We start from the raw sequence: 52,274 nt of genomic DNA, 5'->3' as shown, positions 1-52,274 counted from the left end.
GGGAAAGCCCTTGATATGAAACAGATGCTTTCTGCTATGGACATAGACGCGAGGGTTGAGGGATACACCGTAACGCCCGAGGGTGAGGGATACGAACCCCTTGAGGGTTCGGACATAGTCGTAATAACCGCGGGTTTTCCGAGAAGGCCCGGAATGAGCAGGGAGGACCTCCTTGAGGCTAACATAAGGATTATCTCAACAATAGCGGACAGGATTAAGAAATTTGCCCCCGATGCGATAGTTATAGTCGTTACGAACCCCGTTGACGTCATGACTTACGTTGCTTACAAGCTCCTTGGCTTTCCTAAAAACAGGGTTGTGGGCATGGCGGGTGTTCTTGACTCAGCAAGGTTCAAGACCTTCATATCCGAGGAGCTGATGGTTTCTCCAAAGGACATACACGCTTACGTTATAGGGGGGCACGGGGACGAGATGGTTCCCCTGATATCCATCTCAAACGTAGGGGGAATACCTTTGAAGGACCTACTTCCCAAGGAGAAGCTTGAGAAGATAATTGAGAGGACCCGTTTCGGGGGCGGTGAGATAGTTAACCTTATGGGAACTTCCGCCTACTACGCTCCGGCGGCAGCGATAGTTGATATGGTTGAGGCCTTTGTCCAGAACAGCAAGAGGATACTTCCCTGTAGCGTTTACCTTGACGGTGAAGCGGGAGAGTATTACGGCGTTCAGGGGTTCTGCGTCGGTGTTCCCGTAAAACTGGGGTCAAACGGGGTTGAAGAAGTCATAAAAGTGCCTATGATAGAAGAAGAAAGGGAAATGTGGAGACGTTCCGTTGAGTCCGTTAAGAAAACCGTAGAAGTTGCGGAGGCGATACTAAGTGAGGGAAGTGCACGTAAGTGAGATAAAGAACGCGGTTAAAGAGGCTATTATAGAGGCTAACTGCAAGCTGCCCCAAGAGGTTAGAGTAGCCTTTCAGGAGTCCCTGAAGAGGGAAGAGTCTGAAGTGGGAAAAGAAGTTCTGAGGCAGATACTCCTGAACGCGGAAATCGCCGAAAAGGAAGGAATGCCCTACTGTCAGGACACGGGTGTTGACGTTATATTCGTATTCCTCGGTCAGGACGTCCACGTTGTCGGGGGCTCCCTTGAAGAAGCCATAAACGAAGGCGTAAGGGAAGCGACAGAAGAGGGATACCTCAGGGCCTCAATGGTTTGGGACCCAGTCTTTGAGAGGAAAAACACGAAGGACAACACGCCCGCGATAATCCATTACGAAGTCGTTCCCGGAGACAGGATAAAGATAGCGGTTGCACCAAAGGGTGCGGGCTCCGAGAACACCTCAAGGCTTGCCATGCTAAAGCCGGCGGACGGATGGGAAGGTGTGAAGAGGTTTATACTTGAGACGGTAAAACTTGCAGGACCTAACGCCTGCCCTCCCTTCACCGTAGGTGTTGGAATAGGCGGAAACTTTGAGTATTGTGCATACCTCGCAAAGAAGGCACTTCTCAGACCCGTAGGGAAGAGACATGAAAATCCCGTAATAGCTAAGGTTGAAGAAGAACTACTTGAAGAGATTAACAAGATAGGATGGGGACCCATGGGGTTCGGAGGAACCACTACCGCAGTTGATGTGAAGGTTGAGATGTATCCCTGCCATATAGCATCATTACCCGTTGCGGTTAATATCCAGTGCCACGCAAACAGACACGCGGAGAGGGTGATATGAAATATTTACTTTTATTTGCCTTCATAGGTATAATAACCGTTATGTTTCTGTCGGGCTTTTTATTCAGGCTCGCTTTGATGAAGTTAAGAAAAAAGCATGGCTGAGTATATCCTCTCCCTCTACACGGGTTCCCTATTTTTACTCATATTCGTGGTATCCCCCGTTCTCCTAAAAACGGAGAAAAATAAGAATATTGCGGGGCACTTTTATGGAAAGATTTTATGGAGATTTTACGGAATTTCTTTATTCCTTCTTCTGATTTACACCTTGTTGTTTGAGTTTACCAAAGGTCTTATATTAATCTTAGGCTTGGGAGCAAACCTTTTCTGGTCAAAGAAACTGAAGGAGTTTAAGAGAAGGCTCGGAGATATAGAGAAACTTGATTACTATCACCCCGACAGGGTGAGGTTCAGGAATATGTCTTATGTATCCCTTTTTATTCTCTTTATCAACTTCTTGCTTGCGAGTTTTGTTTTGATAAAAACTTTATAGAGGAGGTTGTATGGGTAAGTTAAAGGAGTACAGGGTAAACAGGCAGATAAGGGCAAAGGAATGCAGGCTGATTGACGAAAACGGCCAGCAGATAGGCATCGTTCCCCTTGAGGAGGCCCTGAAGATTGCGGAAGAAAAAGGACTTGACCTCGTTGAGATAGCACCTCAGGCAAACCCACCCGTATGTAAGATAATGGATTACGGAAAGTTCAAGTACGAACTGAAGAAGAAGGAGAGGGAGGCGAGGAAGAAACAGAGGGAGCACCAGATAGAGGTAAAGGACATAAGAATGAAGGTAAGGATTGATGAGCACGACCTCCAGGTTAAGCTGAAACACATGAGGGAGTTCCTTGAGGAAGGGGATAAGGTGAAGGTGTGGCTGAGGTTCAGGGGAAGGGAAAACATATACCCCGAGCTCGGGAAAAAGCTCGCGGAAAGGATAATAAACGAGCTTCAGGACCTGGCGGAAGTGGAAGTTCCCCCAAAGAAGGAAGGGAACTTCATGATATTCGTCTTAGCGCCAAAGAGGAAGAAGTAATCACTTGAAAAACTCGTAATCCTCTTCATACTCTCCCGCAGCACTTTTATGGCCGTGAGGGGAGTAAACTCCCCTTACATCTTTCTTCTTTAAAGCTTCCTTTATTGCTTTGGGTGGGACGTGCCCCTCTATCACCTTTCCGTCTTTCGTTAGCATCGTATGACAGGAGCGTTTATCAAGGGGAATACCCAGGTAGGCTTTGAGTTGAACCAGCTCCCTGTAAGGTATGGGATTTCTCTTGATTGTGAAGCCTTCCTTTTCTAACTTTTTGAAGTATTTATGACAGCAACCGCACTGGGGATTGTAAAAGGCCTCAAGAACTACATTAGCAGATATGAAAGAAGATAAAGCAAGAAAGAAAGTTAAAAACTTCATAACACACCTCCTAAAGGTTAATGTTCATGAGCTTTTCCCTTATCTTTCTCTTCCATATCCATGTGTTTATGCTCTCCAGAGTGCTTCTGCTGTGAAGGCATAGTATGGTGTTCATGTCCCGTATGCTGTTTAGGTTGTTGCATAGGTGCATGATAATGGTGGTGAACAGGCGCTGCAGCTTCCCCGTAAAGTCCCCTTATCTGGGCTTCCGCATCAAGGAGGAAAGTTCCCTTAACGACTACTCTGTCTCCCTCTTTCAGTCCGTGTAAAACCTCATAATAACCTTCTCCCTTTCTTCCGAGTTTTACGTTAACGGGCATATACATGCCTTTTTCCATCTCAACGAAGACGACCGTTCTCCTTCCTGTATCTATCACAGCTGTTTCGGGAACCGCGAGAACCTCTCCCAGGGGAATGTGAAACCTAACCTCAACGAGAGAGTTTGGCTTAAGCATAAGATTTTTATTCTTTGCCCTTATCCTCACCTTAACGGTTCTTGAGAGCTTGTTAACTTCGGGAAATATATAATCAACTTTTCCGTGAATAACGTGGTGGGGATTTTCCTCGGGAACGATTACCGCCTCCGTTCCCTTATATATATATCCCGCTTTATTCAGGGGAATTTCCGCAACAATCCACGCCTCGGATATGTCCGCAATTCTGTAGGCCACAAATCCCTCCTTAACGAATCCCCCGTCGTAAACGTTTTTCTTCAGGATTACACCGCTTATGGGAGAGCGGATAATACTTCTGGCTCTGTAATACTCAAGCTTTCTCCTTGCCTTCTCCATAAGCTCCTTGTCCCCTATCCTCTTTGCGTGTTCGTACTCCTCAAGAGCTATCTTCATATCGGGGCTCAAAATCCTCATGAGGGGCGTTCCCCTCTTCACGTATTCACCCTCAAACCTTCCGAAGGTATTTTCCACCCAGGCATCCGCACGCACAGTTATATCGTGAACCTTTGAGAGGTTGTAATCAATATAACCCACCGTGAAAAACCTTTTCTCAAGCTTTAGCTTCCTTACTGGCTCCGTTATTACACCGATTAGCTGGAGCTTTTCGGGAGAAACCATTATGTGGTTTCCGTGAACCATTACCGCCGGTTTTTCCATCTTCCCTTTGACTATGGGAACGAATACGTCGTGAGTTATCATGCTTCCATCCGAAAAAACAACTCTTATCTGCCAGGGTCCGTCCATGCTTATGTTTAAACTGGCCTCGTAAACCCCTTCCGATATCTTTTCAAGCTTTGCCACGTCCCTCATCTCGCTCATCCCCGGCATGGGAGGCATGTAAAAGTAAAACTCCTTAATCTCCTTGGGGGGCTTTACAACAACCTTTATCTTGTTTCCGCCCGTTTTTATGCTCCCCGTTTCGGAGTAAAGGATTACCTCAATACCTTTCTTTTTGAACCTCAAAACCTCCTCATAATCCTTCTTAAAGAACCCGAAAAAGGGAATAATGAGAAGAAAAAGTAGGGGGAAAACTTTTCTCATAGCAGTGCCTCCGCTTTCACAACGAGCTTGTTCATGTAAGTTATAAGGGAAACCTCATCAAGCTTCAGCTTCCATAAAATCCTGTAAGCTCTTAAAATTTCCCTTACATCAATCTTGTCATACTTGTAGGCTATAAAAAGAGCTCCAATCTCCGCTTTCTTTACCTCTATCTCCTTTCTGAGCTTATAAAGTGTCTCTTTGAGGAGGTTATACTCCCTCTTTAGCCCTTCAAACTCCTCCCTCAGTCTAACCTTAAGGTTCTCAATTTCCCTCTTTTTTGCCTCTATCCTCTCCTTAGCCTCAAGAACGAGAAACCTCTCCCTTCTTTCATACCAGACGGGGAGGGTTATCGCAACGCCTACGGAGAACATATCGGGGAGGTCCGGCCTTACAGCGTAATCAACGAGGAAGTTAATGTCAGGCTTGTGAATGACCTTAGCATACCTGTATTCCCTTATAATACGCTCAAGCTCTCTTTTTAGAACCTCCATATATACACTCCTTTCGGGGTCAAAGGCTTTTGGAAAATCCATGAGCGTTAGTCTTTCTCCCCTGAGGGGAACTTTCTCGTAGGTGAGTGCGTATATACGGGAAAGGACTTCTTCCCTCTTTGCCCTTTCCTTTTCTATAGCCCTTTCCGTTTTCAGGATTTCCCCTTTCAGGAGAAGGAGGTCTGAAAGGAGAGCCTTCCCGTATGAGTATTTCTCCTCGGTGATATCCTTTAAGAGTTTTAAATCCCGAAGGATTTCTTTCAGAATTTTTTCTTTCTCAAGGGTGAGGAGAAAGTCGTAATAGAAAAGGGATAAATCCCTTCTTATCTCGTTCAGGAATACCTTTTTCCTTGCGTCAACCTCAAGGGCTTTTCCTTCAAATACGCTGTATTTCCTCTCCCTCTTTTCCCTGAGTATGTATGCCTGCGAGAGGGTGAAGGCATAAGAGCTCATCGGGTTTTCCTTTCTCGCTATCGGCACTTCCGTATCAAAGTTCCTTAATGTGAACCTTATCTGGGGGTTCGGAAGCGAGAGGTAAAACTTCCCCTTGTTCAGGAAAGCTTTCTTTCTTAAGTCGTAAGCTTCTATGAGTTTGTTGTTCCTTAAGGCCTTCTCTATAAGGCTTTCAAGCTCTCCAGCCATAAGAGGGATTGAGAGGAGTAAGATGAGCATAAACACCATGTTGATTTATAAGGATATGCGGAGGGGTTTGCCTCCTCAACCTCCTAATTTAGCGTGAATTGAACGTGAAATTAACAAGACGTTAATCATTGACCTTGTAAGGTTATGTTAGTATTTACTATTAAAAAACCTGTAAGGAGGTGGAAAGATGCTGATAAACGTGGAGACGCAGAAGGATTTTGAGAAGGTCGTTCAGGACGTTCAGGAAAAGTCAAAGGAGAAGGGATTTGGTGTCATGTCCGTTCACGAGGTTCACAAGATTCTTGAAAGCAAAGGCATGCCCATAAGCTACAAGTGCACGATAGTTGAGATATGCCAGCCCAAGGCCGCAAGCACCGTTTTATCAAAGAGAGCGGATATATCAACCGCTATGCCCTGCAGGATATCCGTTTACGAACAGGATGGAAAGGTTGTTCTCAGCACGATAGCGCCGACGGAACTCCTGAATATGTATAAGGCTGAGGAGTTCAAGGAACTTGCCCAGGAGATAGAAAACACCATAAGGAGCATAATGGAGGAGGCGGCTAAGTAAGCTTTATGAGGTTTTTAAGGATTTTTTAACCTCTTCCCTTCTTCTTTCCTTTATCTTTATTCTTTGTGAGGTTATTTCTCTTACTCATTCTTTTAATTCTTATCTCCTGTTCTGAAAAAGAGGACAGAATAGCTGTTCTCTTAACAGGGAAGGGAAGGTTACAGAAGCTTGAGGGTTTTAAGAAAGGATTAAAAGATTTGGGAATTAAGAATATAAAAATTGACGTATATATAGGCGATAACAATTTGAAGACTTTGGAGGAATTAATAAAAAAGATAAAAAGAAATATAAGAAGGTATAAACTCGTTGCGGCTGGAGGGAGCATAGAGGCCTACTTCCTGAAAAAATACGGTGTGAACGAGATTGTTCCCGTGGTAATACTGGGGGGAACGTCCATAAAGGAGTGGGGACTTACGAAGAGTTTCCTCAGGCCTTCCGAGAATATAACGGGTGTTGATAACCTTAATGCGGAGCTAATGGCAAAAAGGGTTGAGCTTTTCTCAAAGATATTCCCCGAGGTCAAGAAGGTAATAGTTTTCTGCACGCCCAAGTTTGAAGCCTCAAAGAAGGCTGCGAGGATAACGATAAAAACCGGAGAGAAACTGGGTATAAAGGTTGTTCCCGTTTACGTTAAAGACGTGAAGGAGCTTGAGTTCGTTATAAGCCACATGAAGGAGGACGGATACGGGGCAATCATAATGACACCCTGCTACTACACGGAAAACTTTTTAACCCATTACATACTCCATTACGCCGGCTTTTACGGTGTTCCCGTATTCTGCCATAACGTTGAGTTCGTGAAAAAGGGATGTCCCATAGGATACGGAACTTCGGGATTTAAGCAGGGTTATACCGCTTCCGTTCTCGCTTACAAAATCCTGAAGGGAAAACCCGTGAGCGAGGTTCCCTTTGAGAAGGTTTACTCTCCCGTTCTCGTTATAAACGAGAAATCCCTTTACGAGGTGGGTATAGGCTTTAACAGGGAGCTTATGGTTCTCGCGGATGAGGTCATAAAATGAGCCTCAAGAACAAGGTTCTCCTTCTTATAATTCTGCTCCTCGTTATTCCCTTCGTTCTGAGCCTCTTTAATTACTACTCCATCAGAAGACACCTCATTAATCTTGAGGTTGAACTTCTCCGTTCAAAGAGCGAGACCCTGATAAACAGGTTTAACGGGAAGATAGAGGAGTACAAGAGGAGGATAGCCTCATCGGTTGCCCAGTATTCCGCACTTAACTTTAAAAAGGAGGAGATAATCTGGAGGATTACGGGGGAGCTTGAGGGAGTGGTTGAGGGAGCCTACTACTCCTCTAACGGAATGCTCCTCAAGGCTGTGAGCAGGGAGAGGGTAAAACCCCGATTCCCCAAATATATACCCCTGAGGGAAATTACGAGCTCAACCGATTACGGGGGTGTGCTTCTGAGGATACTTATTGAGGACAGGGAGGAAGGCGTTCTTAAGGGATACTACCTGTTTTCCCTTGATATTACACGCATATTTCAGGAGCTTTTTTTGAAAATCTTCCCGCCCGGAACGGATGTAGCCCTTGCCCAAAAGGGAAACATTTACGCCTTCACAAACCCCAAGCTTCTGGATAAATTGAAGGCTAAAAAGCCTTTCATCTTGGAGGGAGAAAAGCTTAAAGTTTTGAGCGATTTTGGTGTACGGAAGATATACGTTGAGAGACCCCTTTCCGAGATTTTGAAACCGGCGGAACCCCTGAGGGATAAGATACTCCTCTCGGGCTTTTTAACGGTTTCCCTAGCGGGAAGCCTTTCCCTTATACTCCTTATGCGTATATTCAAACCCCTTGAGGAGTTCAAGGACTTCCTGATGAGATACGAGAGGAAAAACTACAAGGACGACGTAAAACTCATAACCGAAACCTTTAAAGACCTGATAAAGAAGATAGAAGAGCAAAGGAGCATATACAACAGACTCTTTGAGAGCACCCTTGACGGAGTGATACTTTTCAACGAGAAAGGGGCGATTATAGACGTAAACGAAACGTTGTGTAAGATGTTCGGCACGAGAAAGGGAGAGCTTCTCGGGAAGAAGATGGAGGATATATCAAAAAGGAAGCTTGAGTTTAAGCGTTTTTACCTGAGTGACGAAACGTTAAGAATAAAGAACAACCACACCTGTGAGGTTATGCAGGAAATACTGAATATAGAGGGAAAGCCTTACGTAGTGTGGCGCGTAAGGGATAAAACAAAGGAAAAGGAGCTTAAAGTTATGCTTGATTACACCTCAAAGCTTGCCCTTACGGGGGAGGTTGCCTGCTTCGTCGCACACCAGATTAATAACTCCCTCGCCTCAATAAGGGGGTATGCGGAGCTCCTCGGGATGCTCTCAAGGGATAACGGTATGAAGGAGAAGGTAAGGGAGATTATCTCTCAGGTTGATAAGTGTGCGGAAACCACGAGGTTTTTACTGGAACTCGGAAAGCCCCTGAAGGAGAAAGCCCGCTACGTAAGCCCTATAGATATAACCATTGACGTTCTTAAGGTTCTCAAGCCTAAGGCTTCAAAGAAAGGCCTGAAGATTGAGGTAAGGGAGAGCTTGAACGGGGAGAAGGTTTATACGTTCCCCTGGCAGATGGAACAAGTTCTCATAAATATCCTTGATAACGCGATTGATGCATCACCCCCGGGTGAGAGGGTTTACGTAAACCTCTATAAGGACCGCGGGAACATAGTCTGGGAAGTTGAAGACAGAGGAGAAGGGATAAAAGACGTTGATAAGGCCTTTAAGCCCTTTTACACAACAAAGGAAGGGGGAACGGGACTCGGTCTTCCCATAGCAAAGAGATTGGTTGAGGAGCTCGGGGGAAGGATAACGGTAAGGAAAGAGAAGGGAACGGTTGTGAGGATATGTCTGCCGGAGGTTGCGGGTTATGAGGGTTCTTGTAGTTGAAGACGACGTTGCCTTTGGGAAGCTCCTTGAGGAGTTTCTGAGCCTGCGGGGGCACGAGGTTCACCTTGCGAAGTCCGGAAGCGAAGCTTTTAAAAAGCTTGAGGAACACCGATACGAGGTAATACTCCTTGACCTTCTCCTCCCGGACATAAACGGGATGGAGATACTGAAAAAGGTAAAAAAGGACAACCAGTTTACAGAGGTAATAGTTATAACGGGACACGGAACCATAAGAACCGCGGTTGAGGCGATGAAGCTGGGAGCCCTTGACTTCCTCACAAAGCCCTGCAGCCTTGAGGAAATAGATATAAATCTAAAGAGAGCTTTTGAAACCGTTTCTATAAAGAAGGAAAACAAGCTCCTGAAGAGGGAGAAGTATGTAAGGGAAAAGTATGAGGAATACGTATTTGAAAGCCCGGCAATGAAAGAGGTTCTCAGGAAAGCGGAGCGCATATCCTGTGCGGACTGCCCCGTCCTTATAACGGGCGAGACGGGAACGGGAAAGGAGGTTATAGCCCGGTATATACACAAGCTCTCGGATAGGTCTTCAAAACCGATGGTTGCGGTTAACGTGGCTTCAATACCGGAAAACCTTGTGGAGGCGGAGCTATTCGGATACGAGAGGGGGGCGTTCACGGGAGCGACAACGGGAAAGGAGGGTTTCTTCGAGCTTGCAAACGGAGGAACCATATTCCTTGACGAGATAGGGGAGCTCAACCACTCGGTTCAGGCAAAGCTCCTCAGAGTTCTTGAGAACGGGAGCTTTTACAGGCTCGGGGGAAGGAAGGAGATGAAAACGGACGCGAGGGTAATAGCCGCAACCAACAGGGACCTTAAGAAGCTCGTTGAAGAGGGAAGGTTCAGGGAGGACCTATATTACAGGCTAAACGTTGTTGAGATACACATACCTCCCTTGAGGGAGAGGAAGGAGGATATAATTCCCCTCGCCAAGCACTTCTTGAGGAAGTTTTCCTCAAAATACGGAAAAAGACTATCGGAGCTTTCAAGGGAGGCTGAAGAGGTGCTCCTTTCTTACCACTGGCCCGGGAACGTTAGGGAGCTAAGAAACATCATAGAGAGGGTCGTCCTCTTTTCGGATGAGGAAAAGGAGGTTGTAGAAAAGGAAGAGCTTTCCTGCTTGACTTACAATAGCAACTTGAAGCCCATAGAGCTTATTGAGAGGGAACAGATTTTAAAAACGCTGAGGGAGGTTAACAACAACAAGAAGAAGGCTGCCGAGATACTTGGCATACCCCTCAGAACCTTTTACAGGAAATTGAAAAAGTACGGTATAGAGTGATTGCCAAAAGGGCAAAAGCCTTGCCATATTGACACACCCTAAAAGTTAAATCCCTTTGATTTTCAGGGAATATTTATTGGCACAAATATTGCAAAAGGAGGGGGAGGAGGTGGATGCGATGAACAGAAGGTCTCTTTTAAAGGCGGGTATGCTCCTTACTTTGGCTCTTTCCGTGCCTTCTTTAGCGGTTGAGAGGCTTGATTTCAAAGATATGGAAAAGAAGGCGGAAATTGACGTCATTTACCATGCGGACTTTCCACAAGAGAAGCGTTTCAAGACTATGCTAAGGAACATAACGAATCACCTTTCCGTTTACAACTTCAACCCCTTCAAGATTCACATAGTCGTGGTTGCACACGGAGCGGGAGCAAAGTTCTTCCTGAAAGACCTGAAGGGAACAAAATGGGAGAAGGAACCCATAGACCAGAAGGCTATAAAGGCAAAGCTTGAAGAGCTGAGACAATACGGTGTTGAGTTTTACGTATGCGGGATAACGGTAAAGAGATTAAAGCTAAGGGACAAACTTTACGACTTTGTGAAAATCGTCCCCTCGGGAGTTGGTAGTGTGGCCTACCTTCAGAAGCTCGGATACGCCTACATAAAGGTTCAGTAAGGAGGGAGAAGATATGAAGAAGAAGGCTTTGGTGGGGCTTTCCCTTTTTTCACTCACCTTTATAGAACCCGCGCACGCTATAAGAATCTGGAGCAACGCCCAGGACCAGTTCCTTGATATAAACTTCCTCATACAAACCTGGATAAGACACCAGAACATCAGCGACAAAAACAGGCCCAACTTTATAAAGGCTGATGACACGACGGACGTATCGTTCAGGAGGCTGAGGGTTCGCTTCGGGGGAAGCTATAACAAGTGGTTCAAGTTCAACCTGGTGATAAGGCTGAACAACGCTGGAAAGGACGCATACGTTGCCCCCTTTGGTGGTCAGCCTGCGGGATACCTGAGGCAAGGAGAACTCCTCGGAGGAAGGAATTTCGCCCTCCACGAGCTTGACCTGAGGTTTGCCCTTCACAACCTCTTTAACACACCGGGGTGGATATGGGACCTTCACCTCGGTTTCCCGAGAATACCTCTCGGCAGGGAGCAGTACGGAAGGACGGGATTTGACAACCTTGAAAGCGACAGGACCTTCGCAACCCTGAGATGGACTCACCTCACCGTAGCAAACGTTACGGGACGCTCCTACGGGGGATATATACACGTAAGGAAGGGAAACAAGGCAAAGGGATTCAGAAGAGTTACGTGGGACGCATTCCTGGGAATATTTGACGGCTTTAAGGGAATTGAACAGCCCTGGGACGAGACCGTGAGGGGAACCGACGCATCTCCTTACTGCAACGCCCAATGCCTTTCTCAGCTGAGAAGCAACAGTAAAAACACATTCCTGTATACCTTCAGAACCACTTTAATGTTAGGAAAACCCGAAGGAAAACCCAAGGGTCTTAACTGGCTCTACAGGGATACCTACATAGGAAAGAGGAAGGGAATAACAATTGGTTTTTCCTTTGCAACCCAGAACGACATAGACCAGGAGCTCATAAGCGACACCCAGGGGCCCGCACCGGGGCTGAATGGAAAGGGTATTCCCACGCCCGGAGCGGGAAGCGTTCAGGTAAGGGTTCCCTACATGATACTCCCCAATCCCGTCACAAACGAGAAAGTGAGGAACCACCCCGTTGATATGTTTATGTACGGGCTTGATTTTGCACTCCATTACGGACCCCTCGCCTTCATAGTTGAGTGGGGCCAGCACCAGTTTAAGAACGTTTTCCTTGATGATAACAAGCCAAGCGAAGATTTTAAGAACAACTGGTTTATAGCAAAGCTGGCCTACGCATTAAATCCCAAAAGCGTTACCGTGTTTGAACCCTACATAAGCTACTATATATGGGACCCCGATATAAAAGAAGACTCACAGGGAAGGGCTTACGGAGATGCGGCAAACTTCATAGGTCCAAATATAAAAGGAAGGGATGGGGCAACCCTCGGTAAAATAGGCGTTACATCCATTGGAGTTAACGTCTGGTATACGAAGGCAAAGCTCATGAGCTTCACAATTGAGTATCAAAAGATAGATGAAGAGAGGAACGAGATAGATAACGATGCTATTACGTTCCAGTTCAGGTTTGTCTTCTAATTACTCCACGTTTGCCGCCTGTTGTTTTATCTTGTCTATCTCCCCTTTCACCTCCACCGTGTAGTCTGAGAGGTCGGGTATCTTGTTTCCGAGGGTCGTTATCTCCCTGTGCATCTCCTGAGCCAAGAACTCTATCTTCCGCCCGACCTCTCCCTCTTTGTTCAAAAGCTCTTTAAACCTTTTTATATGGGCTTTAAGCCTTTGAACTTCTTCGTTAACGTCATACTTTTCAAGGAGGAACATAAGCTCGTTTAAAACGGTAGGGTGCTCCTCCGGAAGGTTAAGCTCCTTGGCTCTTTCAATAACCTTTTCCTTAATTTTTTCCCTTATCTTCTCTTTTTCCTCCTCTATCTTGTTAACTATTTCCTCAATCCTCTTAATCCTTTCCTCAAAATCTTTCTTTAATAGTTCTCCCTCTTTTTTTCTTGATTCTATAAGCTCCTCAAGGGCTTTATTCAGTGCTTCTATTACGACGTTCTTTAGTTCTTCGTCAACCTCAATCTCCGTCTTTTCGGAATACTTCCAGGCGTAGCTGAGGATTGTGTCGTCCGTGGGGGAAAGATAAAGCTTTCTGAGTATAAGGTCCTTCAGCATCTCAACGTTTGCCTTTAGTTTTTCCACATCAACGGGTGGTTTCACGGTTTTTTGTTCAAGGTCAACGAATACGGTTACGCTTCCCCTCTTTAGCCTACTTTTTATTAAGTTCCTGAGCTCAAGGTCCAAAGGAACCAGAAAAGAGGGCATCCTTAGGGATATATCAAGCCCTTTTCCGTTGAGGGAGCGAATCATTACGGTTACTTTCCAGTTATCGCTTTCCGCCTCTCCTTTTCCGAAACCGGTCATACTGAGCATGAACACTATTCTATTAGATTTTTCAAACTAAAATAATCCTTATGTCCGACCAGTTTAAGTATGCAAGGCTGAAAAGGTGGGTGAGAATAATGACTATGATATTCTTTATCCTCGTTATGATATACGCATACTTTTACCTTAAAGGTAAAAGGGAAAACAGAAAGGAAAGCTACAGAATCTCAACAGCCCTTGTTCCTTCCCTAATCTCACCAAGGTAAAAGGCATCTTCCGAAAGTCTAAGAACCTTATCAGTGTCCTCTTTATCGACTACGAGAATCATCCCCACGCCCATGTTAAAGGTTCTGAACATCTCCCTTTCTTCTATATTTCCGAGTTTTTGAATCCACTCAAATAAGGGATTTTGGGGAATATTCTTCTTGTAAACAATGGCCTTGACCCTTTCGGGGAGTATTCTTATTAAGTTTTCTGGTATTCCCCCACCGGTTATGTGGGCTATCCCCTTTAACTTCACGTGCTTTCTAATTTTCTTTATCTCTTTTACGTAAATCTTTGTAGGAATTAAGAGAATTTCGCCGACTGTCTTTCCGAAATCTTCAAGGAAGTCTGTATATTTTATACCTTTTAGTTCAAGGACTTTCCTTATTAATGAGTATCCGTTGCTGTGAAATCCCGAGGATTTAAGGCCTATGAGAACGTCCCCCGCTTTTATACCGCTCGTGTCTATTACCTCTTCCTTTTCGCATATGCCCACGCAAAATCCCGCAAGGTCGTAAACGCCTTCGGGGTAGAAATCGGGCATCTCCGCGGTCTCTCCACCCGCCAGAATAACCTCTCCCTCCTTGCACCCCTTTATTATCCCCTCCATAATCTCCTTCATTACCCTAAGCTCAAGCTTTCCCGTTGCTATGTAGTCAAGGAAGAGAAAAGGCTCCGCACCCGTCGTTATGAGGTCATTTACGTTCATCGCAACGAGGTCTATCCCAACCGTATCGTGCTTATCCATTGCCTGAGCAATCATTAGTTTTGTGCCTACCCCGTCCGTCGTCGTGAAGATTAAGGGATTTTTATAACCTCTTATGGGAAATCCGCTTGCAAAACCCCCGAAATCAGAAAGGTTAAACTCCTTCTTTACCCTTTCCTTTATGAACCTTACGAACTCGTTTGCCTTTTCTATGTCTACGCCTGCATCCCTGTAGGTGAGCATCTTTAACCTCCGAGGTAAAACTCCTCAACCACCGAGTATATAGGACCCACGCTCGTTAAGGTGCTTGAGATTAAGGCAAGCTTGTTTACCTCTTCCTCACCGAACTCAACCGTCTTGTATTTCTTCAACATGAAGTTAAGGAACTTTTTATCCGCCCTCTTTATACGGCATATGGTGACGTGGGGAACGAAACTCTTGCTTCCCTTGGGGATAATTCCCCTCCTTGCGTTTCTCCTTTCAACCTCCTTTGCGAGGTTCTTTAACTTATTCGCACCTTCGGATACACCTATCCATAAAACCCGAGGGTTTCTTACATCGGGAAAAACACCCAGTCCCTTATACTTCACCTTAAAGGGTATGAACCTCTTTGAAATCTCCTGTAGGTTTTTTATAACGTCTATAGCCTGCTGTTCCGTTATATCTCCGAGAAACTGGAGGGTCATGTGAAGGTTCTGGGGTTCCACCCACTTTCCCATAAGCTTGAGGTCAGCCTCCTCTTTAAGCCTTTCGGAAACCTCGTGTATAGTCTTGCTCGTGAAGAAACCCACAAACGCCCTCACAACTTTCATTCTAATCAGTATAAGAGAGTTATGGGAGATGAAAAGGCAATGAGCCTGAGACCGAAGAAATAGCTCTTCCAGGAAAACTTATACTTGTAAACCTCAACGGCGTAAACACCTTCCCTATTAACCTTTATTACAGCCCTGTCCGTATCGTAAACCCTGTAAACCTCTCCGTTTCTGTATAGGATTATTAGAACCTTTTCCTCGTTGCTTCTTATAAATAACTTAAAGGGATAAATGGTTGACTCATCGGGAAAGTAAAAGCTCCTCGGTGAAAATCCGTAAACGTCAACGCTTTTTTCTCCGTTAATTATAACGTTCTTATTTAATTCAATTCCTTCATAAAATCTTCTGTATGTCATATTCCTCGAGGTATCTATTTCGAAATCTATCAGTGCCCTTGAAAGATTTACATCGCTCACCAATACATTGCACCTTATTTTGTCGGTACTTATAAAATTTACATAGGAATCGAATTCCTCACCTAAGGATTTCTTAGGGAGGTAATCAAAAATAAAGTTAAAAAACTTTATCAACGGATTTATATCTGAAGTAAATACGAGATTGCACTCGGGGGCTTTGGGGAGGTTTTTGAATATTACCTTATCTTCAAAGGGAAAAAATCCGTAAATTACGTTAATATTTTTTGATTCAAAGAACGAAAGCATCCGTTCATCGGGGAGAAAATTAGCTTTCACCCCCAACAGGTAGTAATTCTTTCTCACAAAAGGTTTAGGAGCAAGCCTATCCTTAGGCTCAAAATATGTATCAAAGTATGAAAAAGGGAGAATGTTGTAAAGGAAAAAACCGAGAAGGTATAAACTCAGAATGAAACTTATAAGTTTATTAATAGCCTTCGGGCTTTTCATACAGCTCTCCCTTAAATCCTTTCAGTAAGTAAATATAAAAGCTTCTCACCCTTTTCCCCCTCCAGAAAATATCTACTCTCTTTATAAACGCCTTATCTTTAAAGCTTTTCATAAGTTCTTTGGGAATACCTCCGTAGCTCACAAAAAGGGCATCACTGCCTTTATAACTTTTTAATCCCTCTCTCCATAGATAATACTGGGTATATCTGTTTACGTGATACACGTAAGTTCTCGGATTTCCATCAACGTAAAAGGCAAGTTCCGCGGAAATCTGGTAAGCACTTGAGAGTATAAATTTATCCTTTGTGTGAAGCTCGCTCACCTCTTTCCCGAGCTTTTCCCATCCAACGAGGAACTTCGTCGGGTCCCTCTTCGGGGGAAGAAGCTTTCTAAGACCGATTAAGTCCAAAAGGGGCGTAAAGTGAATGAGAATTGTGAGAAATACTCCGATAAAAATCGTTATAACTTTTAGAAATTTCGGAGCGTTCAGGAAATGCCTTGAGAATAAAATTACCGCTGTGTAGTAGCCAAAGTCGGGCCAATTTGCGTAAACCCTCTTTTTCAGGGAGAGGAGTAAGAAGAATAGAAACACGGGAAAGGAGAAAACTGTAAGGAAGATATCCCTTTTATCCCTTGTAAAGAAGGTTTTAAACCATCCGTAAATTACGAAAAAGAAGGGAATTAGGGAAAGAATTAAGACCTGTCCCCCTAAAAACTCAAGGAATGCGGAGATGTTGGGAAAGGAGCTCCCCTTATCCGCAAGGTTTGACACGTGTCTGAAGGATATGAAGTCATGTTTTATATTCCAGATAAGAACGGGAAGGGAAAGGATAAAAGCAACGAAAATGGAAGAGTAAATTTTTATGTCCCTCAGGAGCTCTCTTCTTACGATAAAAACGTATAAAACTCCGAGGGGAAGAAGAAATACGGCGGGATACTTGCTAAGAAAGGCAAGTCCCCCGAAAATTCCCGTAAAAATCCAGGGTATTAATCTGTTTTCCTCAACCGCTTTATAGAGAAATATTAAGGACAAGGCCCAGAAGAATATTAAAGGAGAATCGGTTGTGAATAAGAGGGAGTTTATTGAAAAACCGAGGAGTATATTGGGAATAACCGAGGAAAGGAAGGCGGTTTTCTCATCGTAAATCTCCTTAACGAATTTATAGGTTATGAGAGAGAGGAGGAAGGAAAGGAGAACAGCGTTAATCCTTACTCCGAGCTCGGTATTTCCAAATATGGCGGTTGATAAGAAGTTCATGTATGCGACCATGGGGGGCTTTGAGTAGTAGCTAAGGTCAAGATGTCTTGACCAGTCCCAGTATTGGGCCTCTTCAGGGGAGAGGTCTATGGGATAAAGGAGTATGTAAAGAATCCTTAGAACCGCAAGAAGAAGATTTATACCTAAAACATACTTGAACATACTTTTTCTAATATCTTATTTAACTATGGAAAAGATTAAGGTCATTATAAACGGAAAGGAGTACGAGGTAGAGAAGGGAACACCCCTCGGAAAGATATTTGAGCTTGCGGGAATAAAGGATGCCCTCGGTGGGGTTATAAATGGAAAGATTATAGACCTTCAGACACCCGTAAGGGAATCGGGTGAGATAAAGCCCGTTTACAGGGGAAGTAAGGAAAGCCTTGAGATAATGAGGCACTCCCTTGCCCACATAATGGCTCAGGCCCTAAAGGAGCTCTACGGAACTAAAAAGGTTCACCTAGGTGTGGGTCCGACGACAGAAGAGGGGTTTTACTACGACGTTGAGGTTGAAGGGCACAAGATAACCGAAGAGGACTTACCGAAAATAGAAAAAAAGATGAAGGAGATAATAGAGAGGGATTACCCGATTCTTAGAAAGGAGCTGTCCCGCGAAGAGGCAATAAAGCTATTTGACGAGCTGAAAGAGAAATACAAGATAGACATAATAAAGGAGATTCCCGAGGATGAGGTAATCTCGGTTTACGAGCAGGGGGACTTTATAGACCTATGCAAGGGTCCCCACCTCCCATCAACGGGCAAAGCGGGAGCCTTTAAGTTAACTTCAATATCGGGGGCCTACTGGAAGGGAAGGAGCGACCAGCCCCAGCTCACACGTATATACGGGCTTGCCTTCTGGAGCGATAAGGAGCTAAAGGAGAGGTTAAAGTTCTACGAGGAGGTCAAGAAGAGGGACCACAGAAAGCTCGGCAAGGAGCTTGAGTTCTTCACTATAGACGACAACGTCGGAGCGGGGCTTATTCTGTGGCTTCCGAGGGGAGCTATATACAGAAAGGTTCTTGAAGATTACCTGAGAGAAGAGCACCTCAAAAGGGGATACCAGCTAGTTTACACCCCCCACGTAGGAAAGTCTAAGCTGTGGGAGACGAGCGGACACCTTGAGTGTTATAAACAGAACATGTTTCCCGCTATGAAGATAGACGAGGAGGAGTATTACGTAAAGCCCATGAACTGCCCCTTCCACATAGCCATATACAAGAGCAGGGTGAGAAGCTACAAAGAGCTTCCCTTAAAACTCTTTGAACTGGGAACCGTTTACAGGTATGAGCTTTCGGGAGTTCTCCACGGACTTCTCAGGGTGAGGGGATTTACCCAGGACGATGCTCATATAATATGCACCCCCGAGCAGGTAAATGACGTTATAAGGGAAACCCTTGACTTTGCCCTCACCACCTTAAAGGACTTCGGATTTAACGAGTTTAAGATATTCCTCTCAACGAGACCCGAATACTCAATAGGCTCGGACGAGCAGTGGGAGGTTTCCCAGAACGCCCTGAAGAAGGCTATAGAGGACCTCGGATACACCTACGAGATTGACGAAGGAGGAGGAGCCTTCTACGGACCGAAAATAGACGTTAAGGTAAAGGACGCCATAGGTAGATTCTGGCAACTTTCAACGATACAGTTTGACTTCAACCTGCCCGAAAGGTTTGATATGACCTACGTTGGTCCGGATAACAAGAAACACAGGCCCTACATGATTCACAGGGCTCTCCTTGGCTCAATAGAACGCTTTACGGGGATACTCCTTGAGCACTACGCGGGACTCCTTCCCATATGGCTATCTCCCACGCAGGTTATGATTGTTCCCATAGCGGACCGCCATCACGATTACGCTAAAAAGGTTCTTGAATACCTGAAGGAAAACGGCATAAGGGCGGAGGCGGACTTCAGGGAGGAGAGAATGAACGCAAAAATCAGGGAAGCGGAGCTCAAGAAAATACCCGTTATACTCGTTGTGGGAGACAGGGAAGCGGAGAGCGGAACGGTATCAGTAAGAACAAAGAAAGAGGGGAATCTCGGAAGTATGAAGTTAGAAGAATTCCTTAACTGGATAAGGGAAAAGATTAAGAATAAGGAATGATACTTGAAATTTCTTTCCTTCCGGATTATAATTTTATTTCTGGCAAAGGGGCGGTAGCTCAGCTGGGAGAGCGCCGATATGGCATGTCGGAGGTCGGGGGTTCGAGTCCCCTCCGCTCCACCAGTTGAGCTTCCAAGAGCCGGTAGCTCAGTTGGTAGAGCAACGGCCTTTTAAGCCGTGGGTCGCGGGTTCGAGTCCCGCCCGGCTCACCATCACTTTCTGCAGAACTCTGGCTAAAATTGGGGATGCTTCTACTTTCATATCAATAATTGCATCGTCCTTTTTTCTTACAATTATTGCCCTGATAAAGGTCTTTAGAGTCTCGTTAACAAACTCGGGCTCTCTCCAGGAAAGTTTTTCAAGATTTTCTAATGCCTTGTTAAGGTCAAAGCTAAACGACTCGTTTTCTCCTTTGAGTTTCTCTATTTCCTTTTCTATTTCTTTGATTTTTCTCTTTAACGTATCGCTCGGAGCTTCGGCGTAAAGCTCGAGTAAGTTTTCAAGCTTTTTCTCAAGCTTGGCTATTTTCTCCTGCTTATCCGTTCCCGTCTTCAGTCTTTTAACCGCCTTAAGAATCTCTTCCTTTCTTTCCAAAATAAACTCTTTCACAAGTTTCAGGACGAAAGATAAAACAACATCATAATCAAGCCTGAAATCAAAATCACAGGCTTTCTTCGTTCTGTGTTCGTAGCATATTAGCCTGTTCCTCTCCTTGCCGAGAGGTTTCCCGCAGTGCCCACAGATGACTATCCCCGCAAGGGGATGTGTATGCTTAACTTTTTTGTGTCTTCCTTTATACTTGTTTTCTTCAAGCCTTTTGTTTGCCCTTTCCCAAATTTCCTCGGGGACTATCGCAAGATGGGGGGCGGGAAGGACTACGGGCTCCTTAGGATTTTGTATCACAACTATCTTCTCGTCTTCTATCCTTTTTCTTCTCCCCCAGACTATTTGCCCTTTGTAAATAGGATTTCTGAGTATGCCCGAAAGCGTTGATGTGCTCCAGGTTCTTGCCCTTCTCGGTTTTATGCCTCTTTCGTTAAGGGAGTAGCAAATGAGTCTTAAGCCCTCTCCGTTTGCATATCTCTCAAAAACTTCCCTCACTACTTTAGCTTCTTCCTCGTTTATTTGAAGTGTGCTGTTTACCATTTTGTAGCCATACGGAGCGGACGATACCCACTTCCCCCTCAAAAGGGCTCCCTCCAGTCCTCTCCTTGTTGCTATTCTTATCCCCTCTATATATTGTTCGTCAACTACATTTAATAGTTTAATAAGGGCTATGTCTTCTTGCCTGTCGGTTCTGAGGTTCTGAGAAACGAAAATAACTGTTATTCCGAGCTTTTGAAATTCTTTGATTAGCCTTCTTAGCTCCAGCCCGTCTCGGGATAGCCTTGAAGTGTGTTCAACAAGAAGAGTGTCAAAAAGCTTTTTCTTTGCGTCTCCAAGGAGCTTTAAAAGCCCTTCCCTTTTCAGCGTGTATCCGCTTCTTTCTCTGTCCGTGTAGTGAGCTACGATAGTTATTCCGTTTCTGTCAGCGTAATCTCTGCAAATACGAATCTGGTCTTCAATTGATTTTGCATTTTGCTTCTCGGTTGAATATCTTGCGTATATTGCTCCCCGCATCCTACTTCCTCCGCCTTAATAAGTAGCTTAGCAAGAAGCTCTAAAACTCTCTCGCTTTCATTTTCAACCATCTTGCAGTCCCCCGAATGCTAAGTCCCGTGAAACAGAAGGCTTCCGCTAAAAATTCTTCGTATTCGGTCAGTTCTTGTTCGTTCCAGTATTTGTCCCTTGCTTCCTTAACTTCTCTTTCCAGCGTGTCTAAGTCCTTCTCTCTCAAAGCTTTTGCGTATTTGTTTAACTTCTTGAATAGCTCTTTTGTGTCCGTGCCTTCTTCAATCGTGTCAACGAGAGAAGGGAGAGGAGGCTCGGCTTTGGGCTTCGGAGCTTGAGGGCGGGGCTTTGGCTGAGGCTTTGGTTCTCTGTCCTTGTTGAAGGCTGAGAAAAGTTCTTCAAGTTTCTTGAGAGAGTTCAGCATCTCGCACCTCCTCAAAGAGTGTGAAAACAGGCTTGATACCTTCTTTTACTTGAAAGTCAAGACTTGCCCAGTTGAAGGCAATCATTGCCGAGGTCATGTGTTTGTTTCGTTTTTTGAGCTTGAGTTTTCTATATTGTCCACCTTCGTCCAAGAAGGAGAAAGAAAGTGTGCCGGCCATAGCACCTGTGGAAGAGTCAATCGAGTTAACTCCAAACTCCTTGAGCTTCAATATCCAGTTCGGGCTGGCTATCCCGAAGCAATGAACGTGGAAATGGGCGGGGATTCGTTCTCTCACGAATTTCACGATTTCGTATAGCTCTGGAGGCTTTCGCATACAAACAGAGCCGATAGCGAACCAGTATTGGTCCGCAGGCAAGTCAAAAAAGCCCATTCTCCTGTATTCACGTATGCACCATTCGTAATCCGCTTTTTCATATCCCTGAACGACGATGGCAACGATTTTATCCTTCAGTCTCTCGTCGCCTGCTTCCTTTCTTTCTACAAGCCACAAGGCGTTATAGATAGAGACCGATATAGCATTTCTTGTCGTCGTTCCGCTCTTTTCAATAATTGAAGGCTCACAGGGATGGTCAAGCGTTGCAACGATGTCGGGATTTATTGAGAGCTGAAGTTCAAGAACTCTGTCGGGGCTACAGGCGTATTCCCAAGCCTTGCTTTTCTTTATCCACGAAAGAAGGCCGGAGTCCGCAAAGAGAAGCCGGCCTTTCCTTCGTATAAGTTCCTTGTTCTTCAGTATTCTCGGTTCGTTTTCTATCGCGTATGCTGAAATGAGAAAATTCAAGGTTTTGTCGTCAAAAAGTCTCATCGCTTGCAAGGCAGATGAAGTTGCCACAACGTGGAAAACTTCCATCTCACGCCTCCTGCTCGCTCACGTCCAACAGAAGCTCAGAGGCCAAGGCTCGCTTTTCGGGAGCGAAACTCCAAGCCTTTCTGCTCGCTTGCACCTATAGGCACTCCAGCAAACAAGCTCGCTTTCCGCTGAAGGGGCTTGAGAGAACATAAGCTCGCTCTATCCGCCTGAAGCTCAAGGGCAACGGCTCGCTCGCTCGTTTGTGGGGCTTTGACTTCCAAGCTCGCTAAGCTTTTTTGGGAACTTTCAAGCCAAGGCTCGCTCCTTGTAGAAGGAACTGGTTTTATACGGCTCGCTTGCAAGGAAGGGGAGCTGAATTCATAAGACCGCTCAAGGTGGTCGAGACTAATTGCTTCAGGCTCGCTCCTCGCATCCAGAAACTCTCTTCTACAAGCTCGCTCAAGAGGTTCGGGAGCTGTATCAAGGAAGCTCGCTATCTCTGGCTGTAGCTCTGGTGGAAAGGCTCGCTGATTCACCTCGTTGCTCACGCGAAAAGGCTCGTTCGGGGCGGGGCGGGGCTCGCTGATAAGGAAAGGAGCTATTGGGAACAGGCTCGCTCCTCCATTAAGAAACTCAATGAACGAAGCTTGCTTCAGGTTTCCGACGCTAAGCCCAAGAGGCTCGCTTTCTCTCAAGGGAACTGAAACTACTTGGCTCGCTCCGTTCCGTTGGAGCGTGCTACATCTGGCTCGCTCAAGATTCACGGAACTCGCGATAGATAGCTCGCTGAAGGGGGAAGGGGCTTCCCACGAGAGGCGCGCTAATTCACAACGAAGCTCAGGTAGGTAGGCTCGCTTTGAGACCTCGGGGCTTTTCAGTATAGGCTCGCTCGCTTCGTTAGGAACTGAACCTCCATGGCTCGCTTTTACATCTTGGCTCTCGGCAACCTTGGCTCGCTGAAGAAAATGGAAACTCATTTCTCTCGGCTCGCTTTTCTGGCACGGAGCTATCACGAGGAAGCTCGCTTGATCACTTTGGTACTCATATTTCACGGCTCGCTTCGAGCTACTGGAACTTGAGACTTCGGGCTCGCTTTCTTGGCATGGAACTATCAGTAAAAAGCTCGCTTTAATTTTTTGAGGCTCTTTTATGTAGGTTCGCTTAGTAATCATGAAGCTCAAGGACTTTGGCTCGCTTAAAGAAGGGAAGCCCCGCCCCGTAAGCATCAGGCTACTCCTTTTCTTTTCTGCTTTTTCACAGCAAGCTCGTATTCGACGACCTCTTTCCAGCTAACGTATTCACTGTGGTTGAGGTATTCAAAGGCATAAGGTTTTCTCGGTTGCAGTCCCTCAACCTCGTGGTATGCCTCATAAAAATGACTGAGGAATAACTTGAAAACTGCCCGGCGAGCCCTTCTATCCAATCGCCACCTGGGGATTTCTTCTCCCCTTGACTTTGCCCTGTGGGAGTAGTGTTCCTTGTATTTTCTATACATTTGCCCGTAAAAGCTCCTGTGTCCGAGCTTAATGAATTGCTCGCTCGTGAGATAGTATAAACGCTTAGCATACGGATTCCAGAAGCCGAGGTATCCCGAGGTCGGGCGTGGAGGTTGGTCAATCCTGATACTATCTATGACTACGCCCTTTGGTTCTTCTCCCAAGCGTTCACAAATTGGGCAGAAGTGAGTCAGTTTGGGATACAGGAATTTGTGCCCCCGTGAGCATCTACAGCGGTAGTGAATCGGAGTAAGCCCAAAGTATGCGTTCCAGCTTGAAAGATTTAAGCTGAGCTTTAGCGGAAGGGAGAGGAGCTTTGCGCTCAAGCTTGGTCCGACGCCTTTAACGTGCTTAAGAAATGCTTCATACACAGGCTCTCCTCTCAACTCCTTCTGTATCTCCTTAAGGATTTCCTTCTCCATTTCCTCTAAGGGCTTGAGAATAATGCGGTAAAATCGCTCTCTGTTCTCCTCAGGCTCATCTTTTCCTTCCAGCATAGCCCTGAGCCTGTTCTGTGCTCTTATACGCTCGTCCTGTATGCTTTCGTAAGTGTCACTCAAGGCTTTTAGCCTTTTTCTCTTGGCTTCAATTTCTTCTTTGGTCAAGGCTACAACCATCTTCTTACCTCCTTGTTTTTAGAAAGGACGGGCGGTCGCCCGCCAAGGCAGAAAAGGAGGGAGGTGGGAGGGGATTTATCACTTCTTTTGAGCAAACTCCTCAAGGGCATAGAGAACTTCGTCAAACTTTGACTGGGGAATATCTTTCGTGCTTTCGTATCCCATCTTTCCTATGATTTCCTTTACTTCTTCTTTTGTAAGCCCTACTTCCTTTGCCTTTGCCCAGAGATACTTCCTTTGCTTTTCCGTGATAGGTTCTTCTTCCTCAACCTCGGTCTCTATCCAGCTTTCCGCTTCTTCGTAGGGAAGGTGTGCGGTCTCCTCGGGGAAACACATACGGAAAGCCTGAGCTATTGCGGTTTTCCTGAGCATGAAAAGGGGCTGGGACTTCCAGAGGGGAGTTTCTCTTTTTACTTCCGAGAGGGGGACTTCCCAAACGAAGGGGATTTCCCAGTCTGCCCTTTTGATTTCAACAATTGCCACGTATTCGTCTCCTTGCTTGACGACCTTACAGGTCCAGCCCTTCAGTTTCCCACTCCTTTCCGCTCTCTTGATGTATTCCGTGTAGGCAACGACGGGCTGGACTATTGTTTTCCCCTGTTCCTTGTCGTAAAACGGGACAAAATGAACTTCCTTCTTCAGCGGGTCCAGCCCCAGATGCTTCGCATACGCTATTGCGGTGATTAGAACCTTATCATCAACTTTTGAGAGAGAAGGAAGGGCGATGCGGAGCATCTCAAGAACTTGCTTCATGTCCTGCTCCCTCACGAGGGAGCTGTTTTCTTTTCTCACGTCAAGCATCATTCACACCTCCCTTTTAGCTTTTCGCTTCTCCACTTTTTAGCGAGAGCATCAAATATCTCTTCCGCTTCTTGCTGGCTAGCAAAGGGGAGCTCTAACCAATCGCGGTTTTTAAAGTGGAAAGTTATTACTTCGTTCTTCAGCTCTACAAACAAAACGTTGTCAAGGTTGATGGCATATTTCTTAACCTCTACCTTACCTTCATGTGGAAACCAGCAAGCAAAAACGACAATCATCTTTTGCTTCCCTCCACTTTTTTGTTTAGCCTCTTGAGGTCTTCCTTAGCACGCTCCAGTATTGCTACCGCTTCTTTTTCAAGCTCTTTAACGAGCTTCAGGACTTCCCCGTCGCTGATGCCAAATTCCGCAAGGTCGGTATAGTGGATTTCAAGTTTCTTGAGCCCTCCGTCGCCGTAAACGGCCTTTGCGACTACCTGGCAAAACTCCTCGTCTCCGCAAGCGATTTCAATCTCTATCTCGGGAATGAACCAGGCACGCAAGGTGAAGGAAAGAACGCTCAGCATGATTTAGACCTCCCTCGTTGCTTTTATAGGGGCTTTGTAATCGGGCTTCTTGACCGCAAGGAGAGAGCCGACGATGTAGTATTCGTCCTCTCCCATCTTTATCACGTTCCTTATTTCGTATTCCTCAAATCCTCCCCAGTTGTAAATGCGGGCTTTTCGTCTTGACGGAAGGATAACGACATTATCCGCAAGCTCAACGTTTATCCTGAGGGAATACTTGAGGTCTTCAAGGGAGATATTGAAAGTGTCAGAGGGGAAAACGAGCCACCTCATCTTGCGGTCCTCCCTGCCAAGTCTTCAAGGGCTTTATAGACAGCCTTGTAGAGGGAATGCTCCTCAAGTCCGCTATGGGCAAGGTGCTGAAGGGCAAGCGTCAGAAACTCTTCCGCTCTGCAAAAGTAGCTGTAAGCCTCTTCGGGATTTTTCTCAAGGAGTTCAAGGGCTGTGTTGTAATACCTGAAGCCTATCCTCGCAATTCTTGAAGCCTCTTTTAGTCTGTCTTTTCCCCTGAAACTTACGACTCTCTCTTTTCCGTCAACGATTTCGGTCGTTATCGTGAAGTGTTCGGTTTCGTATATGTAGCCTTCGCGGAGGATAAAACCATCTTGTTCCTCTTCCCAGCTGGAAACGAAAGCGGGATAGGCTTTCCCGTTGATTATGACCGTGCCCCTTCCCTTTTCCGTAGGGGAAGGGATAAAATTAAAGTTCAGGCCGGTTGTTTTTGTTCCCCTCATCTTTTCCACCTCCCGTGGTTTATTCCCAAAGGTGCTTGAGAACTTAAAAAGAGCCCCCTCCGTGGTATGGTTATTGAAAACTTCCACGGAGGGGATAAAATGAGAGAAGTAGAGAGCACAACCAGAGTAGCCCCCGTATTGATAAGGGGGCTTTATAAGGTGCTGAGATTTATTCTTCCCGACGAAGAAATGTTTCTTTTTGACGTGGCTCTTTTCTTGTTCTACTTGCTGGTGGTCATGCCTATGGTTAGCGGTAGCGTTTCCGCCATTCTCAATGCGTTCCTTCCTGATGTTTCCATCTTTTCTATCAACCTCAAGGATTACATCTCGTATGTTGCGGTAGCCTTGACTGCTATCGTTGCTTACAGGGCTATTTTCCTGAAAAATGTAGTCCCCGTCTCCCGATGCTATAAGATGGTGGAATGGAAAAGGATTGAAAAGGAAGGAGAACTCGTGAAGATTGTCAACACTTCCAAAGGAAAAGTGCGTCTTTATTCCCTTGGCAACTCCCTTGCCATTGTTCCTCAGGACTACAGAATTTCTCTCAAGGACTGGGAGGCGATAGAGGACTTCTTCAGGGGAAATGGCCTCCACGCCAAGGATGCGGATGCGGTAGCGGAGCTCCTTTCCTCTCTCTAAACGCTTTTTCTTATCCATCTCTCCTTTCCACCTCCTCAAGTGGTGTTATGGATGAATATAAAACTAATTGTTTAAAATGTCAACTATTGGTTTACAAAATAACAAACACTCTTTCTCCTCTCCCCCAACCGCTTGAGGGATTATAAGAGGGAGTTATGGAAGGGATAAGGAGAACTAATTAATTGCCTTCTTAGACAGGTCTCCTAAAATGTAAGGTATGATGAATAAATTTTTAGGTGAACGAAAGTTATGGCTAAGCTACGGATAAATCCTGAAATCTTAAAGTATGAGCTTAAATATACAAAGTTAACCGTAGAAGAGCTGGCAAAAAAGACATATATATCGGAGAACACAATAATACGAGCACTAAAAGGAGAAAAGGCATTTAGCTATAAACAACTTCTAAAAATTGCGAACCTTCTTAGAAGACCGACTTGGTATTTTTTTGAGGATGAACCTATGCAAGAGGAGAGACTGAAGGATTTTAGGAGGAAAGATACGACCATAAATTTCCTTATGGTTGTTCAAATTGTTAGGGAGATAAAGCAATTCCAGGAACTCTTAAAAGAAGTGATAGAAGAACTGAACTACGAACCGAAATTTGATATGTTTAAGAACGTTGATATAAACAGCTCCCCTCAAAAGGTTGCAGATGTTGTTAGGGAGGTTTTGAAACCTCCTGATTTATCAAGCGTGAAAACCTACAAAGAAGCTCTACAAATTCACAAAAGTTTATTAGAAAGCTACGATATTCTTATTTTTGAATACAAGTTAACAGAAGACAAGACGAGCAAAAGTTTAAAGGCTTTGTCTGTTCATGACAATACTTTCCCTGCCATTGTTCTTAATAAAGATGATAGCATTTCAAGTAAAATATTTAGCCTGTATCATGAACTTGGACACATTCTGAGAAAGTCCACAGCTGTTTGCGAATATGATGAGTTTGAAGAAGATTATTCAAAAGAAGAACAATTTTGCAATGCTTTTGCAGGGCACTTTCTTGTGCCAACCCAAAAATTTTTAACCGTTCTAAATAATTACAAAAGCATAGATGAAAACACAATAGAAAGAATAGCTTTTCATTTTAAGGTAAGTCCCTTTGTGATAATTAGACGTCTCAAGGAAGAAAAAATCATTAATAAAGGGGAATTTACAAAATACGAGGATTATTTCAAAAATAAAGTAGAAAGCACGCAGGGGGAAAATAAATCCACATTTTCCCCTGAGCCCTATATAAAAGTATTTAATCGTGTAAGTAAGAAGGCTTTAAGATTGTTGTTTGACGCAATCTCTGAAAGGATATTGGACGAAGATACATTAATGAAAATACTTCACCTAAAAAAGCAGGAACAAATGGAAAAGTTAGAGGGGAAGGTATATGAAGAAGAAATGCTATATAGCTGACCTCAACATACTACGTTTATTAAAGGATAATTACTATCCAGAAATTTTCAAGAAGTTATGGCATATCGTAGATGATATGATTTTGAAAGGAAAGCTGTTGATTATTGAGCCTGTGTATGTGGAAATTACTAACGGTAGCGATGAAGATTTTTTAACCAAGCACTTAAGCGATTTGAAAAGGAATTCTGGCTGGAAGCCTGCAGAATTACCCGATGGCATAGAGGAAGTAGTAAAAGAAATCTTAAAGAAGTTCAAGGGACGGATAGCTTACCACAGAAATGAAGCAGACCCGTATATAGTTGCATATGCTATCTTGAAAAATAGGGGAGATACCATCTTTAACTACGAGTATATAGTCCTAACAGCGGAAAAGTATAAACCAAATGGGGCTAAAATCCCGAATATGTGTGAGGAATTTAATATTCCCTACATCAACTTAAAGGAATTTTTGATAGATATCGGATATACAGACTCTTAAGCTACTTTCCAAAACCTATTTTTCAACTCCACTTTTTTACTCTCTCAATCCTCATTAAAGAAATCTTCTAAAGGAATTGTCCTTCCTTGCTCCGCATCTTTGAGCCCTGCCATTACCGCTTTCTCAAGCTCCTTGTCGTGCTCTGCGATAACGCCCGTAGTTTCCCCAAGGAACGTAAGAAAGTCTATAGCCCTCTTTCTGAGCTCTTCGGGAATCTCCGCTTTAGCTCCACACATGAAAGCCAGAAGAGCGGACAGCGTCCCGTAGAAGTTTACAAAACTGTCTTGCAGGAACTTTAGACTCCACTCCTCCTGAGGGCTTAACTCGTCCTTGTCAAGAAGGTAGGCATAAATAGGAATAGCTTCGTCCAAATACTTTTCAAGTCTATTCAGGTATTCTCCCAAGAATTCGGAAACATTAAGCGTTTTTCCTGACGCTTCCCACATTCTGTTTAGCTCCTCTATTTCTCTTAATCTACTTTCCAAAACCTTTGTGTCCATCTTCCAACTCCTTTTTCACGTCCCCACAAGCGCTTCGAGCTGTTCCTTTATGGCTTTCAAAACCTTCTCTCTCTTCTCAGGAGGAAGCTGGTCAAGTAAGCGTTCTATTTCTTCAAGGGATGGGCATTCTTTACTTTCGTGAGTAGCTTCTTCTTCTATGAAGTAGGATATGGGGACATTAAAATATTCTGCGAGCTTTTTCACTACATCAAAAGAAGCACCGGCTCTATTATGTAAGTATTTATATATAGCGGTATGTGATAGGTTTAAATCTTTTGCTAAGCGACGCTGAGAAATCCTTTTTATCTTCATTAATCGATTAAGCTTCTCTCCTATAAAAATGCCTTTGCCTTTCCCGAGCGTTCTTTCATTCCTTTCGCTTATCTCGTTTATTTTTTTCATGGTTTAAAAGTTATAACTATTGGTTAACATACTCAATTCCCAACTAAAAGGTTGCAAAATGTCAACCAATGGTTTATATTGGTTGTTAGTATGTCTTTCCGAAAGTTGGCGAAAGTAGTCGGCGTTTCTCCAACAGCAATCTACTACATACTCCAAAACAAGCGGTATGCATCTTTGGAAAAGGCCATAGAAATAGAACTCGCGAGCAATGGCAAATACAAAGTGGAGGACCTCGTTCGTCCCGAGGTTGCAAAAGCCCTCAGGAAGTATCTTGCCCTCAGGTGTCCCATGGTTAAAAAGTCTGCCCGCGACAAGAGAGGGGAAAGTGTGAAAGAGGAACGAGATATTACGATGGAGGTTAAAAAGTGATAGACCTGAACAAGCTGGTTGAGGAAATAATAGGGCTCAGGAAGAAGGTTAAAAAAGTTGCAAGAGAGGGGCAGATAGCGGAATACCTAAGGGAACTTGAATCCATCATAAACGAAATAGAAGACTACCTGCTTTACTGCGATGGGGAAAACAGATGGAGAGAAGACGAAATATGCGACAAGGTCTTCCTCAAGCTCTGTGAAGTAGCCCTTACCATATACCACGCCCGGAAAGAAATATCACAGAAGAGCGAGGGAGTTGGAGATGATGAAGGTTAGAACACGTGCGGAGGCAAACAAATGAGCTACGAGGAAGCCTGCGCAGCAATCTTTTTCATTTTTGCGGTCGGAATGTTTTTAGGAGTCCTGGCAGGAAGACGCTATGGTTAGGCTTGTAGATGCACTTCTTACCGGTATGCAGGCAGTCGCAAGTTTTGGGCATGAAGTAAGGACATCCTACTATCTCAACCTTGCTCCCCTTGTAGACCAGGGAGACTCTGGGAGGCCAATACTTGAAGCCCCCCACCGCGCAGGAAATCTCCTGACGCTTGTAGGGATTTTCACGGGATTTCCCCACGTAGTAGCCGACGGTAAATCCCGTTCCGAAAACCGCAATAAAAGGCCATATCTTAGCCCCGAAGTCAAGAAACTTTTCCCACATAGGGAAAATTTAAGCCCGCTATGCTACGGATTAGCTTCTACGGAAAGTCTCAAGTTTGTGGGGCATAACAAAAACGTATTCAAGGAAAAGTCGTGTGAAGTTAATGACTTCCTCCGCTTCCTCTTTAGTTCCTCCGGCTTCATGAGCGCTTTCGTTTCCCAGAACTCTTATGGAATGTGCCCACTCTCCCATAGGCTTGGGGATAATGCATTCCTTGACAAGCTCGTTTATTCCCTCAAGAAGCCTGACTCTTTCCTTCTTGAGCAAGTGCTTAACCGCAAGCTCAAGAGTGGTTCTGCATCCTACGATGGCAAGGTAGTAGCCCTCCTCTCCGAGCCTGAAACTCTTCTGAGCCCCCACAAATGCCTTGTTTATCTCTTCGGGAATGGCCACGTGAGAGAAAATTTCGGGAACTTCGGGAAGTATCTTGTAGACACTTACTTTATAAGAACCGCTGGAGGCAACCTTCTCACGCAAAGCGAAAAAATCGTCCGCGGTCTTGTTTGCAAAGCCGATGACGGGAGAATAGCACACGGGGCACTGGGCAAATACCGCAACCTCGTGTCTGTAGGGAGGCTCAATGTGAAAAATACTCGTATCTACGGGCATTATTTCTATTCCGTTGAACCCCACTTCTTTGAAGCAATGGGGACAAATTCCGCTAAAAACGAGCATTTAAAAACCCCCTTAAGGAGGTATTATAGATGGAATTAACAGAGCTTGTAAACAAGCTTGATGAAATCATCAGGAATGAACCGCCCGACGTGGCGGTTTCAAAAATCTTAGGACTTCCCTATAACAGAAGCCTTCTCATTACCGCAATGGCTTACCTGCTTGTCATCTATGCGAACAAGGAGGAAAAACCAAGGAGGGGATTCCCGTGGAAAAAAGACTAAAGAAATTTTTCAATCTCCCTTCTTATCTCGTCAGAAAGCTTTTCTACGCCCACCTCTTCTCTCACGACGTTAATTACGTTATGAAGGGCCTTGTATACAGCCCTTATGAATGCTTCAGGATTGCCTCTGAACTCCTCGTCGGAACAAAGTTTCACGAGAACCAGAACCTCAGTAAAAACTCTCTGACTGATGAAGATATTCTTCTCATAGCAAAAGAGATAAAGGCTCAATACACTCCCGCAAAAATCAAGCTCCTCAAGTATTTTCTGCAGACTCTTGCTTACATTTCCCTCAAGCATGGTGTCAAGCTTGAGGAGCTTCCCCCTTATCTCGGAGACAAGCCCGCACATCTCTTCATACGTGAGTATCTTCCTCTCATAGACAAACTCCTTATACTTGTCTCTTCTCGTGAAGAAGTGAGTAAGGACAGCTCCGCTAACTCCGCCAAGAAAGCTAAAAAGGGCGATAAGAACCTTCTCCACGTTCAAGATTTTAAGGGGGGCGGGACATGAGCCTCAATGCTCTTCCAGTGATTTTAGCAGTAGCCCTGTCATCCCTTTTAGCCTTTCTCTCGCTTGAGCTATTAGGAGTAAAAGCTCTTCTCTTTGCATTTCTCTTTTTTGCAACATTCCTACTAACTCTGCACTTCCTCTGCCTAAGGCATCTAAACGCTCTTCAAGCAGAGCTCCAAGACGCAGAAGGTCGTCGGGAGCAAAAGCCTCCCTTTGAAGCTCACTTTTTAAAACGTCTACTACCAATCCTTGCAGAAGAGCTATCAAAACCTTATCCGCCCTGTCGTATTCTTCGGGCTTTGAAAGGATTTCTAACAAACTCCTATTTTTCCGCTTTTCAAAAAAGGGAGGTGAGCGAATGAACCTCAGGAGTCTTTCCTTCAAAACCGCTCTAAGGATAGCGAAGGAAAATGCGGGAATGACGCTTGAGGAGATAAGCGAAAAGACGGGAATTTCCCTCTCACAGCTCCAGAGATACTTCTCCGAGGACGATTACTATCCCTCTCCTCCAAAGATTGTTGCCATCTCAAGGGCTCTCGGGACGAAACTTCTCGCGGAGTGGTTTCTCGCACAGGTAAGCGACCTTGAAGGGGAATTCAAGGGATACTTCTCGGTCGTCAAGGAGATTGAGGACGTTATCTCCGAAATCGTAAAGGCTCTGGAAGACGGGACAATCACCGAAATGGAAAGAAGAAAGCTCCTCAAGGAAGCGGAGGAAGCCGTAAGAGCCTTGGAAAGCCTGAAGTTTGAACTCTTAAAAGGAGGTGAGGGATGAGGAGTTTCTACAACGGCAACGGGAACGAAAGAGAAAACACAAAATATCTAAACCTCAATGATATTGTAACAGAAAGATACACGGAAAGCGAGGAAAGAGCAATCATAGCCTCTCTGTATGCTCCGCTCGTAGAAGAATACCCGCAGAGACTCAAGAACCTCCTCGCCGTAATTGAAAACTACGAGCTAAAACCTCAACACTTCTCAATGGATTACACGAGGGACGCTTTCAAAGCCCTTATGGACTTTACCCGCACGCACGACGAAGGCAAGTGGAACTGGGCGACGTTCAGGGAATGGTGCGAGAGAAACGGACACAGGGAAGATTTTGAAACGCTGAGGGACCTGTATGATTACGATGAAGCGGTAGGAGAAGAAGTATTCAAGTTCGCCGTCCAAATCGTTAAGGAGTTTGCGGTAAGAAGAGAGCTATGGCTCAAAACCCTTTCACTCGTTGCGGACAAGAAGCCCGATATTGAGGAGCTCTTTGAAAACCTCCAAAAAATACTGGAAGAAGCGAAAAGGGAAATAGAAGTCCTTAGAAGCTCAAAAGAGGAGGCTAAAAATTCGGAAATTGAAGAACTGTTTCTTACCATAGAGGACATAGAGAATGTTAAAGTTGACTGGCTGGTCCAGGATTTCATTCCCAAGAACGCTATCACGGGAATAACCGCAAAGTTTGCCACGGGAAAGACGACGCTCGTTTACGGCTTGCTAAAGACCTACATTCTCGGACACGGGCATAAAGTCCTTTACGTTGACCTTGACAATCCCTTAACGGTTATCAAAAAGAAGCTGGAAGATTTTGGGCTTAGAGAGTTTGTGGAAAAAGGAGAGCTAAAAATCCTCTCAAGGCACAAAATAGGAATAAACGCAAGGCACGAAGCATGGCGAAAGGTAAAAGATTGGCTACTGAATCAAAGTGAACACTTCGTCGTTATTATAGACTCCTTGAAAAACTTCGCGAAAGGATACGACATAAACTCCGACAAGGAAGCGGAATTTTTAATGTCGGAGCTTAAAGACCTAACGGCGAAACACACGGTTATCTACCTTCACCACATACCGAAAATGCTTAATCCCGATATGCCCTTCAAAAATAGCGGAACCATTCTTGATAACACGGACGTTGCCTTCTTCCTTGAGACAAAGAAAGAGGCAAGGACGTTCAAGCTTACAAGATTCAAGGACAGAATACCTGTAAAAGACAAACTTGAGTTTTACCTTGGAGAAGACGGGACACTTGAAAAGGCCCTTCCTGAACACCTCAGAGAAGCAATACGCTTCGTGAAGGCGGTATTTGAAGAAGTGGAGAAGGGGAACAACAAGAAAAAAGCACTTGCCAAAGCGGTATCCGAAATCACGGGGATAGGAGTAAATAGGTGCGAAACCTTACTTGAACACTACGCAGGAAGATACTGGGAGATAAAACACGGAGAACACAACGCAAAGATAATAGAGCCAATAAAGAGTCTTGAAGAAGCGATAAAAGACCTTGAAAGTAGGGCATACGCTAAACCCGTTGAAAATCAAGAGGTGCATGGCTCTAAAAATACTCAAACAGCGGAAGCCCTTGAAAATCAAGAGTTGCATAGTTGCATGGATATATATAATAATAGGACGTCAAACTATACACCTGAGTCCGACACACTCAAGTTTGAAGAAGAAATAAAAGCAATTCAGGAAACCTTGAGCACACTCCTTGAGGACGACGAATACGTTGACCTTGAAGTAATGAAGGTCTATGCCCCGGATAGAGAAGTCGCAAAAGACATAGCACAGGACGAAACGCTCAAGTCAATCCTTCTGGAGCTCTATATCCTGCGGGAAGAAGGAGACCTCAAGGGATGGGAGTTCCTCGTAGAAGAGGTGAAGGAAGGAAAGAAAAGCTTTAGTAAAGCACTCAAAGAGTTCAGGGATATGAAGGATATCGACTTCTAAAAGGAGGAAGGGGATGACGATAACTCAACACCTTACAAATCACTTCGACGTGCAAGAGATGTTACAGGAGAAGCTCCTTGGCTCGGACTGGCGGGACAAAGTCAACAAAACCGACCTCGTTATGGCTATCCTCTCCGAGCTTGCAGAACTCTTAGATTCTATTTCCTTCAAGTGGTGGACAAAGAAGGAAGAGGACTGGGAGAACGCAAAGATTGAGGTCATTGACATTTACCACTTTTTACTCGTTTGGGCACTCCTTGAAGGGGAACGATGGGACAGGGAGTTTTTAGCGATTCAGCTTGAAGAAGGTTTCAATTCCGAAAAGCGAGTGAAGGACAAGGAGAAAATCAAGAAAACGATACAATACATGCTCCTTGACCTGAACCTGGGAACGGTATCCTCTCTTTTCTACTACATCGGCAGGCTCGCAAAACTCGCAGGCTTCAGGCATCTTTACGAGTTTTCTGAACTCTACATCAAGAAGGCACTCCTCAATGAGGACAGAAAAAAGCGGGGCTACGACAGGGACGAGAGCAGGAAGTATATCGGAGGCAGGGAAGATAACGAGCTTTTGAAGGGAGGAGAAAAATGAAAGAAGCGGTGGCTGTTAAAGTCGGAAGTATTATTCGACTCAAAGGGAGAGCGGAAGAAAGTTTTGTGTATAGACTTGTGCTCGATACATTGATGGCGAACTTTTTAGGAACTAAAAGAGAACACAATATGATTGACGGCGAGTGGTTTCTCTTCGACAAAAGTGTAGAACCTCTCGTAAAAAAGTTGCTGAAGGAGGGGATTTTTATTAGGTCGGAGGTCTCAGAATGAAACAATTCCGTCCGGGCGAAAAAGTTTTTCACAAATCTGCGGGGGCTAAGCTTTTCAAAGTCGTTAGGGACAACGGCGGGAGGAAGGTCATCATCACGGACGGGACGTGGGAATACGAAGTCCTGAGGGAAAACCTCAAATCCGCTGAGGAGGAAGATGAGAATACTGGCAATTGACGCTGGCTTCAGGCTCGGCTATGCCTGCGGGGAGAACGGGAAACTCATAAAAGCGGGGACGATATACGCGAAGGAAACGAGGGAGCTGTTTGAGAAGGTTCGGGAGCTGTTTGAGGAGCTAAAGCCCGAAAAAGTCGTTATTGAGGACTTCAGAGTTTATGTTCCAGAATTCAAAGGGAAACACAAAACTCCTTTAGCCATTGGGATTATCCTTGCTATAGCATACGAGAGGGATATTGAGGTTTCGCTTATTAACCACAATACCTGGAAAGCTCAATTCAAGCGGATATATCCCGCGGTATTCCCTCGGCTGAGTGAGGACTGGCTCAACGCACTTGAAAAGGGGAGTGAGCATTCCCGGGACGCAACCGCAATGCTTTTGTGTGAGATGCCTCTCATTTCTTTCCTGAAAGGAGGGCTGTGATGGAGTTTGGAGCTGTAGCTTCCTTTTTTGCGGTTCTCTTTCTCGTGTTTACAATTGCTTTCACTTTTGGCTTTTACGTAGGATACGACGAGGGGCGGAGGGTTTTGTGATGGGAACTGTGCTTTCGCTCTTTGCACTTCTTTTTCTCGTGTTCACGCTCGCTTTCAATCTTGGGTATTGGTCAGGTTATTACGAGGGATGGAGGAAGAGGCGGTGAAAAAGCTAAAGATATTGGAGCTGTTTCGGGAGGGATTGTCCTATCGGGAAATCGCAGAGCGTTGCGGGACGACAAAGGATTACGTGAAGAAGGTTGTCTACGAATGGCGGAAAAGGGGGAAGCCTGAGCTCGGCATAGAAGTTGCGGACGTTCTGGAAATCCCGGAGCCTTTATACGAGAACGAGCGAAAACCTTACATTTTGAAGGGATATCGGAGGATAGGCATCATCAACGACGTTCACTTTCCCTATCATGACAAGGTAGCGGTCAGAACCGCCCTCAAAGCCCTTCTCAGATACGAGATAGACACACTTATCCTGAACGGCGACATAGTGGACTTCTACTCGGTTTCTTTCTGGGAAAGAAGGCCGGACAGAAGAAATCTCCAGGTGGAAAGGGACATCGTTCTCAAGGCTTTTGATGTTATCCGTAAAGTCTTCCCCGACGCGAAAATCATATACAAAGAGGGCAATCACGAGGAGAGGCTTGAGCGTTTCCTGATGCGGAAAGCCCCTGAGCTGTGGGACGTTGAGGAGCTGAAGACGGAGAATTTTCTCAGGCTCTCGGATTTCGGCATTGAATATGTCAAGGACAAGCGAAGGATACAGGCGGGGGAGCTTGACATCATACACGGGCATGAATACCGCTCCTATGCGAGCGTGAATATAGCCGTGTCCTATCTCAGGAAAGCCTTTAGAAACGTTCTCCTCGGACACTTTCACAGAAAGCAGGAAGAGACGAAAAAAGACATACGGGATGAGCTTTCGGGAGCGTGGATTGTGGGCTGTCTTTGCGACCTCAAGCCCGACTATGCCCCTCACAACGAGTGGGTTCACGGCTTTGCTTTTGTTGAGCTATACGAGAACGGACACTTTAGCGTGAAAAACCACACGATACAGGGGGAGGAAGTGTTTTGAAGGCAATTGAGGAGCTAAAAAAACTTGAGGAAAAAGGGCAGTATTGTATTTCCCTCAGAAGAGCCTCAAAGCTCCTTGGCGTTCACATGAACACGCTCAAGATGTGGATATGGAAAGGGAAAATTGAGGCAAGGATATACGAGGAGAACGGGAGAACGAGGTATTTCATTGACACGAAGAGTTTGAGAAAATTTCTGGAAGAAGAGCTATTTTAATCCTATGGACTGGGGACAGGTATTGACGATTATTTTCGGAATAGCGGGATTCATGTCTATTTTTATGTTTCTCGTTAACAAAAGAATTGATGACTTGAGGCAGGATATGGATAGAAGACTTGATGATATGGATAAAAAGTTTGAAAGTATGGAAAGAAGGATGGATAGGCTGGAGCGTAGACTCGACAGGATAGAGGACCTCCTTTTAAAGGCCTTAGGAGTAGAAAGTAAGAAGGAAAACTAAAAGCCTAACCTGACCACCCCGTTCTTGTTTCTTTCTCCCTGGAGCTCTACGTTGAGAGTGTGTTTGAAAAAGCGCTCAGAAAAGTCCTTGAACTTGAAGGCGGGCTGAAGCTTCACAGAAATCCGACCGAGAAGTATGAGACCTACGCGGGCATATACAGGAAAGCCCATCCCGAGTGGGAGGGCTGGCAGTATATAGACAAGGGGCTTGAGCCCCCCTTCGAACTTGTGAGGGGATTCTACTACAAGAACTACTGGAAGCCTTTTGAGAAGGTTAAGGACGAGAAAATCAAAGCTCTCCTTTTTGAGACCGCGGTCAACCTCGGCGTCCAAAAGACCGTGAAGCTCGCTCAAAAGGTTCTCGGCCTTAAAACCGACGGCGTGCTCGGACCGAGAACACTGGAAGCTCTCAACTCCGCAAATCCTGAGGACTTCATTCGGGACTTCACACTTGCAAGGATAGCCTTCTATACAGCACTTGCGAACAAGAATCCGAGAAAATACGGGCTGTATTTGAGGGGCTGGATAAACAGGACTCTGGAGGCTATGGCATGGGCATTCTCAGCTGGCTAATAGGGAAAAGCGGAAAGGGAATAGTAGAAGCTGTCAAGGACATAGCGGACGAGTTCATCACGACCGAGGAGGAAAGGCTTGAGTATCAGCTCAAAAGGTATGAGCTTGAGCTCAAGGAAAAAGAGCTTGAAACGAGACTACTTGAGAAGGTTCATGAAACCAACATAGCGGAAGCGAAGAGCGGGAACTGGTTCATAGCCGGCTGGAGGCCTTTCCTGGGCTGGACGGGCGGGATAGCGCTTTCATATCACTTCGTCGTAGCTCCTTTTCTTCATAGCTTTTTCAAAACCTTCGGAGTTGATTTTCCTCTCCCGGAGCTTGACATCGGAATACTCTTTAACCTTGTCCTTGCGATGCTGGGGATGGCTGGGCTGAGGACTTTTGAGAAAATGAAGGGCGTTCAAAACAGGCATTGAGGGGAAGGAGATGGAAGAAAGAATGGCAATATCTATCGGCATATCGCTTGTGTCCCTCGTTCTCGGGGCAATCGTCCGCTCGTGGTTCAACTCACTCCTTGCACGCATCAAGTCCCTTGAAAAAGACCTCACGAGCCTGAAAGAAAACCTCCCGAAAGAATACGTTCTCAAAGACGACCACGACAGGGACATCCGAGAGATAAAGGACGAACTCAAAGAAATACGTCGGGAAATACACGAGGGCTTCAAAAGGCTTGAGGAAAAACTTGACAAAAAGGCGGACAAGCAATGAAGAAAGAGCTCGCTATTGAACTTCTCGCACAGGGAAAGTCGCAGAAGGAAGTGGCAGAGCAGATAGGAGTATCCGAGCGGACAATCAGACGCTGGCTCTCGGACGAGGAGTTTGTCAAGAAGGTCAAAAGAAGGTCAAGGGAGCATCTCAAGGAGCTTGTTTTTCGTGAAAACCTTGAGAGAAAGGAGATAGAGGAGAGAAAGAGGAAAGTCCTTGAACTCCTTGACGAAGCCCTCGGAATGCTTGACTACTCCAAGCCCATGGCTGCGGACGTTCTCGTAAAGCTCCTCAAGATATACACGGACATGGAAGAAAAGAGAAAGGACAGGCTACTTGACCTCTACAAGAAACTCCTTGACACGGAAAAGAACGAGGACACGATTGAGGCTATCAGGGTAGTGATAGAGACAAATGATAAAGAAAATACGGTTTGAGCCCCTCCCCTACCAGAAAAAGGTTCTCCAGTCTAAGAAACGAATCATTCTCTTCATCGGCGGAACGGGGACGGGCAAGACCTGGCTCGGGGCAAGGTGGATAGTCATAAAAGCCCTTCAGAATGCGGGGGAATACCTTCTCATTTCCCCATCGCTCAAGCTCATGAAAAGAACGCTCTGGAAAGAGGTCAAAAAAGTCCTCAAAGAATGGGAGATACCATTTGAGAAAAACGAACAGGACATGATACTCACGCTCTTTAACGGCTCAAGGCTATACGGAATCCCCGCGGACAATCCGGACAGAATGGAGGGCGTTCACGCAAGCGGGGCGGTCTTTGACGAAGCGGGGCAGGTTGACAAGAAAGTCGTCTTTGAGACAGCCTTCAGAAGGCTGAGGTTCAAAAACGGACAGCTCCTCATCACTACAACTCCCTATCGCTGGAACTGGCTGAAAGAACTCTACGACGAAGCCCTGAAGGGGCACGAGGACATTGACCTCATCACGGCAAGGACAGCGGAAAATCGCCACTATCCGAGGGAGGAAATAGAAAAGGCAAGAAGGGAGATGCCAGAATGGCGCTTCAGAATGTTCTACGAAGGAGTTTTTACGAAGCCATACGGGCTCGTCTATCCCGAATACGAAGTGGTTGAGCCCTTTGAAATCCCGAAAAACTGGCTCAAAATACGGGGGCTTGACTTTGGATACAATCACCCGACCGCGGTCATATGGCTCGCAAAGTCCCCCGAAGGCATCTGGTATGCATACAGGGAGCTGAAAAAGAGCGAGCTCACGCTTGACGACCTTTTCAGGATACTCAAGGAAGAGAACATTCCCACGTATGCGGACCCCGAAATGAAACAGGGGCTTGAGACTCTCAGGAAGTGGGGGCTTGACATTCGCCCCGCAAAGAAAGACGTCCTTGCTGGAATCTCATTCGTTCAGGGACTTTTCAAGCAAAAGAGGCTCAAGATATTCTCAAGCCTCAAAAAAACGATAGATGAACTAAACACATACAGCTGGAAGCTGGACGCAAACGACCAGCCCCTTGACGAGGTTGTCAAGGAAAACGACGACCTCATGGACGCCCTGAGGTATGCACTTTTCACCGCGGAAGGAAAGCCGAGCTTTGTTTACAAAACACTCACAATTGATATCTGAGTTGAACACTGCGTTATAGTCTTTTCTCCCTTTCCCCGCTATATACAAAACTCGTGAAGCCAAAAACGAGGAATGTTGCGGTCTCAAACCTGAAGTGGGTTCACAGACAGAGCGAAAGGAAAAAACTCCCCGCTTCTTACTTCCTTCTCCCCGAAAAAAGACTTTTCCCCTATCGGAACAAGGACGGGACTATCAACTGCAACCTTTTGAGGGCTGCAATTGTGAGGGCAGCCCAGCACGGATACAGGGAGGTTGAAGAAAAAGCAAGAAGACTATACAGGAGGTATTGCCAGAAATGAGAGGACAAAAGCGGACAAAAGCGGACATTTTCCTGAAGGAGATACCTCTCAAGTTCTTGGAAATCAACGGGAAGATAATCCCGCTTATCGGAGGGGGAGCGGAGGGCGATGATGCTCCCGCTCCCGACGACCAGAATACCGAGCCTGAGCCTCAGGCACAAACACAACCTCAGGACATAGACGCTATCGTTCAACAGAAGCTTGACGAATACGCAAGAAGTCTCGGCTTTGAAGACTTTGACGACCTTCAGATGAAACTCCTTGAGAAAGAAGGGAAAACGCAGGAATACATAGACAAGCTAAGGGAAAACTACACGAAACAGCTTGCGGAACTTCAAAAGCAGGCGGAAACATACAAGAAGCTCTACGAGGAGACTGTTCTCAAGAATGCAATTCTCACGACCGCAACGCAAAAAGGAGCGGTTGACCCAGAAATCATTTTCACGATGCTGAAAGACAGGGCAATCCTTGACGGGGACAGAATACTCGTTGACGGAAAGCCCGTAGAGGAAGCGGTTGAAGAGCTCCTCGAAAAGAAGCCGTATCTCAGGAAGGCTTCTCCTCCCGGGACGGGGGCTCCGAATACAACGACCGCAGAGCCTCAGGACTTTGAGGAGCTTCTCAAAAATCCCCAGAAGCTCCTTGAAGTGAAAAAGAACAATCCCGAGCTGTTTGAGAAGCTCAAGTCTGAGTATTTGGCAAAAAAACTGAGGAGGTAGTGTAGATGACCGTTTCAAGGGCTGACATTCAGGCTCTTATTCCCGAGGTCGTTTCCGAAATTGCGGTCTCCGTGGTCGTTGAGAAGACCGCACTCGTTCAGTCAGGAGTAGCAGTCCCCGACTACGGAAGGATTGACCTCACAAAGGGAGGCGATACCATAAGGATTCCCTTCATCCCCGACTTTACGGGAGATGCGGAAGTTCTGCAGGAAGGGACGGCTCTCACTCCCGCGGGCTTCACGGCAGGCGAGGACGTCGGCGTCGTTTGCAGGAGAGGAAAGGCATGGGCATACACGACGATAGCGGAAATCGCTTCAGGAAAGGATATCAATCAAATCATCGGCGAAAGACTCGGAAGGTTCTGGGCAAAGGTCTATGACAAGTCTCTCCTTTCGGTTCTAAAGGGAGCGCTTCCGAATACTCACAAGAACGACGTCTCTCAACAAGAATACGGACAGCCAGACATAACGATAGACCTCAACAAAATCATTGATACTCTCCAGCTCCTCGGAGACAACGCTGACAACGTCGAAGTTGTTGTAATGCACTCCAAGGTATATACCGACCTTCTGAAGGCAAACCTCGTTCAGTTCCCCAATTCTCAGACCACGGACCAGCTCATAAGACAGGGAGAGTTCGGGACAATCCTCGGAAGAAGGATAATCGTTTCGGACGCAACGACCGTTGAGGCATACACGCTTGACGACGGTTCAGGAAATACCGAAACAAGATACAGGTATTACACCTATTTCTGTCAGCCAGGGGCAATGTATTTTGCATTCCAGAGGGAAGTGATGACCGAGCAGGACAAGGACATACTCGCACAGCAAAACTACCTCGTATCTCAGGCTCACTATGTCCCGCATCTCAAGGGAGTCAAGTGGAACTCAACGACACTCAATCCTCCCGATACGGAGCTCGCAAATCCCGCAAACTGGCAAAAGGTATGGGACGACAAGGCAATCAGAGTGGTTGCGCTCATTACAAACTGATGAGGCTGAGCTATGGGCTTGACGGGCTTCAACTACTGGAGAAGGAAGAATGAAAGTAGAAATCACAATAAGAAAGCTTCCGAAAATCCTGAAAAGGGAAAAGGTAAGGGAGGCGGTAGAGCTCGGTCTCAAAAGAGGGGCAAGCAGATACAGGGAGATGGTTCTTGACTGGATAGACGAGGGAAGGGCTTTCAAGAGAAGGAGCGGGTTTCTCCGCTCCTCTGTCGTTGCCTTTGACAACAAGGTTGTAGCAGGAGCGGAATATGCTCCCTTCGTTGAGTTCGGAACGAGACCTCACGTCATACTTCCGAGGAGAAAGAGAGCCCTGAGGTTTATCAAGGACGGAAAGGAAATCTTCGCAAAGAGAGTCAATCACCCGGGCTCAAAGCCCTATCCTTTCATGTTTGCGGACATGGAAAGGAGGAAAAAGGAAGTGGCGAGGGAATTCCTGAGGGCTTTCGGGGAGGTTCTGAATGACTGAGTTCATCACGCTTTCGGACATCAGCGAAAACGTCGCAATCTCACAGGACGACGTGAGCTTTGCAAATACGTATGTTTCCGAGCTCGTCAAGGGCTACACCTTTGAAACCATTCCCGAATACCTCAAAGAGCTTGCGAAAATCGTTGCCCTTGAAAGGGCTTACCTCAGGCTCTCCCAGGGAGAGGAAGGCATATACCTTGAGAAGGCAAAGGCATACAGGGAACTCAGGCAGGAAATGGAAAGAAAACTCAACCTCCAGACGCTCGGGGGAGTGCTCTCTGTTAGCCTCGGGAGGGCGTGAATGTTTGCGGAAATTGCACAAAAGGTCAGGGGACTTTTCCCCGAGGCTACCTATATACCTTATATAAGACATATAGAGCACGTTCCCCACGATAAGGACTCATTCGTTTCCCTGTACCTTCTTGGCTCGGAAGTTGAGTATCCGAAAAAGAGAACAACGACGTATCAGGTGCTTTTCGCAAAAAGAAACAAAGGGATAACGGACGAGGTTCTGAACGAGTTTGAGGCTCTTGTGTATGACAAGGTGGAGGAGCTCTACAGGAGCGTTCCCGCAGTTGAGATTTCGGTTGAGTTTGGCGTTTCGGACGCTTTTCTGTATGCGTATATCAAGCTCAGAGTGAGGGAAGGAAGATGAAGGTCAAAGGATTTCTTGATGCGAGGAAGATTTCGGTTTCAACGACTCCCGTTGAGATATCCCTGTCGGGAAAGGGAGTGATACTCTACAACGACGGGAGCGGGAAGGTTTTTGTCGGCGGGGCTTCCGTCTCCGTTGACACGGGCTATCCCATAGAAGCGGGGAGCGGACTTTTCCTTGAGCTCAGGGAAGGGGCAAGGATATACGTCGTGTCCGACAGCGGAGCTTCACTGAGAATTCTGGAGGTATTCTGATGTATGCAAGCTACTTCTACGTTGCGGGAGCAAGTGAGGCGGACGTTCTCAACGACATTGTTGCGATTCTGGCGGGAGAAACAAACGTAAACAACCTCTCAAACTCCTGCGACAAGACAAACACACAGATAAAGACCGACTACTCTCCTTCTGGCTGGACGCTTGAGGGAAAGAGCACGAGCCAGGCTGTCCTCTCCTCTCCCCACACGCAGGACACAACGAGGAAGAAGCTCCTCGTCCTTGACTCCTCAACATTTTCGAGCGGATACCTGAAGGTCGGCTCCGCACACGCTTTTGACCCTTCAACCTTCTCCTTCACGAACTCATACTTCCTTAGCTCAACATACTGCCCGAAAATAGACCTCGCGAACGGAGGAAGGCTTGAGATATACGCGGACGAAAGGATAGTTCTCTTTTACTCCTATACGGACGGGACTTTCTCAAAGGCGAGCGGAGTTGCGGAGCTTGATATCTCCGTATATGACAACAAGGGCTGGGGGCTTGCGTATGATAGCGGTATATATTGTGCTCAGGTAAAAGGTTTTGACGGCTTGCTCTACAACTGGCTTTCAATCACATACGTCAAGCCCCTCGGAAGAGAACCGAAGAAATCCGATTTCGTGGAGGCTGCGAGGTTTCTCATCACTAACGCCCTTGCTTCTTCCTCATACAAAATCCTCTCCGAGCTTCCGAGCATATACGAGCTTCCTGACAACTTCGGGGCGGTCTTCGACACGATTGTTTTCCCCGACGGAAAAACATACGTGCTCTGGGACAACGTGGGAAACGGAGTTGAAAGAATCGCAGTCCCGTGGGGGTGAAAAATGGCACAGCTGAGCGATGTCGTCAAGATTGTGGGACCGACAGCCGTTCAGGATTTGCTCACGAACAAAATTCTCGTGAAAGCGAGCCCGAAGACGCAAAACGTATTCGTGCCCGTTTCTTCAAGCGCAAGCACGAATGCGGGCACGAGAAAGGGAAAGGTTTTGAAAGTCTTGAAATCCTTTGAGGAGGTATAAAGATGGAGCTCAAAGCCTACACGATTGGAAGAGGGAAGTTTCTTCTCAAGCCTCAGGGGGAGAGCGGATATCTTGATTTCGGGAACATAGCCTCGGGGAAACTCTCGATCAAGACCGAGAAAAAGGAGCACTACTCAACGAGAACGGGGCTGAAAGTCAAGGATGCGGAAATCATCATATCTCAGGACTTCAACATTGAGATTGAGGTTGACGAGCTCAGGAAAGATGCCCTCAAGATGTATTTCCTCGCAACAATGACGGGAACGTCTTCCGCAAGTGCAAGCACGACCGCAGTTCAGGATACAATCACAGCAAAGCAGGGGATGTGGTTTCCCCTCTCAAACAGGAATATCGTGATGGGCTCGGTATCTGTCTCGGACGGAACGAATACATACGCGGAAGGAACGGACTACGAGATTGACTACAACGCGGGACTGATATACATCGTCAGGGGAGGAAATATAGCGGACGGAACAAGCCTGACGGTTTCGTATCAACACGGAGACTGGAGCGTTGAGGAATACCTCGTCGGGGGGCAATACTCAATAGACGGGGAGCTGTGGTTCGTTGCGGACCCTCCGAAGGGACAGGTCTTGGAAATCAGGGGGAACGTATCCCTCGCTCCTGCGGGAGACTTTGAAGTCGTGAGCGACGACTTTCTGAAGCTCAGCTTTTCAGGAACCTTCACAGAGAAGCCCCTTCTCAGACTTGCGGAGGTAAGGTAATGGCGTATTTCGGCTTTTTCGCTGATGCCAACCTCACGACTCCCCTGACGTCTCTTTCCATGTCCGTGAACGCTCAAACAGGGGGAGTTCAGGATTTTCGGCTCTGGTTCGGGGGAACGGACGCAAACTACAAAGCGGTTCCCGACCCGAACGGAGACAGCCCGAGCGAGATACAGGTGTATCTTCGGGACCTAATCACCGGAAACGGGCACGATATCGGGAGCGAAATCACATACAGGCTCGCATTCACGCAGGCAGACCTTGACACAGCTCCCGACAACACTCCCCTGAGCCTCGGGACGGAAGTTCTCGGAGGAGCTTCAAATGCGGTTGAGATATGGCTTCGCATCATAGAGTCCCCCCAGCCCAATCCCGCAAACTTCACAGACCTTGAGCTCACGACGACCGACTACATCGTTGTTGCGGTATGAGGTGAAGAATGAGAGTGGTTGAGATAAACGGAAAGAAAGTGAGAGTTGAGCCTCTGAAGTTTCGGGATTTCATGAGGTTTTCAGGCCTCGTTCTTTCAATCGTTCAGGACGCGGAAAAGGGAGAGCTAAAGCTCGGGAAGTATTTTGAGCAGGCTCTCCCCCTGATGGCTTCCATGACGGGAATAAAAGAGGAAGAGATTGAAGAGCTTCCCGCAAAGGAAGGCTTGAAGCTCCTTCGTGCCTGTGCTGAGGTCATTCTTGAGGACGAGGATTTTTTCAGGGAACTGAACGAGACACTCAAGACTCTCACGGAATCCCTCTCGCGGAAGCGGTAGAGGAACTCATAGCAAACGGACACGATGCCATGAGCTACACGCTCAAAGAAATACGGCTTTTCTGGGGAGCGATGCAAAAAAGGAAGAAGCGGGAACTCAAGGAGCTTGTATATGCGGTCAGGCTTGCGGTATGGGGGGACGAGAAAGCTCTCAGGGAGTTTGAAAAATGGCTTTCAGAGAAGAGCTGATACTTGAGATAAAGGCTCAGATATCGCAACTCAACGAAGCTGTTTCAGAGATAAAACAGAGGCTTGAGAGGGCTTTCAACGTTGACCTCTCAGAGGTAAAGAAAGACATAAAAACAATAGCAAGCTCCGCACAGAAGGCGGGGGAGAGCCTTCAGTTTGACGACGCAAAAAAAGACCTCAGGGAGATAAAGAATGAAGTAAAAGAAATAGAGCGAACTTCAAGAACTCTCAGAAAATCTCCCTTCCGAAAATGGCTTGAAGACCTCACTTTTGCCTCGGAGCTGATTGAGAATCTCGAGACCGTCTGGAGGCTCATTTCTGCGACCTCTCCTTTCACGAGGGGATTTCGGAAGCTCTCCGAGCTTGAAACTTCCCTTTTCAAGATAGCGGGAATTCTCCATTCCGCAGGAGCGTCCGCAGAGGTCCTCAAGGAAAGACTCTCCGAACTTGAAAAGAAAAAGCTCGAACTTGAACTCAGGGGAAACGCAAGAAGAGAACTCGAGAAAATAGAAAAAGAAATACAAAAAATTGAAGGTGAGCTCAAGAACCTCGCAGATGCCCCTTCCGACTTTGCAAAAGCCCTTGAAACCGCAAAGGAAGTCCAGGAAGCCCTGAGAAAAGAGGCTTTCAAGAGCGTAGCAACATACGAGCATCTCTATATCGTTTTCACGAACATAGCCCAATCCGCACTTTCTGCAGGGCTCAGCATACAGCAGACGGTTGAACTCTCAAGGCTTCTCGTTGAAACCGCGTATGCACTCGGATACAGGCTCGACGAGGACATACAGCAGGTAGCCCAGCAGGCACGGGCACTCCTGAGCGGACAAAAAAGCGAGCTGAGCGAGATACTCGGCATATCCGAAAAAGTCGTTCAGCAGTGGAGACTTAAGGGGACGCTGTATGAAAACATCACGCAAAGCCTGCAGGGGATAGCCCAGGCGGGAGAGAAAGTCCAGGGAACGTTCTTCGGTATCGTCCAGACCGCAAAGGAGATATACGACTACTTCTCACAGATAGCGTCAAGGCCCCTCTTTGAGGCTGTCAAGAAAGACCTTCAGGCTCTCAAGGAATACCTTTTTCAGGTCAAGGAAGGGGGAATTCAAGCAGGGCAGAGCCTCTCCCAGGTTGCCAATCCTCAGGTCGTTCAAGCCTTCAAGACGCTCGGTATCGTGGCAAGGGAAGTGTATGAAAGCCTGAAGGCTATCGGAGCGGGAGCAAGGGAAGCCATCTCGGACGTCTCAAGGATTTTCTCCCCCCTCATTTCCGCATTGAGGAAGTTCTATCAGGAACACGAAACGCTCATCAAGGGCGTTCTCAAGCTCGTGGGATACATAGGAACGATTGCTCTCGTGCTTCTCCCCCTCGGAAGAATCCTCTCCCTCATACGACTCATAGTCTTTGCCTTCGCGAGGCTGAGAGTTCTCGCCCTTGGAGTGATTGAGCTTTTCAAGGGCGGGGCTTCAATCACGCAGGTATTTGCGAGCTGGAGCTCTGCAGTATCCCAGCTCGTTGCCTGGTTCGCGAGGCTCGGCATCATAGCCCGCGCGGTCGTCATTTCCGCATTTCTCAAGCTCGCTGAAGTAGTGTCCGCGGTTTTTGACTTCATCAAGGAGAAAATCCTCGGGGCTATTCGGGCAGTTGTGGATTTCATCTCGGGGATATTCGCAAAGATAAAAGAGCTCCTCGGGCTGAAGGAAGAAAAAATCAAAGTCGAGGCGGACACGCAGAAAGCCCTGAACGACATTCAGAAGCTCAGGGAAGCCCTCAAGAACACGAGCACGGAAATCAAAGTGAAAGGGGATACAAGCGATGCCCTTCAGAAAATTCAGAAGCTCGCATCTACCGAAGCGAGAAAGGAGCTCAAGCTCGTCGCCGAGACATCGGAAGTTGAAAGCGCAATCTTTGACCTTGAATCAAAAGAAATCGTTATCCCCGTTCGCTTCGTTCCCGTGAAAGGAGACTACACGCCTGGCTGGGAGGAGCTATGAGGATTTCTTGGAACGGCGGAGAGTTGATACTTGAAGAGGCATGGATAGAGGACAAGACAAAAGCGGAGGTCTATACGAGAAGAACAATCACGGGAGAGCCTGTCGTTTTTCTGCCCGTCTGGAGGAAATACACGATACGCGTCAATGCCTGCACTTTTGAAGAGGCTCAGACGCTCAAGAGCCTTGCGGAAAGCGGAACGACGATAACGATTGACGACGACGGCTTCGTGGTTTCGGGGAAAATCAAGAAGGTTGAACTGAGACATTTCATTGAGGACGTCAAGGAATCCGCAATCAGACAGCGAATCAACCTCTATCACGGCAAGGTTGAGGTAGAGGCATGAGAGTTCCTGCCTACGAGGTAAAGGTAAACGGAAACACGATAAAAGCCCTTTCCATCAGCATAGACCAGGGAAGGAAAAACTACGTTTTTCGTGCAAGGATTGAGATGACGAAAGAATACGCTTTCAGCCTCGGAGATGCGGTCTCAATTGAGTTCTTTGAAGTTCCTCTCATTCGCGGTCAAGTTCTGAAAATCACGGAAAGACCGCACACGAGGATATACGAGGTCTCGGTCAGGACTCCCCGCATTCCGCCCACATACATAGCGAACAAGCCATACAGAAAAAGCGACCTCAAGAGGAAAGTAATAGCAAACGGAAACGCAACGACTCTCTTTTCTCTCCTCCTTGCACAGCACGGATACACGCTCTACGTTGACAGCCCTCCTCCCATTGTTTGCTACGGACGGGAGATAGAGGGAGACATCGTTCAGGCTATGGCGGACTACTTCCGCGATTTTGCCCCGATTGTTTCGGTTGATGCGGTCAACAAGGTCGTATATCTCCTCTTTGAGGGACTTCCGAGAACATACACGATTCCCGACAGGGCGATATTTGACTACGAAATAACGCAGGAAGAAAGAGACGCGAGCACGATAACGATAGCAAACAGAAGAGAATCCCTCTCGGAAAAAGAAAACAACGAAGAATGCCAGAGCGGATACGCGGAAATTGAAACCGAAAACACTACGACGGATACAAAGACTAAAAACGTGTATCGCATCAATCTCTGCACGGGAGAGATAAGGCTCGTGAGAACGGAAACGGAAACATACGGGGAAATCCCGAGCTGGACTTACTCGGATGTCAACTGGAATGCCTCAGAACCTTATTACCTTGCCCGCGACATATTGACGAAGGGGAGAATATGGGAAGGAAAAAGGGGGATAACCTCAAAGACTATCACGGAATACTTTCCTGACGGGATGCAGAAAACCACGAGATACGGCTGGGTGCCCATACCTTTCAATCTTGTGGTCTCAAAGGTTCTTTCTACGACAACTCCCTTCTGGGATATCATCATTATCAACACAACCATTTACAAATGGGATATAGTTTCCGAAAGCGCTTCATACGCGGAAACGGAAACAAAAGACTTGAACGAAAAGTTCAGGCTCAAGCGGACGAAAAACATCACGATTGAATACGACTATCAGTATTCGCTCGTTGAAGGAGGCTTTCTCTCAAGGAGGGACGCTCTCAACTACCGAAACCTTCTGCACGGGGACGTTCAGAAGAAAATTGAGAAGAAGGTCTCGGTATACGAAACCATCTCCGTTGAAAACAAGCAGACGGGGGAAACTCAAGTTCTCGAGACAAAACAATGGATAGAAAACGACGGACTGGCGGGCACCATGAGTATGGACGCGGAGAAGAAAATCCTTATTCCGTATGTATCCGAAAGGATTGAGGTTTCTTCCGAGCCCGTGAGCGTCCCGGGGAGAAAGGAAGAAAAAACAATCGTTCACGAGGACCTTGACAGACAATCAATCAGGTGGGCAAGTGAGAGGATTCGCAGTCTGTATCAGAAACACTCCGTGAAGGGGAGAATAACACTCCCCCTGCTTGCGGTGAAAGTCGGGGAAAAGGTTCAGGCACTCGGAAGGACGTGGCTCATTGAGGGATTTTCACACTCAATTTCGGGGAATACCGCAACGACAACTCTCTACGTGAGGGAGGCTTGATATGACAACCTCAAGCTTGAGCATTGAAACGACTTTCTACGTTCCCGAAACTGCGAGCTTTGGGATTGAAAGCGTTTTCTACGTTCGGGAATATCCCCCCACTGCCCGCATAGAAACGAATTTCTGGTTCGGGCAGAAAAACGTCCCTCTCCTCGTGCTTTTTGAGGAAAGAAAAGCAAGAGTAAGGCTCTCAGTTTCTTTTGAAAGACGGGGAGTTTTGATATCGGTTGAGAGGAGAGGAAAGAGTGCTATTCCCGTGCGAACGCTCTTTTTCGGGATTGAGCCTCTTCCCGCCTCATACCTCGCATACCTGCAGGAGCTGGGGATAACAACATGAAGAGAGTGATAATTAGACACGTGGCAGAGTTTGAGCCTTTTGAAAGGGATATCCCTTTCGGGAAATCGTACGTATATCACTATCACAGCCCCGGGAAAGACACTTACGTCAAAACACTTGATTTCATATCCTTTACCGAACTTTTCCACAGAGTTCAAGAACTTTTTTTAGAGAATGTAGAAAATATCGGTATCCGAACAGAGCTCGGACGTCTTCCTCTCAACGCGGGAGTTCTCAGCCCTGCGATACGCTCGTATGTCGGGATAAATGTTATTGACCTGTTCCCTTTCATCGCGAAAATAACATTCCTCGTTGCCGACAGTGAAGAGAAAATTTTGAGTGGAACCGCAAGGAAGGCTACACACAGCATCATTGCACGCGTGCAGTATTTTCCGTATAGGCTTGATGTCAGCGAGCTGTTTCGTTTTCACGAGTATGGAACAGCGTTGTTCCTTACGCTCGATGATAGCGCCCCTACTGAAGACGGCATCGCTCCTGCGAGCGTGAATATTTTCTCCTTCCTGTTTTTTTCTCCTTCTGACGACATTCTTTTTCTTGAAAGTGTTCTCACCGATTGCGGGCAGGACCTTGAAGAGCTGAGGATAACAGAAAAGCCCCCTGACAACTTTGTAGATTCTGTGAAATGGAAAACGGAAGAAATATGGCCGGACGGAAGCTACACAACAAGATGGGACATGCAATACGTGAGATACGTCCCCCTGCATATCCCTTCCGCACTCAGACCCCTTCTTGAAAAACAGGTCAAAAAAGCAAATATAGAACTCCAGAATATACCCAAAGAGCCGTGCATTAAAACGATTTTCCACGACGATATTTTCTTCATTTGACCACTCCGTTCTTGAGTTTTGGAGCTT

At 46.3% G+C, this 52,274-nt stretch carries 73 protein-coding genes, 2 tRNA genes and 1 pseudogene (1 of these 76 running past the window's edge); 52 read left to right on the top strand and 24 right to left on the bottom strand.

Annotation, left to right across the window (positions count from 1 at the left end):
• The 4 genes from mdh to infC form a co-directional block, all read left to right on the top strand.
• Positions 1–861, top strand: the 3' portion of a protein-coding gene (gene mdh, locus ACYQZ0_RS06045; RefSeq protein WP_459775705.1) for a malate dehydrogenase. 147 nt of this gene lie to the left of the window's left edge; the window shows 861 of its 1,008 coding nt (coding positions 148–1,008); its start codon lies beyond the left edge, outside the window; the stop codon is at positions 859–861.
• The gene (locus ACYQZ0_RS06040) at positions 839–1,684 is read left to right on the top strand and encodes a fumarate hydratase (protein ID WP_459775704.1); all 846 of its coding nucleotides are present in this window, start codon (positions 839–841) and stop codon (positions 1,682–1,684) included. The genes mdh and ACYQZ0_RS06040 overlap by 23 nt, the downstream gene beginning before the upstream one ends.
• A 96-nt stretch (positions 1,685–1,780) precedes the next feature.
• Positions 1,781–2,176, top strand: a complete 396-nt coding sequence (locus tag ACYQZ0_RS06035) for a hypothetical protein (protein ID WP_459775703.1) — start codon at positions 1,781–1,783, stop codon at positions 2,174–2,176.
• Positions 2,177–2,186: 10 nt separating this feature from the next.
• Positions 2,187–2,714, top strand: a complete 528-nt coding sequence (infC, locus tag ACYQZ0_RS06030; protein ID WP_459775702.1) for a translation initiation factor IF-3 — start codon at positions 2,187–2,189, stop codon at positions 2,712–2,714.
• Here infC and ACYQZ0_RS06025 read toward each other — a convergent pair whose 3' ends face one another.
• The 3 genes from ACYQZ0_RS06025 to ACYQZ0_RS06015 are packed head-to-tail and all read right to left on the bottom strand — an operon-like array spanning position 2,715 to position 5,748.
• On the bottom strand, positions 2,715–3,089 hold the full coding sequence (locus ACYQZ0_RS06025; protein WP_459775701.1) for a DUF411 domain-containing protein: 375 nt from the start codon (positions 3,087–3,089) through the stop codon (positions 2,715–2,717).
• A 17-nt stretch (positions 3,090–3,106) separates the two neighbouring features.
• Positions 3,107–4,585: an efflux RND transporter periplasmic adaptor subunit gene (locus ACYQZ0_RS06020; protein WP_459775700.1), complete on the bottom strand. Its 1,479-nt coding sequence runs from the start codon at positions 4,583–4,585 to the stop codon at positions 3,107–3,109.
• On the bottom strand, positions 4,582–5,748 hold the full coding sequence (locus ACYQZ0_RS06015) for a TolC family protein (RefSeq protein ID WP_459775699.1): 1,167 nt from the start codon (positions 5,746–5,748) through the stop codon (positions 4,582–4,584). The genes ACYQZ0_RS06020 and ACYQZ0_RS06015 overlap by 4 nt, the downstream gene beginning before the upstream one ends.
• A gap of 157 nt (positions 5,749–5,905) precedes the next feature.
• On the opposite strand from ACYQZ0_RS06015, the gene ACYQZ0_RS06010 reads away from it, so the two are divergent.
• From ACYQZ0_RS06010 to ACYQZ0_RS05985, 6 genes are all read left to right on the top strand, one after another.
• Positions 5,906–6,289 (top strand): DUF302 domain-containing protein, encoded by a 384-nt coding sequence (locus tag ACYQZ0_RS06010; protein WP_459775698.1) that lies wholly within the window; start codon positions 5,906–5,908, stop codon positions 6,287–6,289.
• 65 nt (positions 6,290–6,354) lie between these two features.
• Positions 6,355–7,308 carry an ABC transporter substrate binding protein gene (locus ACYQZ0_RS06005; protein WP_459775697.1) on the top strand — a complete coding sequence of 318 codons (954 nt, stop codon included), beginning with the start codon at positions 6,355–6,357 and terminating at the stop codon, positions 7,306–7,308.
• On the top strand, positions 7,305–9,206 hold the full coding sequence (locus tag ACYQZ0_RS06000; protein ID WP_459775696.1) for a sensor histidine kinase: 1,902 nt from the start codon (positions 7,305–7,307) through the stop codon (positions 9,204–9,206). Before ACYQZ0_RS06005 ends, ACYQZ0_RS06000 begins: the two co-directional genes overlap by 4 nt.
• Positions 9,187–10,506, top strand: coding sequence for a sigma-54-dependent transcriptional regulator (locus tag ACYQZ0_RS05995; RefSeq protein ID WP_459775695.1), 1,320 nt, complete (start codon positions 9,187–9,189; stop codon positions 10,504–10,506). Before ACYQZ0_RS06000 ends, ACYQZ0_RS05995 begins: the two co-directional genes overlap by 20 nt.
• A gap of 118 nt (positions 10,507–10,624) precedes the next feature.
• Positions 10,625–11,119, top strand: a complete 495-nt coding sequence (locus ACYQZ0_RS05990; protein WP_459775694.1) for a DsrE family protein — start codon at positions 10,625–10,627, stop codon at positions 11,117–11,119.
• Between the two features lie 13 nt (positions 11,120–11,132).
• Positions 11,133–12,659, top strand: coding sequence for a porin (locus tag ACYQZ0_RS05985; protein WP_459775693.1), 1,527 nt, complete (start codon positions 11,133–11,135; stop codon positions 12,657–12,659).
• On the opposite strand, the gene ACYQZ0_RS05980 is transcribed toward ACYQZ0_RS05985, so the two are convergent.
• Positions 12,660–13,511 carry a YicC/YloC family endoribonuclease gene (locus tag ACYQZ0_RS05980; protein WP_459775692.1) on the bottom strand — a complete coding sequence of 284 codons (852 nt, stop codon included), beginning with the start codon at positions 13,509–13,511 and terminating at the stop codon, positions 12,660–12,662. It lies immediately after the preceding gene.
• 41 nt (positions 13,512–13,552) lie between these two features.
• Between ACYQZ0_RS05980 and ACYQZ0_RS05975 the strand changes: the two genes are divergently transcribed.
• Positions 13,553–13,729, top strand: a complete 177-nt coding sequence (locus tag ACYQZ0_RS05975) for a hypothetical protein (RefSeq protein ID WP_459775691.1) — start codon at positions 13,553–13,555, stop codon at positions 13,727–13,729.
• On the opposite strand, the gene purM is transcribed toward ACYQZ0_RS05975, so the two are convergent.
• From purM to ACYQZ0_RS05955, 4 genes are read right to left on the bottom strand one after another with little or no spacing between them, the layout of a single operon-like run.
• Complete coding sequence (gene purM, locus ACYQZ0_RS05970) at positions 13,681–14,676, bottom strand: phosphoribosylformylglycinamidine cyclo-ligase (protein ID WP_459775690.1); 996 nt, start codon at positions 14,674–14,676, stop codon at positions 13,681–13,683. The genes ACYQZ0_RS05975 and purM overlap by 49 nt on opposite strands.
• 2 nt (positions 14,677–14,678) lie before the next feature.
• Positions 14,679–15,245, bottom strand: a complete 567-nt coding sequence (gene thpR / locus ACYQZ0_RS05965) for an RNA 2',3'-cyclic phosphodiesterase (protein ID WP_459775689.1) — start codon at positions 15,243–15,245, stop codon at positions 14,679–14,681.
• A 5-nt stretch (positions 15,246–15,250) separates the two neighbouring features.
• Positions 15,251–16,108 (bottom strand): hypothetical protein, encoded by an 858-nt coding sequence (locus ACYQZ0_RS05960; RefSeq protein ID WP_459775688.1) that lies wholly within the window; start codon positions 16,106–16,108, stop codon positions 15,251–15,253.
• Complete coding sequence (locus ACYQZ0_RS05955; RefSeq protein WP_459775687.1) at positions 16,086–17,528, bottom strand: glycosyltransferase family 39 protein; 1,443 nt, start codon at positions 17,526–17,528, stop codon at positions 16,086–16,088. The genes ACYQZ0_RS05960 and ACYQZ0_RS05955 overlap by 23 nt, the downstream gene beginning before the upstream one ends.
• A 25-nt stretch (positions 17,529–17,553) precedes the next feature.
• On the opposite strand from ACYQZ0_RS05955, the gene thrS reads away from it, so the two are divergent.
• From thrS to ACYQZ0_RS05940, 3 genes are all read left to right on the top strand, one after another.
• Positions 17,554–19,470: a threonine--tRNA ligase gene (gene thrS, locus ACYQZ0_RS05950; RefSeq protein ID WP_459775686.1), complete on the top strand. Its 1,917-nt coding sequence runs from the start codon at positions 17,554–17,556 to the stop codon at positions 19,468–19,470.
• 47 nt (positions 19,471–19,517) lie between these two features.
• Positions 19,518–19,593: transfer RNA gene (locus ACYQZ0_RS05945), tRNA-Ala, on the top strand.
• A 13-nt stretch (positions 19,594–19,606) separates the two neighbouring features.
• Positions 19,607–19,682: transfer RNA gene (locus tag ACYQZ0_RS05940), tRNA-Lys, on the top strand.
• A gap of 406 nt (positions 19,683–20,088) precedes the next feature.
• On the opposite strand, the pseudogene ACYQZ0_RS05935 reads toward ACYQZ0_RS05940, so the two are convergent.
• From ACYQZ0_RS05935 to ACYQZ0_RS05890, 10 genes and pseudogenes are all read right to left on the bottom strand, one after another.
• Positions 20,089–21,090, bottom strand: a pseudogene (locus ACYQZ0_RS05935) (recombinase family protein); the annotation flags it as partial.
• Between the two features lie 40 nt (positions 21,091–21,130).
• Positions 21,131–21,505 carry a hypothetical protein gene (locus ACYQZ0_RS05930; protein WP_459775685.1) on the bottom strand — a complete coding sequence of 125 codons (375 nt, stop codon included), beginning with the start codon at positions 21,503–21,505 and terminating at the stop codon, positions 21,131–21,133.
• Positions 21,480–22,376 carry a tRNA guanosine transglycosylase family protein gene (locus ACYQZ0_RS05925; protein ID WP_459775684.1) on the bottom strand — a complete coding sequence of 299 codons (897 nt, stop codon included), beginning with the start codon at positions 22,374–22,376 and terminating at the stop codon, positions 21,480–21,482. The genes ACYQZ0_RS05930 and ACYQZ0_RS05925 overlap by 26 nt, the downstream gene beginning before the upstream one ends.
• 35 nt (positions 22,377–22,411) lie before the next feature.
• The gene (locus tag ACYQZ0_RS05920; RefSeq protein ID WP_459775683.1) at positions 22,412–23,293 is read right to left on the bottom strand and encodes a hypothetical protein; all 882 of its coding nucleotides are present in this window, start codon (positions 23,291–23,293) and stop codon (positions 22,412–22,414) included.
• 248 nt (positions 23,294–23,541) lie between these two features.
• Positions 23,542–24,429, bottom strand: a complete 888-nt coding sequence (tas, locus tag ACYQZ0_RS05915; protein WP_459775682.1) for a TIGR-Tas system RNA-guided endonuclease — start codon at positions 24,427–24,429, stop codon at positions 23,542–23,544.
• A gap of 78 nt (positions 24,430–24,507) precedes the next feature.
• Positions 24,508–25,233 (bottom strand): RecT family recombinase, encoded by a 726-nt coding sequence (locus ACYQZ0_RS05910; RefSeq protein WP_459775681.1) that lies wholly within the window; start codon positions 25,231–25,233, stop codon positions 24,508–24,510.
• Positions 25,230–25,466, bottom strand: coding sequence for a hypothetical protein (locus ACYQZ0_RS05905; RefSeq protein ID WP_459775680.1), 237 nt, complete (start codon positions 25,464–25,466; stop codon positions 25,230–25,232). The genes ACYQZ0_RS05910 and ACYQZ0_RS05905 overlap by 4 nt, the downstream gene beginning before the upstream one ends.
• Complete coding sequence (locus tag ACYQZ0_RS05900; protein ID WP_459775679.1) at positions 25,463–25,753, bottom strand: hypothetical protein; 291 nt, start codon at positions 25,751–25,753, stop codon at positions 25,463–25,465. The genes ACYQZ0_RS05905 and ACYQZ0_RS05900 overlap by 4 nt, the downstream gene beginning before the upstream one ends.
• Positions 25,754–25,756: 3 nt before the next feature.
• Positions 25,757–26,026: a hypothetical protein gene (locus ACYQZ0_RS05895; RefSeq protein WP_459775678.1), complete on the bottom strand. Its 270-nt coding sequence runs from the start codon at positions 26,024–26,026 to the stop codon at positions 25,757–25,759.
• Positions 26,023–26,487, bottom strand: a complete 465-nt coding sequence (locus tag ACYQZ0_RS05890; RefSeq protein ID WP_459775677.1) for a hypothetical protein — start codon at positions 26,485–26,487, stop codon at positions 26,023–26,025. The genes ACYQZ0_RS05895 and ACYQZ0_RS05890 overlap by 4 nt, the downstream gene beginning before the upstream one ends.
• Positions 26,488–26,586: 99 nt before the next feature.
• Here ACYQZ0_RS05890 and ACYQZ0_RS05885 point away from each other — a divergent pair, with 99 nt between their 5' ends.
• From ACYQZ0_RS05885 to ACYQZ0_RS05875, 3 genes are all read left to right on the top strand, one after another.
• Complete coding sequence (locus ACYQZ0_RS05885; RefSeq protein ID WP_459775676.1) at positions 26,587–27,126, top strand: hypothetical protein; 540 nt, start codon at positions 26,587–26,589, stop codon at positions 27,124–27,126.
• 249 nt (positions 27,127–27,375) lie between these two features.
• Positions 27,376–28,530: an XRE family transcriptional regulator gene (locus ACYQZ0_RS05880; protein WP_459775675.1), complete on the top strand. Its 1,155-nt coding sequence runs from the start codon at positions 27,376–27,378 to the stop codon at positions 28,528–28,530.
• Positions 28,505–29,008, top strand: coding sequence for a DUF4411 family protein (locus ACYQZ0_RS05875; protein ID WP_459775674.1), 504 nt, complete (start codon positions 28,505–28,507; stop codon positions 29,006–29,008). The genes ACYQZ0_RS05880 and ACYQZ0_RS05875 overlap by 26 nt, the downstream gene beginning before the upstream one ends.
• A 44-nt stretch (positions 29,009–29,052) precedes the next feature.
• Here ACYQZ0_RS05875 and ACYQZ0_RS05870 read toward each other — a convergent pair whose 3' ends face one another.
• Positions 29,053–29,508: a hypothetical protein gene (locus tag ACYQZ0_RS05870; RefSeq protein ID WP_459775673.1), complete on the bottom strand. Its 456-nt coding sequence runs from the start codon at positions 29,506–29,508 to the stop codon at positions 29,053–29,055.
• 15 nt (positions 29,509–29,523) lie between these two features.
• Entirely contained in the window at positions 29,524–29,910 is a 387-nt protein-coding gene (locus ACYQZ0_RS05865) for a helix-turn-helix domain-containing protein (protein WP_459775672.1), read from the bottom strand.
• 105 nt (positions 29,911–30,015) lie between these two features.
• On the opposite strand from ACYQZ0_RS05865, the gene ACYQZ0_RS05860 reads away from it, so the two are divergent.
• Together ACYQZ0_RS05860 and ACYQZ0_RS05855 are read left to right on the top strand one after the other, a co-directional pair.
• Complete coding sequence (locus tag ACYQZ0_RS05860; protein WP_459775671.1) at positions 30,016–30,279, top strand: helix-turn-helix domain-containing protein; 264 nt, start codon at positions 30,016–30,018, stop codon at positions 30,277–30,279.
• Entirely contained in the window at positions 30,276–30,557 is a 282-nt protein-coding gene (locus tag ACYQZ0_RS05855; RefSeq protein ID WP_459775670.1) for a hypothetical protein, read from the top strand. Before ACYQZ0_RS05860 ends, ACYQZ0_RS05855 begins: the two co-directional genes overlap by 4 nt.
• A 55-nt stretch (positions 30,558–30,612) precedes the next feature.
• On the opposite strand, the gene ACYQZ0_RS05850 is transcribed toward ACYQZ0_RS05855, so the two are convergent.
• Positions 30,613–30,939, bottom strand: coding sequence for a hypothetical protein (locus ACYQZ0_RS05850; protein WP_459775669.1), 327 nt, complete (start codon positions 30,937–30,939; stop codon positions 30,613–30,615).
• Positions 30,940–30,969: 30 nt separating this feature from the next.
• Positions 30,970–31,614, bottom strand: a complete 645-nt coding sequence (locus ACYQZ0_RS05845) for a DUF4145 domain-containing protein (protein WP_459775668.1) — start codon at positions 31,612–31,614, stop codon at positions 30,970–30,972.
• A gap of 29 nt (positions 31,615–31,643) precedes the next feature.
• Between ACYQZ0_RS05845 and ACYQZ0_RS05840 the strand changes: the two genes are divergently transcribed.
• Entirely contained in the window at positions 31,644–31,835 is a 192-nt protein-coding gene (locus ACYQZ0_RS05840; protein ID WP_459775667.1) for a hypothetical protein, read from the top strand.
• Here the strand turns inward: ACYQZ0_RS05840 and ACYQZ0_RS05835 are convergent.
• Together ACYQZ0_RS05835 and ACYQZ0_RS05830 are read right to left on the bottom strand one after the other, a co-directional pair.
• Entirely contained in the window at positions 31,832–32,317 is a 486-nt protein-coding gene (locus ACYQZ0_RS05835) for a hypothetical protein (protein ID WP_459775666.1), read from the bottom strand. The two genes, ACYQZ0_RS05840 and ACYQZ0_RS05835, sit on opposite strands and share 4 nt — an antisense overlap.
• Before the next feature lie 33 nt (positions 32,318–32,350).
• Entirely contained in the window at positions 32,351–32,665 is a 315-nt protein-coding gene (locus ACYQZ0_RS05830) for a hypothetical protein (protein WP_459775665.1), read from the bottom strand.
• 40 nt (positions 32,666–32,705) lie between these two features.
• Here ACYQZ0_RS05830 and ACYQZ0_RS05825 point away from each other — a divergent pair, with 40 nt between their 5' ends.
• From ACYQZ0_RS05825 to ACYQZ0_RS05670, 32 genes are all read left to right on the top strand, one after another.
• Positions 32,706–33,122 carry a helix-turn-helix domain-containing protein gene (locus tag ACYQZ0_RS05825; RefSeq protein ID WP_459775664.1) on the top strand — a complete coding sequence of 139 codons (417 nt, stop codon included), beginning with the start codon at positions 32,706–32,708 and terminating at the stop codon, positions 33,120–33,122.
• Entirely contained in the window at positions 33,119–35,062 is a 1,944-nt protein-coding gene (locus ACYQZ0_RS05820) for an AAA family ATPase (RefSeq protein ID WP_459775663.1), read from the top strand. The genes ACYQZ0_RS05825 and ACYQZ0_RS05820 overlap by 4 nt, the downstream gene beginning before the upstream one ends.
• A gap of 13 nt (positions 35,063–35,075) precedes the next feature.
• The gene (locus ACYQZ0_RS05815) at positions 35,076–35,654 is read left to right on the top strand and encodes a dUTP diphosphatase (protein ID WP_459775662.1); all 579 of its coding nucleotides are present in this window, start codon (positions 35,076–35,078) and stop codon (positions 35,652–35,654) included.
• Positions 35,651–35,884 carry a hypothetical protein gene (locus ACYQZ0_RS05810; protein WP_459775661.1) on the top strand — a complete coding sequence of 78 codons (234 nt, stop codon included), beginning with the start codon at positions 35,651–35,653 and terminating at the stop codon, positions 35,882–35,884. The genes ACYQZ0_RS05815 and ACYQZ0_RS05810 overlap by 4 nt, the downstream gene beginning before the upstream one ends.
• Positions 35,881–36,060, top strand: coding sequence for a hypothetical protein (locus ACYQZ0_RS05805; RefSeq protein ID WP_459775660.1), 180 nt, complete (start codon positions 35,881–35,883; stop codon positions 36,058–36,060). Before ACYQZ0_RS05810 ends, ACYQZ0_RS05805 begins: the two co-directional genes overlap by 4 nt.
• The gene (locus ACYQZ0_RS05800) at positions 36,041–36,484 is read left to right on the top strand and encodes a RuvC family protein (RefSeq protein ID WP_459775659.1); all 444 of its coding nucleotides are present in this window, start codon (positions 36,041–36,043) and stop codon (positions 36,482–36,484) included. The genes ACYQZ0_RS05805 and ACYQZ0_RS05800 overlap by 20 nt, the downstream gene beginning before the upstream one ends.
• Positions 36,485–36,682: 198 nt before the next feature.
• Positions 36,683–37,618: a metallophosphoesterase gene (locus tag ACYQZ0_RS05795; protein WP_459775658.1), complete on the top strand. Its 936-nt coding sequence runs from the start codon at positions 36,683–36,685 to the stop codon at positions 37,616–37,618.
• Positions 37,615–37,833, top strand: a complete 219-nt coding sequence (locus ACYQZ0_RS05790; protein ID WP_459775657.1) for a helix-turn-helix domain-containing protein — start codon at positions 37,615–37,617, stop codon at positions 37,831–37,833. Before ACYQZ0_RS05795 ends, ACYQZ0_RS05790 begins: the two co-directional genes overlap by 4 nt.
• Positions 37,834–37,837: 4 nt before the next feature.
• Complete coding sequence (locus tag ACYQZ0_RS05785) at positions 37,838–38,077, top strand: hypothetical protein (RefSeq protein ID WP_459775656.1); 240 nt, start codon at positions 37,838–37,840, stop codon at positions 38,075–38,077.
• Positions 38,078–38,136: 59 nt separating this feature from the next.
• Positions 38,137–38,649 carry a glycoside hydrolase family 108 protein gene (locus ACYQZ0_RS05780; RefSeq protein WP_459775655.1) on the top strand — a complete coding sequence of 171 codons (513 nt, stop codon included), beginning with the start codon at positions 38,137–38,139 and terminating at the stop codon, positions 38,647–38,649.
• Positions 38,628–39,065 carry a 3TM-type holin gene (locus tag ACYQZ0_RS05775; protein WP_459775654.1) on the top strand — a complete coding sequence of 146 codons (438 nt, stop codon included), beginning with the start codon at positions 38,628–38,630 and terminating at the stop codon, positions 39,063–39,065. The genes ACYQZ0_RS05780 and ACYQZ0_RS05775 overlap by 22 nt, the downstream gene beginning before the upstream one ends.
• Positions 39,066–39,075: 10 nt before the next feature.
• Positions 39,076–39,357, top strand: coding sequence for a hypothetical protein (locus ACYQZ0_RS05770; protein ID WP_459775653.1), 282 nt, complete (start codon positions 39,076–39,078; stop codon positions 39,355–39,357).
• On the top strand, positions 39,354–39,791 hold the full coding sequence (locus ACYQZ0_RS05765) for a helix-turn-helix domain-containing protein (RefSeq protein WP_459775652.1): 438 nt from the start codon (positions 39,354–39,356) through the stop codon (positions 39,789–39,791). The genes ACYQZ0_RS05770 and ACYQZ0_RS05765 overlap by 4 nt, the downstream gene beginning before the upstream one ends.
• Positions 39,769–40,950, top strand: a complete 1,182-nt coding sequence (locus ACYQZ0_RS05760; RefSeq protein ID WP_459775651.1) for a phage terminase large subunit — start codon at positions 39,769–39,771, stop codon at positions 40,948–40,950. The genes ACYQZ0_RS05765 and ACYQZ0_RS05760 overlap by 23 nt, the downstream gene beginning before the upstream one ends.
• 53 nt (positions 40,951–41,003) lie before the next feature.
• Entirely contained in the window at positions 41,004–41,249 is a 246-nt protein-coding gene (locus ACYQZ0_RS05755; protein WP_459775650.1) for a hypothetical protein, read from the top strand.
• Positions 41,246–41,968, top strand: coding sequence for a hypothetical protein (locus ACYQZ0_RS05750; RefSeq protein WP_459775649.1), 723 nt, complete (start codon positions 41,246–41,248; stop codon positions 41,966–41,968). Before ACYQZ0_RS05755 ends, ACYQZ0_RS05750 begins: the two co-directional genes overlap by 4 nt.
• A gap of 5 nt (positions 41,969–41,973) precedes the next feature.
• Positions 41,974–42,960 carry a major capsid protein gene (locus ACYQZ0_RS05745; protein ID WP_459775648.1) on the top strand — a complete coding sequence of 329 codons (987 nt, stop codon included), beginning with the start codon at positions 41,974–41,976 and terminating at the stop codon, positions 42,958–42,960.
• Positions 42,961–43,009: 49 nt separating this feature from the next.
• Positions 43,010–43,441, top strand: coding sequence for an HK97 gp10 family phage protein (locus tag ACYQZ0_RS05740; RefSeq protein ID WP_459775647.1), 432 nt, complete (start codon positions 43,010–43,012; stop codon positions 43,439–43,441).
• Positions 43,434–43,742, top strand: coding sequence for a hypothetical protein (locus ACYQZ0_RS05735; RefSeq protein ID WP_459775646.1), 309 nt, complete (start codon positions 43,434–43,436; stop codon positions 43,740–43,742). The genes ACYQZ0_RS05740 and ACYQZ0_RS05735 overlap by 8 nt, the downstream gene beginning before the upstream one ends.
• Positions 43,743–44,096 (top strand): hypothetical protein, encoded by a 354-nt coding sequence (locus ACYQZ0_RS05730; protein WP_459775645.1) that lies wholly within the window; start codon positions 43,743–43,745, stop codon positions 44,094–44,096.
• Positions 44,093–44,350, top strand: a complete 258-nt coding sequence (locus ACYQZ0_RS05725; RefSeq protein ID WP_459775644.1) for a hypothetical protein — start codon at positions 44,093–44,095, stop codon at positions 44,348–44,350. The genes ACYQZ0_RS05730 and ACYQZ0_RS05725 overlap by 4 nt, the downstream gene beginning before the upstream one ends.
• Positions 44,350–45,171, top strand: coding sequence for a hypothetical protein (locus ACYQZ0_RS05720; RefSeq protein WP_459775643.1), 822 nt, complete (start codon positions 44,350–44,352; stop codon positions 45,169–45,171). The genes ACYQZ0_RS05725 and ACYQZ0_RS05720 overlap by 1 nt, the downstream gene beginning before the upstream one ends.
• Before the next feature lie 3 nt (positions 45,172–45,174).
• Positions 45,175–45,369 (top strand): hypothetical protein, encoded by a 195-nt coding sequence (locus ACYQZ0_RS05715; RefSeq protein ID WP_459775642.1) that lies wholly within the window; start codon positions 45,175–45,177, stop codon positions 45,367–45,369.
• A gap of 2 nt (positions 45,370–45,371) precedes the next feature.
• Positions 45,372–46,094, top strand: coding sequence for a phage tail tube protein (locus ACYQZ0_RS05710; protein WP_459775641.1), 723 nt, complete (start codon positions 45,372–45,374; stop codon positions 46,092–46,094).
• A complete protein-coding gene (locus tag ACYQZ0_RS05705) occupies positions 46,094–46,525 on the top strand; it encodes a hypothetical protein (RefSeq protein ID WP_459775640.1) in 432 nt (143 codons plus the stop codon). Before ACYQZ0_RS05710 ends, ACYQZ0_RS05705 begins: the two co-directional genes overlap by 1 nt.
• Before the next feature lie 8 nt (positions 46,526–46,533).
• Positions 46,534–46,860, top strand: a complete 327-nt coding sequence (locus tag ACYQZ0_RS05700) for a hypothetical protein (protein WP_459775639.1) — start codon at positions 46,534–46,536, stop codon at positions 46,858–46,860.
• A 29-nt stretch (positions 46,861–46,889) separates the two neighbouring features.
• Complete coding sequence (locus tag ACYQZ0_RS05695; RefSeq protein WP_459775638.1) at positions 46,890–47,048, top strand: hypothetical protein; 159 nt, start codon at positions 46,890–46,892, stop codon at positions 47,046–47,048.
• On the top strand, positions 47,027–49,036 hold the full coding sequence (locus ACYQZ0_RS05690; protein WP_459775637.1) for a phage tail tape measure protein: 2,010 nt from the start codon (positions 47,027–47,029) through the stop codon (positions 49,034–49,036). The genes ACYQZ0_RS05695 and ACYQZ0_RS05690 overlap by 22 nt, the downstream gene beginning before the upstream one ends.
• Entirely contained in the window at positions 49,033–49,380 is a 348-nt protein-coding gene (locus tag ACYQZ0_RS05685) for a hypothetical protein (protein WP_459775636.1), read from the top strand. The genes ACYQZ0_RS05690 and ACYQZ0_RS05685 overlap by 4 nt, the downstream gene beginning before the upstream one ends.
• Positions 49,377–51,062 carry a hypothetical protein gene (locus tag ACYQZ0_RS05680; RefSeq protein ID WP_459775635.1) on the top strand — a complete coding sequence of 562 codons (1,686 nt, stop codon included), beginning with the start codon at positions 49,377–49,379 and terminating at the stop codon, positions 51,060–51,062. The genes ACYQZ0_RS05685 and ACYQZ0_RS05680 overlap by 4 nt, the downstream gene beginning before the upstream one ends.
• Position 51,063: 1 nt before the next feature.
• Positions 51,064–51,399, top strand: a complete 336-nt coding sequence (locus ACYQZ0_RS05675; RefSeq protein WP_459775634.1) for a hypothetical protein — start codon at positions 51,064–51,066, stop codon at positions 51,397–51,399.
• Entirely contained in the window at positions 51,396–52,247 is an 852-nt protein-coding gene (locus tag ACYQZ0_RS05670; RefSeq protein WP_459775633.1) for a hypothetical protein, read from the top strand. Before ACYQZ0_RS05675 ends, ACYQZ0_RS05670 begins: the two co-directional genes overlap by 4 nt.
• The last annotated feature ends 27 nt before the right edge of the window (positions 52,248–52,274 follow it).

It is taken from the genome of Aquifex pyrophilus, from assembly GCF_054656935.1.
The sequence above is the reverse complement of the archived record's forward strand: the minus strand, read 5'-3'. Positions and strand labels throughout refer to the sequence as shown.

Coding starts and splice junctions, on each gene's coding strand:
- ACYQZ0_RS06035 (WP_459775703.1), top strand. CDS start 1,781: ATGGCTGAGTATATCCTCTCCCTCTACACGGGTTCCCTATTTTTACTC.
- infC (WP_459775702.1), top strand. CDS start 2,187: ATGGGTAAGTTAAAGGAGTACAGGGTAAACAGGCAGATAAGGGCAAAG.
- ACYQZ0_RS06025 (WP_459775701.1), bottom strand. CDS start 3,089: ATGAAGTTTTTAACTTTCTTTCTTGCTTTATCTTCTTTCATATCTGCT.
- ACYQZ0_RS06020 (WP_459775700.1), bottom strand. CDS start 4,585: ATGAGAAAAGTTTTCCCCCTACTTTTTCTTCTCATTATTCCCTTTTTC.
- ACYQZ0_RS06015 (WP_459775699.1), bottom strand. CDS start 5,748: ATGCTCATCTTACTCCTCTCAATCCCTCTTATGGCTGGAGAGCTTGAA.
- ACYQZ0_RS06010 (WP_459775698.1), top strand. CDS start 5,906: ATGCTGATAAACGTGGAGACGCAGAAGGATTTTGAGAAGGTCGTTCAG.
- ACYQZ0_RS06000 (WP_459775696.1), top strand. CDS start 7,305: ATGAGCCTCAAGAACAAGGTTCTCCTTCTTATAATTCTGCTCCTCGTT.
- ACYQZ0_RS05995 (WP_459775695.1), top strand. CDS start 9,187: ATGAGGGTTCTTGTAGTTGAAGACGACGTTGCCTTTGGGAAGCTCCTT.
- ACYQZ0_RS05990 (WP_459775694.1), top strand. CDS start 10,625: ATGAACAGAAGGTCTCTTTTAAAGGCGGGTATGCTCCTTACTTTGGCT.
- ACYQZ0_RS05985 (WP_459775693.1), top strand. CDS start 11,133: ATGAAGAAGAAGGCTTTGGTGGGGCTTTCCCTTTTTTCACTCACCTTT.
- ACYQZ0_RS05980 (WP_459775692.1), bottom strand. CDS start 13,511: ATGCTCAGTATGACCGGTTTCGGAAAAGGAGAGGCGGAAAGCGATAAC.
- ACYQZ0_RS05975 (WP_459775691.1), top strand. CDS start 13,553: ATGTCCGACCAGTTTAAGTATGCAAGGCTGAAAAGGTGGGTGAGAATA.
- purM (WP_459775690.1), bottom strand. CDS start 14,676: ATGCTCACCTACAGGGATGCAGGCGTAGACATAGAAAAGGCAAACGAG.
- thpR (WP_459775689.1), bottom strand. CDS start 15,245: ATGAAAGTTGTGAGGGCGTTTGTGGGTTTCTTCACGAGCAAGACTATA.
- ACYQZ0_RS05960 (WP_459775688.1), bottom strand. CDS start 16,108: ATGAAAAGCCCGAAGGCTATTAATAAACTTATAAGTTTCATTCTGAGT.
- ACYQZ0_RS05955 (WP_459775687.1), bottom strand. CDS start 17,528: ATGTTCAAGTATGTTTTAGGTATAAATCTTCTTCTTGCGGTTCTAAGG.
- thrS (WP_459775686.1), top strand. CDS start 17,554: ATGGAAAAGATTAAGGTCATTATAAACGGAAAGGAGTACGAGGTAGAG.
- ACYQZ0_RS05930 (WP_459775685.1), bottom strand. CDS start 21,505: ATGCTGAACTCTCTCAAGAAACTTGAAGAACTTTTCTCAGCCTTCAAC.
- ACYQZ0_RS05925 (WP_459775684.1), bottom strand. CDS start 22,376: ATGGAAGTTTTCCACGTTGTGGCAACTTCATCTGCCTTGCAAGCGATG.
- ACYQZ0_RS05920 (WP_459775683.1), bottom strand. CDS start 23,293: ATGAGTTTCCATTTTCTTCAGCGAGCCAAGGTTGCCGAGAGCCAAGAT.
- tas (WP_459775682.1), bottom strand. CDS start 24,429: ATGGTTGTAGCCTTGACCAAAGAAGAAATTGAAGCCAAGAGAAAAAGG.
- ACYQZ0_RS05910 (WP_459775681.1), bottom strand. CDS start 25,233: ATGATGCTTGACGTGAGAAAAGAAAACAGCTCCCTCGTGAGGGAGCAG.
- ACYQZ0_RS05905 (WP_459775680.1), bottom strand. CDS start 25,466: ATGATTGTCGTTTTTGCTTGCTGGTTTCCACATGAAGGTAAGGTAGAG.
- ACYQZ0_RS05900 (WP_459775679.1), bottom strand. CDS start 25,753: ATGCTGAGCGTTCTTTCCTTCACCTTGCGTGCCTGGTTCATTCCCGAG.
- ACYQZ0_RS05895 (WP_459775678.1), bottom strand. CDS start 26,026: ATGAGGTGGCTCGTTTTCCCCTCTGACACTTTCAATATCTCCCTTGAA.
- ACYQZ0_RS05890 (WP_459775677.1), bottom strand. CDS start 26,487: ATGAGGGGAACAAAAACAACCGGCCTGAACTTTAATTTTATCCCTTCC.
- ACYQZ0_RS05885 (WP_459775676.1), top strand. CDS start 26,587: ATGAGAGAAGTAGAGAGCACAACCAGAGTAGCCCCCGTATTGATAAGG.
- ACYQZ0_RS05880 (WP_459775675.1), top strand. CDS start 27,376: ATGGCTAAGCTACGGATAAATCCTGAAATCTTAAAGTATGAGCTTAAA.
- ACYQZ0_RS05875 (WP_459775674.1), top strand. CDS start 28,505: ATGAAGAAGAAATGCTATATAGCTGACCTCAACATACTACGTTTATTA.
- ACYQZ0_RS05870 (WP_459775673.1), bottom strand. CDS start 29,508: ATGGACACAAAGGTTTTGGAAAGTAGATTAAGAGAAATAGAGGAGCTA.
- ACYQZ0_RS05865 (WP_459775672.1), bottom strand. CDS start 29,910: ATGAAAAAAATAAACGAGATAAGCGAAAGGAATGAAAGAACGCTCGGG.
- ACYQZ0_RS05850 (WP_459775669.1), bottom strand. CDS start 30,939: ATGTGGGAAAAGTTTCTTGACTTCGGGGCTAAGATATGGCCTTTTATT.
- ACYQZ0_RS05845 (WP_459775668.1), bottom strand. CDS start 31,614: ATGCTCGTTTTTAGCGGAATTTGTCCCCATTGCTTCAAAGAAGTGGGG.
- ACYQZ0_RS05840 (WP_459775667.1), top strand. CDS start 31,644: ATGGAATTAACAGAGCTTGTAAACAAGCTTGATGAAATCATCAGGAAT.
- ACYQZ0_RS05825 (WP_459775664.1), top strand. CDS start 32,706: ATGAACCTCAGGAGTCTTTCCTTCAAAACCGCTCTAAGGATAGCGAAG.
- ACYQZ0_RS05820 (WP_459775663.1), top strand. CDS start 33,119: ATGAGGAGTTTCTACAACGGCAACGGGAACGAAAGAGAAAACACAAAA.
- ACYQZ0_RS05815 (WP_459775662.1), top strand. CDS start 35,076: ATGACGATAACTCAACACCTTACAAATCACTTCGACGTGCAAGAGATG.
- ACYQZ0_RS05810 (WP_459775661.1), top strand. CDS start 35,651: ATGAAAGAAGCGGTGGCTGTTAAAGTCGGAAGTATTATTCGACTCAAA.
- ACYQZ0_RS05805 (WP_459775660.1), top strand. CDS start 35,881: ATGAAACAATTCCGTCCGGGCGAAAAAGTTTTTCACAAATCTGCGGGG.
- ACYQZ0_RS05800 (WP_459775659.1), top strand. CDS start 36,041: ATGAGAATACTGGCAATTGACGCTGGCTTCAGGCTCGGCTATGCCTGC.
- ACYQZ0_RS05795 (WP_459775658.1), top strand. CDS start 36,683: ATGGAGGAAGAGGCGGTGAAAAAGCTAAAGATATTGGAGCTGTTTCGG.
- ACYQZ0_RS05785 (WP_459775656.1), top strand. CDS start 37,838: ATGGACTGGGGACAGGTATTGACGATTATTTTCGGAATAGCGGGATTC.
- ACYQZ0_RS05775 (WP_459775654.1), top strand. CDS start 38,628: ATGGGCATTCTCAGCTGGCTAATAGGGAAAAGCGGAAAGGGAATAGTA.
- ACYQZ0_RS05770 (WP_459775653.1), top strand. CDS start 39,076: ATGGAAGAAAGAATGGCAATATCTATCGGCATATCGCTTGTGTCCCTC.
- ACYQZ0_RS05765 (WP_459775652.1), top strand. CDS start 39,354: ATGAAGAAAGAGCTCGCTATTGAACTTCTCGCACAGGGAAAGTCGCAG.
- ACYQZ0_RS05760 (WP_459775651.1), top strand. CDS start 39,769: ATGATAAAGAAAATACGGTTTGAGCCCCTCCCCTACCAGAAAAAGGTT.
- ACYQZ0_RS05750 (WP_459775649.1), top strand. CDS start 41,246: ATGAGAGGACAAAAGCGGACAAAAGCGGACATTTTCCTGAAGGAGATA.
- ACYQZ0_RS05745 (WP_459775648.1), top strand. CDS start 41,974: ATGACCGTTTCAAGGGCTGACATTCAGGCTCTTATTCCCGAGGTCGTT.
- ACYQZ0_RS05740 (WP_459775647.1), top strand. CDS start 43,010: ATGAAAGTAGAAATCACAATAAGAAAGCTTCCGAAAATCCTGAAAAGG.
- ACYQZ0_RS05735 (WP_459775646.1), top strand. CDS start 43,434: ATGACTGAGTTCATCACGCTTTCGGACATCAGCGAAAACGTCGCAATC.
- ACYQZ0_RS05730 (WP_459775645.1), top strand. CDS start 43,743: ATGTTTGCGGAAATTGCACAAAAGGTCAGGGGACTTTTCCCCGAGGCT.
- ACYQZ0_RS05725 (WP_459775644.1), top strand. CDS start 44,093: ATGAAGGTCAAAGGATTTCTTGATGCGAGGAAGATTTCGGTTTCAACG.
- ACYQZ0_RS05720 (WP_459775643.1), top strand. CDS start 44,350: ATGTATGCAAGCTACTTCTACGTTGCGGGAGCAAGTGAGGCGGACGTT.
- ACYQZ0_RS05715 (WP_459775642.1), top strand. CDS start 45,175: ATGGCACAGCTGAGCGATGTCGTCAAGATTGTGGGACCGACAGCCGTT.
- ACYQZ0_RS05710 (WP_459775641.1), top strand. CDS start 45,372: ATGGAGCTCAAAGCCTACACGATTGGAAGAGGGAAGTTTCTTCTCAAG.
- ACYQZ0_RS05705 (WP_459775640.1), top strand. CDS start 46,094: ATGGCGTATTTCGGCTTTTTCGCTGATGCCAACCTCACGACTCCCCTG.
- ACYQZ0_RS05700 (WP_459775639.1), top strand. CDS start 46,534: ATGAGAGTGGTTGAGATAAACGGAAAGAAAGTGAGAGTTGAGCCTCTG.
- ACYQZ0_RS05695 (WP_459775638.1), top strand. CDS start 46,890: ATGAGCTACACGCTCAAAGAAATACGGCTTTTCTGGGGAGCGATGCAA.
- ACYQZ0_RS05690 (WP_459775637.1), top strand. CDS start 47,027: ATGGCTTTCAGAGAAGAGCTGATACTTGAGATAAAGGCTCAGATATCG.
- ACYQZ0_RS05685 (WP_459775636.1), top strand. CDS start 49,033: ATGAGGATTTCTTGGAACGGCGGAGAGTTGATACTTGAAGAGGCATGG.
- ACYQZ0_RS05680 (WP_459775635.1), top strand. CDS start 49,377: ATGAGAGTTCCTGCCTACGAGGTAAAGGTAAACGGAAACACGATAAAA.
- ACYQZ0_RS05675 (WP_459775634.1), top strand. CDS start 51,064: ATGACAACCTCAAGCTTGAGCATTGAAACGACTTTCTACGTTCCCGAA.
- ACYQZ0_RS05670 (WP_459775633.1), top strand. CDS start 51,396: ATGAAGAGAGTGATAATTAGACACGTGGCAGAGTTTGAGCCTTTTGAA.